Origin of the sequence: Vibrio olivae, from assembly GCF_042428525.1 — a bacterium.
GTDB lineage: Bacteria > Pseudomonadota > Gammaproteobacteria > Enterobacterales > Vibrionaceae > Vibrio > Vibrio olivae.
Map to the genome: position 1 here is coordinate 144,206 of NZ_JBHMEP010000006.1, position 56,401 is coordinate 200,606.

56 protein-coding genes and 1 pseudogene (2 of these 57 cut by a window edge) are annotated in these 56,401 nt (G+C 44.8%); 20 read left to right on the forward strand and 37 right to left on the reverse strand.

What is annotated here, in order from left to right; genetic code table 11:
* A protein-coding gene (locus ACFFUV_RS16955; protein WP_390194983.1) for an L-serine ammonia-lyase crosses the window boundary here: on the forward strand, positions 1–910 show its 3' portion. 461 nt of this gene lie to the left of the window's left edge; only the last 910 of its 1,371 coding nucleotides appear in the window; its start codon lies beyond the left edge, outside the window; it ends in the stop codon at positions 908–910.
* 28 nt (positions 911–938) lie between these two features.
* Here ACFFUV_RS16955 and ACFFUV_RS16960 read toward each other — a convergent pair whose 3' ends face one another.
* From ACFFUV_RS16960 to yjjG, 5 genes are all read right to left on the reverse strand, one after another.
* Complete coding sequence (locus ACFFUV_RS16960; RefSeq protein WP_390194985.1) at positions 939–1,643, reverse strand: UTRA domain-containing protein; 705 nt, start codon at positions 1,641–1,643, stop codon at positions 939–941.
* A 154-nt stretch (positions 1,644–1,797) separates the two neighbouring features.
* Positions 1,798–2,337, reverse strand: coding sequence for an NUDIX domain-containing protein (locus ACFFUV_RS16965; RefSeq protein WP_390194987.1), 540 nt, complete (start codon positions 2,335–2,337; stop codon positions 1,798–1,800).
* A gap of 106 nt (positions 2,338–2,443) precedes the next feature.
* Positions 2,444–3,043, reverse strand: coding sequence for a DUF1294 domain-containing protein (locus ACFFUV_RS16970; RefSeq protein WP_390194989.1), 600 nt, complete (start codon positions 3,041–3,043; stop codon positions 2,444–2,446).
* Between the two features lie 156 nt (positions 3,044–3,199).
* Positions 3,200–4,048 (reverse strand): zinc metalloprotease, encoded by an 849-nt coding sequence (locus ACFFUV_RS16975; protein ID WP_390194991.1) that lies wholly within the window; start codon positions 4,046–4,048, stop codon positions 3,200–3,202.
* A gap of 154 nt (positions 4,049–4,202) precedes the next feature.
* A complete protein-coding gene (gene yjjG / locus ACFFUV_RS16980) occupies positions 4,203–4,877 on the reverse strand; it encodes a pyrimidine 5'-nucleotidase (protein ID WP_390194993.1) in 675 nt (224 codons plus the stop codon).
* Between the two features lie 107 nt (positions 4,878–4,984).
* On the opposite strand from yjjG, the gene ACFFUV_RS16985 reads away from it, so the two are divergent.
* Together ACFFUV_RS16985 and elbB are read left to right on the forward strand one after the other, a co-directional pair.
* Positions 4,985–5,896, forward strand: coding sequence for a LysR family transcriptional regulator (locus ACFFUV_RS16985; RefSeq protein ID WP_390194995.1), 912 nt, complete (start codon positions 4,985–4,987; stop codon positions 5,894–5,896).
* Between the two features lie 67 nt (positions 5,897–5,963).
* Positions 5,964–6,611 (forward strand): isoprenoid biosynthesis glyoxalase ElbB, encoded by a 648-nt coding sequence (gene elbB, locus ACFFUV_RS16990; RefSeq protein ID WP_390194997.1) that lies wholly within the window; start codon positions 5,964–5,966, stop codon positions 6,609–6,611.
* A 266-nt stretch (positions 6,612–6,877) separates the two neighbouring features.
* Here the strand turns inward: elbB and secF are convergent, their stop codons facing one another.
* The 4 genes from secF to ACFFUV_RS17010 form a co-directional block, all read right to left on the reverse strand.
* Complete coding sequence (gene secF / locus ACFFUV_RS16995; protein WP_390194999.1) at positions 6,878–7,777, reverse strand: protein translocase subunit SecF; 900 nt, start codon at positions 7,775–7,777, stop codon at positions 6,878–6,880.
* Positions 7,778–7,779: 2 nt separating this feature from the next.
* On the reverse strand, positions 7,780–9,624 hold the full coding sequence (secD, locus tag ACFFUV_RS17000; protein WP_390195001.1) for a protein translocase subunit SecD: 1,845 nt from the start codon (positions 9,622–9,624) through the stop codon (positions 7,780–7,782).
* A gap of 87 nt (positions 9,625–9,711) precedes the next feature.
* A complete protein-coding gene (locus ACFFUV_RS17005) occupies positions 9,712–10,140 on the reverse strand; it encodes a hypothetical protein (protein WP_390195003.1) in 429 nt (142 codons plus the stop codon).
* 95 nt (positions 10,141–10,235) lie between these two features.
* On the reverse strand, positions 10,236–10,913 hold the full coding sequence (locus ACFFUV_RS17010; protein ID WP_390195005.1) for an SH3 domain-containing protein: 678 nt from the start codon (positions 10,911–10,913) through the stop codon (positions 10,236–10,238).
* A 162-nt stretch (positions 10,914–11,075) separates the two neighbouring features.
* Between ACFFUV_RS17010 and ACFFUV_RS17015 the strand changes: the two genes are divergently transcribed.
* Entirely contained in the window at positions 11,076–11,537 is a 462-nt protein-coding gene (locus tag ACFFUV_RS17015) for a hypothetical protein (protein WP_390195007.1), read from the forward strand.
* A 62-nt stretch (positions 11,538–11,599) separates the two neighbouring features.
* Here the strand turns inward: ACFFUV_RS17015 and ACFFUV_RS17020 are convergent, their stop codons facing one another.
* Complete coding sequence (locus ACFFUV_RS17020; RefSeq protein WP_390195009.1) at positions 11,600–11,932, reverse strand: 4a-hydroxytetrahydrobiopterin dehydratase; 333 nt, start codon at positions 11,930–11,932, stop codon at positions 11,600–11,602.
* Entirely contained in the window at positions 11,925–12,716 is a 792-nt protein-coding gene (gene phhA / locus ACFFUV_RS17025; protein ID WP_390195011.1) for a phenylalanine 4-monooxygenase, read from the reverse strand. The genes ACFFUV_RS17020 and phhA overlap by 8 nt, the downstream gene beginning before the upstream one ends.
* 217 nt (positions 12,717–12,933) lie before the next feature.
* Between phhA and ACFFUV_RS17030 the strand changes: the two genes are divergently transcribed.
* Positions 12,934–14,910, forward strand: a complete 1,977-nt coding sequence (locus ACFFUV_RS17030; RefSeq protein WP_390195013.1) for an acetoacetate--CoA ligase — start codon at positions 12,934–12,936, stop codon at positions 14,908–14,910.
* Positions 14,911–15,012: 102 nt separating this feature from the next.
* Here the strand turns inward: ACFFUV_RS17030 and ACFFUV_RS17035 are convergent, their stop codons facing one another.
* Positions 15,013–15,594 (reverse strand): class I SAM-dependent DNA methyltransferase, encoded by a 582-nt coding sequence (locus ACFFUV_RS17035; protein WP_390195015.1) that lies wholly within the window; start codon positions 15,592–15,594, stop codon positions 15,013–15,015.
* Positions 15,595–15,798: 204 nt separating this feature from the next.
* On the opposite strand from ACFFUV_RS17035, the gene ACFFUV_RS17040 reads away from it, so the two are divergent.
* Complete coding sequence (locus tag ACFFUV_RS17040) at positions 15,799–16,677, forward strand: LysR family transcriptional regulator (protein ID WP_390195017.1); 879 nt, start codon at positions 15,799–15,801, stop codon at positions 16,675–16,677.
* A gap of 194 nt (positions 16,678–16,871) precedes the next feature.
* Positions 16,872–17,765 carry a cation efflux transmembrane domain-containing protein gene (locus tag ACFFUV_RS17045; protein ID WP_390195020.1) on the forward strand — a complete coding sequence of 298 codons (894 nt, stop codon included), beginning with the start codon at positions 16,872–16,874 and terminating at the stop codon, positions 17,763–17,765.
* A 92-nt stretch (positions 17,766–17,857) separates the two neighbouring features.
* Here ACFFUV_RS17045 and ACFFUV_RS17050 read toward each other — a convergent pair whose 3' ends face one another.
* The gene (locus tag ACFFUV_RS17050; protein WP_390195022.1) at positions 17,858–20,218 is read right to left on the reverse strand and encodes a Lon protease family protein; all 2,361 of its coding nucleotides are present in this window, start codon (positions 20,216–20,218) and stop codon (positions 17,858–17,860) included.
* A gap of 210 nt (positions 20,219–20,428) precedes the next feature.
* Between ACFFUV_RS17050 and ACFFUV_RS17055 the strand changes: the two genes are divergently transcribed.
* The 3 genes from ACFFUV_RS17055 to ACFFUV_RS17065 all read left to right on the forward strand — a co-directional run bounded on the left by ACFFUV_RS17055 (position 20,429) and on the right by ACFFUV_RS17065 (position 23,493).
* Positions 20,429–20,917 carry a hypothetical protein gene (locus tag ACFFUV_RS17055; protein ID WP_390195024.1) on the forward strand — a complete coding sequence of 163 codons (489 nt, stop codon included), beginning with the start codon at positions 20,429–20,431 and terminating at the stop codon, positions 20,915–20,917.
* 11 nt (positions 20,918–20,928) lie between these two features.
* A complete protein-coding gene (locus ACFFUV_RS17060) occupies positions 20,929–22,551 on the forward strand; it encodes an ABC transporter ATP-binding protein (RefSeq protein ID WP_390195026.1) in 1,623 nt (540 codons plus the stop codon).
* A gap of 144 nt (positions 22,552–22,695) precedes the next feature.
* On the forward strand, positions 22,696–23,493 hold the full coding sequence (locus ACFFUV_RS17065; RefSeq protein ID WP_390195028.1) for a PhzF family protein: 798 nt from the start codon (positions 22,696–22,698) through the stop codon (positions 23,491–23,493).
* Here ACFFUV_RS17065 and ACFFUV_RS17070 read toward each other — a convergent pair.
* Genes ACFFUV_RS17070 through fepB form a run of 4 tightly spaced genes read right to left on the reverse strand, consistent with a single transcriptional unit; the run spans position 23,490 to position 27,369 of the window.
* Entirely contained in the window at positions 23,490–24,350 is an 861-nt protein-coding gene (locus ACFFUV_RS17070) for an ABC transporter ATP-binding protein (protein ID WP_390195031.1), read from the reverse strand. The two genes, ACFFUV_RS17065 and ACFFUV_RS17070, sit on opposite strands and share 4 nt — an antisense overlap.
* Entirely contained in the window at positions 24,350–25,384 is a 1,035-nt protein-coding gene (locus ACFFUV_RS17075) for a FecCD family ABC transporter permease (protein WP_390195034.1), read from the reverse strand. The genes ACFFUV_RS17070 and ACFFUV_RS17075 overlap by 1 nt, the downstream gene beginning before the upstream one ends.
* The gene (locus ACFFUV_RS17080) at positions 25,381–26,418 is read right to left on the reverse strand and encodes a FecCD family ABC transporter permease (RefSeq protein WP_390195036.1); all 1,038 of its coding nucleotides are present in this window, start codon (positions 26,416–26,418) and stop codon (positions 25,381–25,383) included. The genes ACFFUV_RS17075 and ACFFUV_RS17080 overlap by 4 nt, the downstream gene beginning before the upstream one ends.
* A gap of 6 nt (positions 26,419–26,424) precedes the next feature.
* Positions 26,425–27,369 (reverse strand): Fe2+-enterobactin ABC transporter substrate-binding protein, encoded by a 945-nt coding sequence (gene fepB, locus ACFFUV_RS17085; RefSeq protein WP_390195038.1) that lies wholly within the window; start codon positions 27,367–27,369, stop codon positions 26,425–26,427.
* 188 nt (positions 27,370–27,557) lie between these two features.
* Between fepB and ACFFUV_RS17090 the strand changes: the two genes are divergently transcribed.
* On the forward strand, positions 27,558–28,865 hold the full coding sequence (locus ACFFUV_RS17090) for an NtaA/DmoA family FMN-dependent monooxygenase (RefSeq protein WP_390195040.1): 1,308 nt from the start codon (positions 27,558–27,560) through the stop codon (positions 28,863–28,865).
* A 66-nt stretch (positions 28,866–28,931) separates the two neighbouring features.
* Here the strand turns inward: ACFFUV_RS17090 and ACFFUV_RS17095 are convergent, their stop codons facing one another.
* The 3 genes from ACFFUV_RS17095 to pepT form a co-directional block, all read right to left on the reverse strand.
* A complete protein-coding gene (locus ACFFUV_RS17095) occupies positions 28,932–29,816 on the reverse strand; it encodes a mechanosensitive ion channel family protein (protein ID WP_390195042.1) in 885 nt (294 codons plus the stop codon).
* Positions 29,817–29,986: 170 nt separating this feature from the next.
* A complete protein-coding gene (locus ACFFUV_RS17100) occupies positions 29,987–30,184 on the reverse strand; it encodes a hypothetical protein (protein ID WP_390195044.1) in 198 nt (65 codons plus the stop codon).
* A gap of 74 nt (positions 30,185–30,258) precedes the next feature.
* On the reverse strand, positions 30,259–31,488 hold the full coding sequence (pepT, locus tag ACFFUV_RS17105; RefSeq protein ID WP_390195046.1) for a peptidase T: 1,230 nt from the start codon (positions 31,486–31,488) through the stop codon (positions 30,259–30,261).
* A gap of 593 nt (positions 31,489–32,081) precedes the next feature.
* Between pepT and ACFFUV_RS17110 the strand changes: the two genes are divergently transcribed.
* Positions 32,082–32,525, forward strand: coding sequence for an exoribonuclease R (locus ACFFUV_RS17110; RefSeq protein ID WP_390195048.1), 444 nt, complete (start codon positions 32,082–32,084; stop codon positions 32,523–32,525).
* Between the two features lie 54 nt (positions 32,526–32,579).
* Here ACFFUV_RS17110 and ACFFUV_RS17115 read toward each other — a convergent pair whose 3' ends face one another.
* Positions 32,580–33,299: a carbonic anhydrase gene (locus ACFFUV_RS17115; protein WP_390195050.1), complete on the reverse strand. Its 720-nt coding sequence runs from the start codon at positions 33,297–33,299 to the stop codon at positions 32,580–32,582.
* 369 nt (positions 33,300–33,668) lie between these two features.
* On the opposite strand from ACFFUV_RS17115, the gene ACFFUV_RS17120 reads away from it, so the two are divergent.
* The 4 genes from ACFFUV_RS17120 to ACFFUV_RS17135 all read left to right on the forward strand — a co-directional run bounded on the left by ACFFUV_RS17120 (position 33,669) and on the right by ACFFUV_RS17135 (position 38,444).
* On the forward strand, positions 33,669–34,505 hold the full coding sequence (locus ACFFUV_RS17120) for a hypothetical protein (RefSeq protein WP_390195052.1): 837 nt from the start codon (positions 33,669–33,671) through the stop codon (positions 34,503–34,505).
* 178 nt (positions 34,506–34,683) lie between these two features.
* On the forward strand, positions 34,684–36,327 hold the full coding sequence (locus tag ACFFUV_RS17125) for a LytS/YhcK type 5TM receptor domain-containing protein (protein WP_390195151.1): 1,644 nt from the start codon (positions 34,684–34,686) through the stop codon (positions 36,325–36,327).
* On the forward strand, positions 36,321–37,043 hold the full coding sequence (locus ACFFUV_RS17130) for a LytR/AlgR family response regulator transcription factor (protein WP_390195054.1): 723 nt from the start codon (positions 36,321–36,323) through the stop codon (positions 37,041–37,043). The genes ACFFUV_RS17125 and ACFFUV_RS17130 overlap by 7 nt, the downstream gene beginning before the upstream one ends.
* Positions 37,044–37,196: 153 nt before the next feature.
* Positions 37,197–38,444 carry an L-lactate MFS transporter gene (locus ACFFUV_RS17135; RefSeq protein ID WP_390195057.1) on the forward strand — a complete coding sequence of 416 codons (1,248 nt, stop codon included), beginning with the start codon at positions 37,197–37,199 and terminating at the stop codon, positions 38,442–38,444.
* A gap of 57 nt (positions 38,445–38,501) precedes the next feature.
* Here the strand turns inward: ACFFUV_RS17135 and ACFFUV_RS17140 are convergent, their stop codons facing one another.
* Positions 38,502–39,215 carry a DUF554 domain-containing protein gene (locus tag ACFFUV_RS17140; RefSeq protein WP_390195059.1) on the reverse strand — a complete coding sequence of 238 codons (714 nt, stop codon included), beginning with the start codon at positions 39,213–39,215 and terminating at the stop codon, positions 38,502–38,504.
* 327 nt (positions 39,216–39,542) lie between these two features.
* Here ACFFUV_RS17140 and ACFFUV_RS17145 point away from each other — a divergent pair, with 327 nt between their 5' ends.
* The 3 genes from ACFFUV_RS17145 (at position 39,543) to ACFFUV_RS17155 (ending at position 42,902) form a co-directional block, all read left to right on the forward strand.
* Positions 39,543–40,445, forward strand: coding sequence for a LysR family transcriptional regulator (locus ACFFUV_RS17145; RefSeq protein ID WP_390195061.1), 903 nt, complete (start codon positions 39,543–39,545; stop codon positions 40,443–40,445).
* 233 nt (positions 40,446–40,678) lie between these two features.
* A complete protein-coding gene (yiaY, locus tag ACFFUV_RS17150) occupies positions 40,679–41,827 on the forward strand; it encodes an L-threonine dehydrogenase (protein ID WP_390195064.1) in 1,149 nt (382 codons plus the stop codon).
* A 217-nt stretch (positions 41,828–42,044) separates the two neighbouring features.
* A complete protein-coding gene (locus ACFFUV_RS17155) occupies positions 42,045–42,902 on the forward strand; it encodes an AraC family transcriptional regulator (protein ID WP_390195066.1) in 858 nt (285 codons plus the stop codon).
* A gap of 70 nt (positions 42,903–42,972) precedes the next feature.
* On the opposite strand, the gene ACFFUV_RS17160 is transcribed toward ACFFUV_RS17155, so the two are convergent.
* The 4 genes and pseudogenes from ACFFUV_RS17160 to ACFFUV_RS17175 form a co-directional block, all read right to left on the reverse strand.
* On the reverse strand, positions 42,973–44,001 hold the full coding sequence (locus tag ACFFUV_RS17160; RefSeq protein WP_390195068.1) for a glycoside hydrolase family 5 protein: 1,029 nt from the start codon (positions 43,999–44,001) through the stop codon (positions 42,973–42,975).
* A 1,097-nt stretch (positions 44,002–45,098) separates the two neighbouring features.
* Positions 45,099–45,260 (reverse strand): annotated as a pseudogene (gene tdh, locus ACFFUV_RS17165) (L-threonine 3-dehydrogenase); the annotation flags it as partial.
* Between the two features lie 110 nt (positions 45,261–45,370).
* Positions 45,371–46,471 carry a methyl-accepting chemotaxis protein gene (locus tag ACFFUV_RS17170; protein ID WP_390195070.1) on the reverse strand — a complete coding sequence of 367 codons (1,101 nt, stop codon included), beginning with the start codon at positions 46,469–46,471 and terminating at the stop codon, positions 45,371–45,373.
* A 14-nt stretch (positions 46,472–46,485) separates the two neighbouring features.
* Positions 46,486–46,647 carry a hypothetical protein gene (locus tag ACFFUV_RS17175; protein ID WP_390195072.1) on the reverse strand — a complete coding sequence of 54 codons (162 nt, stop codon included), beginning with the start codon at positions 46,645–46,647 and terminating at the stop codon, positions 46,486–46,488.
* Between the two features lie 431 nt (positions 46,648–47,078).
* On the opposite strand from ACFFUV_RS17175, the gene ACFFUV_RS17180 reads away from it, so the two are divergent.
* Positions 47,079–47,543, forward strand: coding sequence for a hypothetical protein (locus tag ACFFUV_RS17180; protein ID WP_390195074.1), 465 nt, complete (start codon positions 47,079–47,081; stop codon positions 47,541–47,543).
* A 211-nt stretch (positions 47,544–47,754) separates the two neighbouring features.
* On the opposite strand, the gene ACFFUV_RS17185 is transcribed toward ACFFUV_RS17180, so the two are convergent.
* The 11 genes from ACFFUV_RS17185 to ACFFUV_RS17235 all read right to left on the reverse strand — a co-directional run.
* On the reverse strand, positions 47,755–48,747 hold the full coding sequence (locus ACFFUV_RS17185) for a phage late control D family tail protein (protein ID WP_390195076.1): 993 nt from the start codon (positions 48,745–48,747) through the stop codon (positions 47,755–47,757).
* Positions 48,738–48,944: a tail protein X gene (locus tag ACFFUV_RS17190; RefSeq protein WP_390195078.1), complete on the reverse strand. Its 207-nt coding sequence runs from the start codon at positions 48,942–48,944 to the stop codon at positions 48,738–48,740. The genes ACFFUV_RS17185 and ACFFUV_RS17190 overlap by 10 nt, the downstream gene beginning before the upstream one ends.
* Positions 48,919–49,323, reverse strand: a complete 405-nt coding sequence (locus tag ACFFUV_RS17195) for a phage tail protein (RefSeq protein WP_390195080.1) — start codon at positions 49,321–49,323, stop codon at positions 48,919–48,921. Before ACFFUV_RS17195 ends, ACFFUV_RS17190 begins: the two co-directional genes overlap by 26 nt.
* Positions 49,324–49,791: 468 nt before the next feature.
* Positions 49,792–51,117: a hypothetical protein gene (locus ACFFUV_RS17200; protein WP_390195083.1), complete on the reverse strand. Its 1,326-nt coding sequence runs from the start codon at positions 51,115–51,117 to the stop codon at positions 49,792–49,794.
* A gap of 102 nt (positions 51,118–51,219) precedes the next feature.
* The gene (locus ACFFUV_RS17205; protein WP_390195086.1) at positions 51,220–51,510 is read right to left on the reverse strand and encodes a phage tail assembly protein; all 291 of its coding nucleotides are present in this window, start codon (positions 51,508–51,510) and stop codon (positions 51,220–51,222) included.
* An 11-nt stretch (positions 51,511–51,521) separates the two neighbouring features.
* A complete protein-coding gene (locus ACFFUV_RS17210; protein WP_390195088.1) occupies positions 51,522–52,037 on the reverse strand; it encodes a phage major tail tube protein in 516 nt (171 codons plus the stop codon).
* Positions 52,037–53,503, reverse strand: coding sequence for a phage tail sheath C-terminal domain-containing protein (locus ACFFUV_RS17215; protein WP_390195091.1), 1,467 nt, complete (start codon positions 53,501–53,503; stop codon positions 52,037–52,039). The genes ACFFUV_RS17210 and ACFFUV_RS17215 overlap by 1 nt, the downstream gene beginning before the upstream one ends.
* A gap of 51 nt (positions 53,504–53,554) precedes the next feature.
* A complete protein-coding gene (locus tag ACFFUV_RS17220; protein WP_390195093.1) occupies positions 53,555–54,127 on the reverse strand; it encodes a hypothetical protein in 573 nt (190 codons plus the stop codon).
* Between the two features lie 9 nt (positions 54,128–54,136).
* The gene (locus ACFFUV_RS17225) at positions 54,137–55,306 is read right to left on the reverse strand and encodes a phage tail protein (protein WP_390195095.1); all 1,170 of its coding nucleotides are present in this window, start codon (positions 55,304–55,306) and stop codon (positions 54,137–54,139) included.
* Entirely contained in the window at positions 55,303–55,911 is a 609-nt protein-coding gene (locus tag ACFFUV_RS17230; RefSeq protein ID WP_390195097.1) for a phage tail protein I, read from the reverse strand. The genes ACFFUV_RS17225 and ACFFUV_RS17230 overlap by 4 nt, the downstream gene beginning before the upstream one ends.
* A protein-coding gene (locus ACFFUV_RS17235) for a baseplate assembly protein (protein WP_390195099.1) crosses the window boundary here: on the reverse strand, positions 55,904–56,401 show its 3' portion. Its footprint extends 390 nt past the window's final position; 498 of the gene's 888 nt are visible here — the last part of the coding sequence; the start codon falls outside the window, past its right edge — the gene reads right to left on this strand; its stop codon occupies positions 55,904–55,906. Before ACFFUV_RS17235 ends, ACFFUV_RS17230 begins: the two co-directional genes overlap by 8 nt.

Here is a 56,401-nt window from a genome sequence, read left to right on the forward strand (position 1 = left end):
ACTTGAAAATGGCATTAACGAAGAGTCGGTATCGGTTCCGTATCCTTTTAAATCTGCAGACCAAATGTTAGCGCTAGCGGAACAAAACGGCTTAAGTCTTGGCGGCATGATTTTGCAAAATGAACAATCATTTCGTGAGTTACAAGACATCGACGAGCGCGCCGAACAAATCTGGAAAGTGATGTCGCTCTGCATGCAGCGTGGTTTTGATACCGAAGGTATTTTAGAAGGTGGGCTGCAAGTGACTCGCCGTGCACCGAATCTACTCAAAAAGCTTGAAGCAAATGCAGCGGTCGAAAATGATCCCATGGAAGTTATGGATTGGATCAACCTATTTGCGTTTGCGGTCAGTGAGGAGAACGCAGCGGGCGGTCAAGTCGTTACCTCACCCACCAACGGCGCTGCGGGCGTAATCCCTGCCGTGTTGATGTATTACCATAAGTTTATCCGCCCACTCGATACTAAGCAGTTAAAAGACTTCCTGTGCGTATCGGGCGCTATTGGTATTTTGTATAAAACCAACGCATCAATCTCAGGTGCTGAAGTGGGATGCCAAGGCGAAGTCGGCGTCTCTTCATCAATGGCGGCTGCCGGTTTAACCGCGTTAAGAGGCGGAAGTAACGAGCAAATTTGTATCGCTGCTGAAATCGCGATGGAGCACTCACTGGGCATGACTTGCGATCCCATTGGTGGGTTAGTTCAAGTACCTTGTATCGAACGTAACGCAATGGGAGCAATGAAGGCGATCAATGCTTCACGCATGGCCCTCAAACGCAATAGTAAATGTTTGATATCCCTTGATAAAGTCATAGAGACTATGTATCAAACCGGCAAAGACATGCACAAGAAGTACCGTGAAACATCCCTTGGTGGATTAGCCATGATTCACCTGGCTCCGCCTTGTGAATAACGTAAAAAGCCGCTTATCGCGGCTTTTTTTATGGCGATTGATCGGCCTGGGCTTGCAACAAAATGGCATCATGGCGCCAATATTCGATATCCACACAACACACAGTCCCATCGCTGTCACAATAAAAACGTTCAATGAGCAACGCTGCGCTGCCTTCCGTTGCTCGTAGCACTTGAGCGATGTCGCCCACTAAAGAAGACGGACGAACCCGATAACGAATTTGATGAGGTTTAAATGAAAATTGCTGCTGATAGATGTCTAGTAAGGCCCCCTGCCATTCACCGGCAGCAAGGTTCGTAAAGCGATCAAGTCGTGTGTAATGCATCGCGAAAGCCACTGGTCGCTTATCCAGAAAGTGTGTACGCTCAATACTCATGACGTCACTAAAGGGAGGTAAATGCATGAGTTCGGCAGCTTGCTGGTTGGCCAACATGGATTTAACCTCTCCAACACTAACTTGAAATGCTCTTTGCTGCTCAACCGCTAATTGCTCAATACTCACTTGTCGAGACAGATCAAAGTGCAGCGGCAGCGGCGAAATAAACCATCCTCGGCGATCCTCACGAAAGATTCTCCCTTCGGCCTCTAAGAGGGACAGCGCTTCTCTCAGCGTGACACGTGTCGTACCAAAAGACTCTGCCAGCTTACGCTCGGGCGGCAATTTTTGCCCAGAAGACAACATTCCAGCATCAATCTGCTCGATAATCGCGTTGCGGATTTTTACGTACTGCACCAGTTTGCCTTTAGAATGAAATTTATTGATAAATCATAACGTAAATTAAAACGCGAATGTATCTCCATCCTGTGTAAACGGACAACGCCGCACAGCAATTCAAACTTTCTGATGACTAATGAAATCTTTCAACACGGGTGAAATAGGTGGCGACTTATAGCAAACCTTTTAATTTTGCCATGCCATACGCCGAGATGGTCAATGTATCTTTGATCTCGCCATTTAGAATCATCGATTCAAAGCTTTCAAGCGAAAACGAGTGCGTAATCAAATCTTCCTCTTCATTATCTAACTGGTTTCCGACATGAGATAGGTCAGTTGCAAAAAACATATGACAGGTTTGGTTCAAGAACCCGTAAGCAATAAACTGTGGTCCAAGGTAAGTCATTTCACCAGCGATAAGCCCCGTTTCTTCTCTCAATTCGCCCTTCGCCAATTCCACAGGATCTGCGTCAGGGGTTGACTCCCAAGAACCCTGAGGAATTTCCCAGCAGCGCTGCTGAATGGTATATCGATATTGTTCTACAAGATGAATCATGCCATTAGAAACCGCAATGATCGCCACACAATCCGGTTTATCGACCACACCGTAAATACCACGGGCACCACTTGCTCGCTCAATGGCATCCTCACGAACCGTCATCCACTTATTTTGATAAACGACTTTACTTTCCAAGCACTTAATATCTGACATTCTAGTTTATCCACTGTTGTAAAACCTGTATTCACCATAACAATAAACGCGATAAACCACACCCAGGTGTGTTCCCAGAAAATAAAATGTCCCACTAACAAGAAAGTTAAGCTGTCAGCGCCAATAACTCACCTAGCAGCAAATACATCTGCTCATGACCTTGCTCCGTTAACGTCCAGCAATAAGTTGAAAAATTGATGATGGTCATTAACCAAAAAATGAATTTGAAGGTGTCATCATGATAACGGTGATAAAGAAACGACTGTGCCAGCAATGCTCCTGGCCATCCTCCGATCAAAGCCAAAAGATACAGAGTGAACGTCGGAACTCGCCAACTCCCGGCTTGTTCTGCACTCTTATCAAAAGCGTAGACGGCGTAAGTAATCGAGCTGACCAGAAAATAAAAAACACAGGCAATGACCGAATAGTCAAACAAGTAAACACTCGAGCAGAGAACGGTGGTAAACCAAACCGCCAAAGCGACTGAAAAGTTAAAGGTCGCTGGCCTTTGAACATGGGTAGCGCGAACCGTACCATAAACATCCTTGGTCAATTCGAAGCGAACGTACTCATCGACCTTAGGTAGATGTTCTCGGTTTGACACATCTGATAGCTGGAAAAAAATGCGTTTCGATTGACCACTTAACGTAATAAATCCGTACCCTTTCTCAGCATTCCACTCACTGATTGTTCCGATCATATCCATGATTGAACCTCAAAGCTGTCCGATAGCCTTACGTTGAAATTGAAATATAGGTATTCTTACCCCTGCCCATTTGGACTGAGCATTTTTTGAACAAATACTAGACAATAGACCGGCATTAAATTGTTAACCAGATCACATTTATTGGTGAAGGTACATCTAAAGTGGGGCTATCTGAGCAGGGACCCAATGCCCTAGTGTGAATTCTCGTTGTAATCGTTGACTAAACTCCGTTAACACTCGCGAATTATTGGCGCGATGTGCATCACCACAATTTTGACCTTGATAGCGAATATTTGGCTGAGAGTATATCGGTAGGATGTTCTGGTGATAACTCATCACCGTTCCTGCGTCACCACACAACGCAGCCCTTGCATAAGGCTTTAACTGTTTTTGGTCCCATAACGGCACGATTTGCTCAAAGCCATAAAGCGCTTGCTCTTCAATCGTCAGCTCATCATGATCCGCACCGGCTAGATGGCCTAGTTCATGCTCAAGTGTATAATCTGGCGCGTTATAAGCGAGAGCAATGAAACGCCCGTCAGGGGTCATTTCTGACGTTCCTAACCATTGGCTATCAAAAATCGTATTATCAGGACCAAGTAAGACTGCATAAAACTCGTTGATGGTTTGACGTATTTTACCGATTGTTTGGGTTCCAACAGCACGCTCTAGCGCAAAGTGTACTGAACCAAAATCAAACAAATACTCGTCACTGAAGTCAACGTAGGTGATGGTTTTCACTTCACGATGAAGGGGAATACAAGAGTTGGTTAATATGGTGTTCGACATGTCGATACGCCGCTGAATACTTTCACGAACTTGGGATTGACTCATTACATCCAACACATCGTCCGTCACAAAAAAGTGAATCGGTGTATTTATGTTGGACGAGTTAGGATGACAAGTCACCAATTCAAGACCTGACGAAACTTGCTTCCAATGCAACAATCCCCAGGTCATGCCGATAACCAGCGCTACAACGCCCCAAAGCAAATAGCGTTTCATGAGCATACACAATATAAAAAGACCGAAACCGTTTTAACATATTGAACTTAAATATAAAACCAACCAATAGCTAGGCCGCTTTATAATACTTTCATAAATGTTAATTCTATCAAATTATCACGATGTCGTTATCCTTGAAGGGGATTTACACGCCTTAGGCCAATAAAATCTGCTTTAGCTGGTGCAATGAATCAACGGTATATTGCGGCGCGATCCCTTCAATTTGAGGATGCCCTGCCATGTTTAACCAACAAGTCTCTAGGCCAAAGTTTAATCCGCCAACAATATCAGAATGTGGATTGTCACCGACCATTAATACTCGATGCTTTTCCGGCTCCCCCATTTGTTGGTAAGTATGGGCAAAGATCATTGGATCCGGCTTTGCCACACCAACCTGTTCAGAAATCGTCACTAATTCAAAATATTCCGCCATCCCCGTACGCTCAAGTCTTACTCTCTGTAACTCGGTAAAGCCATTAGTAATTATTCCTAGCCGAACTTTACCCGCTAAAGCTTCAATTAAGTCTTTTGCTCCGGGAAGCGGCGCACAAATATCAGCCATCGCTTGTAAAAAAGCGCGATTTAGCTCCTGAGTCGTTGTGCCCAATTTGTCGGCCCACGATTGAAAGCGGATGTGTTTTAGCTGTTCTGCGCTAATCTCACCATTTTGATAATCTACCCACAATGGTTTGTTAACTGATTGATAATTTAAGTAATCTTGTTCGCTAAACGTCACCCCTTTACGCTCAAACATCAGTTGCATCCCTTGAAAAGCATCGAAATGAAAAAGCGTGTCATCGGCATCAAACAGTATCCAGTCGTATTTCATTGTGTTGTCCTTCTAATTCTTGTTGAACATTGTATATTGTCTACCATAAGAAGATAATCATTAGAAATTGAAATACATTGTGTCCATTTGGTTGACAAGGTCTGAATATGCATCATTTCTCCTCGCTTCCCGTTTTTGTTCGAGTCGTCGAATGCGGTAGCTTTTCGCTCGCGGCACAGCAGCTTAAAATAACCAAATCTGCTGTCAGTAAGCGGATTAATCAGCTAGAAGATGAGCTTGGTACACGATTGTTAAATCGTACCACTCGTACTTTGAGCCTCACTCATGCGGGCAAGCGGTATTTCGATTACGCCAGCCAAGCTGTACATTTCGCGCAGCAAGGACTGGATTCGGTCACCGAATTGCAGGGCTCTCCGCAAGGAGTGCTCACCTTAACAGCGCCGATGTCATTTGGTGTGGTTTATATTGCACCGCTTATCAATGAATTTATCCAGCGCTACCCGAATGTCGACATCGATTTGCATCTCGAAGACAAAGTAGTTGATTTGGTACAAGGTGGCTATGACCTCGCTATTCGTATAGGTGAATTGGAAAGTTCCAATTTGATCGCTAAGCGCATCTCTCCATGCAAGAGTGTACTTTGCGCGTCTCCAGAATATCTGCAGCGCTATGGTGAACCTCAAAAGCCAAGCGATTTAGTTGCTCATAACTGTCTGCGTTATACCTATTTTCGAGGCGGCCAAGAATGGACTTTTTCCGATGGAACTCATCAGCACAAAGTCACGCCAAAAGGAAATTTTGCAGTCAATAACAGTGAGGCAATACGCCGAGCGCTACTCGATGGCTTAGGCATTGCACAAATGCCCACCTTCATTGTCGCGAAAGATATCAGCGCCGGTAAACTGGTATCAGTCATGAACCAATACCAGCTCCCGTTACATGCGATTTATGCCGTTTTTCCAGAACGTAAACACATGCCATTGAAAGTCAGAACATTTATTGATTTCATAGAAGACAAGCTTGGCACAGACACACCAAAATGGGACCAAACAAACTAGGTTGTCTCACCTTCCCCATTCAATTGTCACTATGCTTAGTGGCATCGCGATATAAAAGGAGCATAGGATGAAAAAAGTAGCGGTTATACTCAGCGGCTGTGGCGTTTTTGACGGTACCGAAATTCATGAGGCCGTTTTAACGCTCCATGCAATAGAGAAAAATGGTGGCACTTGGCACTGTTTTGCACCGGATATTGAGCAGTCCCAAGTATTGGACCACACCTCAGGTGAAACATTAGATCAAACTCGCAATGTTCTGATTGAATCAGCACGAATAACACGTGGCCAAGTTGCCGACGTAGCAAGTTTAAATGTGGAAGAGTTTGATGCGTTACTCGTCCCTGGCGGCTTTGGCGCAGCCAAGAATCTTACGGATTTCGCCTTCAACGGCGCCCAATGCAGCATCAATGCGCATGTTGCCTCGGCTTGTCGGGCCTTTGCTGAGCAAAGGAAGCCAGCAGGATATATGTGTATCGCGCCAGTACTAATGCCCATGGTTTACCCTCAAGGCGTAAAAGGCACCATAGGTCAAGACCCAGACACCGCCGCCGCTTTTAATGCTTTAGGTGGAGAGCATGTAAATTGCCCGGTTGACGATATTGTCTTTGACCAAGCGAATCAAGTCGTAACCACGCCAGCATACATGTTAGCGCAGTCGATTAGTGAAGCTGCCAGCGGGATTGAAAAACTGGTCGAAAAGGTTCTTTCTCTATAACTTAATACGACTTCAGCTCAAACCCTGTAAATAGGCGGTTAAAGTATCTTCGCGTGTCACCTTGTCTTAGCGTTTTATTGAACGCTGAAAGCCAATTTCGATATAGCAAAGAATCTGACCGAGTTACTTCCCTTACTCGCCTGGCAGATTAGGGAATCAAAATTTACAATGTAAATGCCCGTAAAAATGGGCTAACCAGCTAATTTCCAGTTTTTAAAATCAAGGGAAATTTCCATAAAAAAAGCTCCTTACGGAGCTTTTTTTATTTAAGGCGCAGCGTCAATTTCTACGGGCTGATAATGCCTAGAACGGAGTTTAAACCACTCAGGTAATACAGTGCCGATAGAAATCGATGACCAGGTTCCAGTCAACACACCAATAAACATTGCCGTTGAAAAGCCTTGCAGAGCATGGCCGCCCATTAACCACAACGCCGCAATCGTGATAAGCGTGGTACCTGAAGTCACCATGGTACGAGAAAAGGTCCCTAGAATCGCTTGGTCATTAATGTCGGCGGTTGACGAGTCTTTTTTCGCCACCAGCAACTCTCTAATACGGTCAGAGACAATAATCGAGTCGTTCAGTGAGTAACCAAGTATGGCTAACAACGCAGCAAATACCGTCAAATTGAACTCCATCTGACTCATTGCAAAAAAACCAAGTACTAAGACCACATCGTGAAGCAACGCCATTAATGAACCACTTGCCAAACGCCACTCAAATCGAAAACACAAATAGCCAAGGATACACAACACCGAAACGAGCAGTGCCATTCCACCTTCATCCACAAGTTCCTGCCCAACTTGAGCCCCTACTAAGCTATCACTTACCACAGTAACTTGGTGTGAAATCGAAGATAACCACTGTTCAAAGTTGACCTCATCATTTCGCGGATCGCCAGCATAACGAATGACCCAACGACCTTGCTCGTCGGAGTGAGTTGCCGTAGCTAATTCCCCGAGATGCGGTTTGAGCGCGTTTAATAACTCATTGCGAGTAATTTGCTGCTCGACCTGAACCTCAGTGACTCTTCCCCCAGTAAAATCGAGCCCCATATTAAGGCCTCGAGTCATGAGCATCACCAGAGAAAACACCATCAGAACCAGCGAAATAGCGCTGGTGATATAACGAATTTGACGGATATAACGTTTGCAAAAGTTAATCATGATTACACCCTTACTTGATGGCGGGAATCACGTCCCCAAATGAGATTTATGATGGCTCTTGAAGCAAATACACCACTAAACATGCTGGTTAGTAGCCCGAGTCCGAGAGTCAGAGCAAAACCTTGAATCGGTCCATTGCCAACAGAAAATAAAATGACCGCCGTAATCATGGTCGTAATATTGGCATCAAGAATGGTACTAAAGGCACTTTGAAAGCCAGCATCAATAGCTTGAGCAAAGCTTCGTCCTTCATGCATTTTGTCTTTTATCCGCTCAAAAATTAAAACATTGGTGTCTACCGCCATACCGACGGTTAGCACCAAACCAGCAATCCCCGGTAGCGTCAGCACAGCGCCAGGTAATAAGCCAATTAACCCTAACAAACAAACCATATTAATAATTAACGCCGCATTGGCGACCCAACCCAGGCGACGATACCAAAGCGCCATAAACGTCAGTGTTAATCCTAGACCTAACGCTAAGGCAGCAAATCCATTGTGAATATTTTCAGCGCCTAATGACGCGCCAATAGTGCGCTCTTCCACGATGGTGACTGGCGCGGTTAGCGAGCCTGCGCGTAAAAGTAGCGCTAATTGCTGAGCTTCATCAATAGAACCTGCACCGGTAATACGAAATTGACTTGCAAGCTGAGACTGAATCGTCGCGACACTAAGCACACGCTCACTACGCTGAGTTTCGCCTTTGGCATCACGAGTATATTCACGATAGACCGTCGCCATCGCTTGACCAATGTGCTTAGCTGAGAACTCACTCATCCGTTTACCGCCAACATGATCAAGTGAGATATTCACCTCGGAAAAGCCCATTTTATCGACACCAGCGCGCGCATTGACGATATGTTCACCAGAGATCACCGGATGCTTATCAATCACGACATCTTTGCCATCGTTATCTTTTAGTACCATGGAATCTGTCGTTCGAGCTTTGGCTGGCTCTTTGACGGCATAAAATGCCAAGCTCGCGGTTGCTCCGATGACATTTTTGGCTTCTGATGGATCTTGCACGCCAGGTAACTCTATACGAATACCATGCTCACCTTGACGTTGAACCAGCGCTTCAGTAATACCAAGTTCTTCGATCCGCCCGCGTATGATCTTCAAGTTTTGCGCTATGGTTTGCGTTTGAAAATCATTTTTGGCTTTATCAATCGGAGAAATCACCCATTGAGCATGCGTTTGTTGAATCTGCCAATCTGGATACTGATTATGAATCAATGATGTCAATTGAGTGAGCGTCTGTGTATCTTGGCTTGAAACCATTAATTGGTTTTTATCTAGCGATTGAATGGTTAGCGGCGGCCAATGCTCTTCACGGGCACGGGTTCGAAGCTCATCAGCGAGTGCATCACGCTGCTCAGCGAACGCTTTATCTACGTCCACATTCAGCAAAAATTGTACGCCACCGCGTAAATCTAAACCCAGTTTGATCGGATTAAAGCCAAGTTGGTTAAGCCACGAAGGAGCCACCGAGACATAAGAAAACGAGATAGAGTTGCTCTCTCCCAGAAGTTCGTTCAGCACCTTCCGCGCTTGAGTTTGCGTATCTTCATCGCGAAAAACTAAGGTAAATTGCTCGCCGCTTTGGGTAATCTTATCCGCGTCGATGTGGTGCCGCTTTAAATAACGGTCGATCGTAGCAACGCTGCTTAGCTCGTTTGGCCGATGCGCCGATGCAGAAATTTGAATAGAAGGCTGCTCTCCAAACCAAGTGGGTAGAGCACTTAAGGTTAAAACAATTACGGTGACAATTAACACCGCGTATTTCCATGAAGCGTAGTGATTCATAAGCCTTCGAGGTGAACGCTTGGATCTTGAGGATTTTTTCATAAACACAACCTCTCAGCTCAAATTAAGCCGAGTAAAACAATTAAAATAGCAACTCGCTAGCGAGTTAAGAAACGTTGAGGTCGGTGTTTAATATTGGCTGTTGAGTGCCACATAAAACGCATTAGTCTCCTTCCAAGAAGAGAGACGATGAGAATTCGCGTGCGTTTGATGAAACCAACACGTGTTACATTCAACACGGTGATCCACTGAAAAAGCCCCGAAAGGCGCAAAGAAATGAAGGGAGTCTGAGAGCCCATTATCGATGTCGATACGTGGGTTTTGTTTCCAAGTGCTGCGAATCAGCCGTTGCTGCGCACTTGCTACGGTTTCAAATTCGACCGATGAAGAAGCGCTCTCGAGCCGGTCAATATGACTTTCAGTGGTCGCCATGCCGCGAGACACCAACAAACGGCTCGATGGCTCCGATTCATTGAGTGTTAGGTACGCCAAGGCTTGCGAAGGCAGAACCATAGCAAGTAGCGTAAACCACAAATATTGAATAAATCGAAAGCCCATTCACATAACAACAAAAGATACTTCAGCAAGCATGATAGTCACGTAACTACATGCCTACAACTAAAAACTTCTAAAACCCGAATCGTCAGCCAAAACTATGGGTAGGAAAGTTCTCCGGTTTGTACGTCCAAATAAATTTTGTCTTCTTGCTTTAAGCCTCCGCAGTAAACGAAATACACATCGCGACCCTCGAATCGATTTGAGCGAACCCAACCGCCGAGCTCATCAAAGTCTTCTGGCGTACAAGTACCCTCTTTGAGTAACTGATCGGCAGTCTTAGTAAATATGTCGAAAAAGTCTTTAAAATCATCTGATTTTTCTACGTATTGGCTGACAGCCTCAAGCCTCTCTTCGCGAGTTATGGTCGGGGCGACTTCAAGCAACTGATCCATTTTCACCCACTCAGCGACCTCCTCTCCCCCTTCTTCATATACGTAGTATGGCGTTACCCGCCCCCAACCTTGCTGTTTTTCAAGGATATGTAACTTGTCTCCGCGATAGACAAAGCTTTCAATAAAACCTTGCTCACTCGGCGACGTCCGCACCGCTAATTTGGCTGGATTCACATAGTAATCAGTAATCGGTTCAGGCTCTGGATCAGCCTGTTCTACTTTGGGCTCTTGTGGCTGTATTTTAGGCTTTAACCGCTCAAGTTCGGCTAGGTTTGCCGCTTCAAGCGCTTCTCGTTCCGGTTTCATCACAAACAAATAATAGCCGGCCCCTGCGCCTCCAACTCCGAGCAAAAATAACACCAGCATGACGATCTTTTTCATAATACTCTCAGTGAAATATCTATACTTATTCTAGACCACCCAACACCATGAAATATCATGAAATGGCGACGATTGATTACTAGGTTAACGGCGAGCTTACTCATAACTTTACCTCTGTCTGTACAGGGGCAACAATGCGTGGAACACGATTGGAATCAACTCTTGATAGAACAAAAAAGATTGGATTCTTGGTATAACCAGCACGCTGAAGCATTTAACCAGTTTTTACACATCTATCAGCAACAGGTGTTTTTACATAAACAGTTCACCAAGCAGCAATTACGCTCGTTTTGGGCACCGAATAAGCCGGATTTACACCATAAAATGCAGCAGCAGATTGAAATCTCAACCCAAATCCATCAATTGCTTACTCAAGAAATAACACTCTTGGAAAACCAATCTACTCCAGTAGAACAATTAACTCAGCGTTGGCAAACGATGATGGCATCCTGCAAGGCCGCAGAACTGAACGTCAATGTACTTTCCAGCCAAACCTATATCAAGGATAACACCAAGCTGCTCGAGCAATTAAATCTACTCACCCGCAAACTGAAAACGCTCGCTCAGAACTATCAACACGAGCGCCAAGCGCTCATTTCCAGTCAAAAGCAAAGCGAGAAGTAATAAAAAAGGCGCTCAAAGCCACCTGGAGGGGATAGTGGCTCTGAGCTAACCTTGAACAGGAATTACTGGAGCAGCGCATCGCATTTCGCGGCGCAGATAAAATCATTGCGATGCAACCCCTTGATAGAATGACTCCACCAGGTGACGGTCACTTTTCCCCACTCCGCTGCGATGGTTGGGTGATGAAACTCTTGCTCCGCAAGCTCTGCAACCTGATTAGCAAACGCCCAAGCGAGTTTAAAATTTTTGAATGAATAACATTTCTCAAGCTGGGCGATATTGTCACGCTGTATCCGTTGCCACCCCGTTAGCTGAGCAAGCAACGTCTGCTGCTCCTCAAGCTCTAAGGCGCGAGCTCCCTTTTCACACGCTTCACACTGCATTTTTTCAAGCATTATTTACTTCCTTAGGTTCAAAAAGCGGCGGTAGTAAGCCTGCCGCCATGGCTTGTTGTACATCGTGGAGCAAATCGCGCTGACTGAGACGAAATAGCGCACTAATGTCGTTAAGCACAAAATAGATTGGTTGCATGATATCGATGCGATAAGGCGTTCGTAACACGGTGTGTATATCAAACGGAATCCGCTGTGGTTGATTGCTTTCCAAGGCATAACACGTTTCCCCCGGTGAGGACAAAATGCCTCCCCCATAGATTCGCAGCTTGCCATGCTCTCTGACTAAGCCAAACTCGACGGTAAACCAATAAAGCCGAGCTAAAAAAACGCGCGTTTGATGATCCACCTGTCGGCCCAGTTGTCCGTAAACTTGAGTGAATTTCGCGAAGTCAGGATGCGTCAACATCGCACAGTGACCAAAGACTTCGTGGAAAAAATCGGGTTCTTGAAGGTAGTCAAACTCTTCTCGGCGGCGAAGAAAAGTCGCAACGGGAAACTGTTTTTGGGCGAGCAGCTCAAAAAAGCGATCAAAACTGATTAACGCTGGAACAGGAGCAAGACGCCACCCTGTCTCTCGTTGTATTACATGGTTTATATCACTGAGCTTCGGAATACGTTTGCTCGGCAAATCTAACATGGCAAGCCCGTCGAGATAAGCTTGGCATGCACGGTTGCCCAGTACCTTTTGCTGCCGCTCAACAAGGTCATGCCATGTTTTATGCTCTTGCGGGCTCCAATCGATAGTGCCATCCGGTGCTATTGGCTTTGATTGATAATTAGACATCACCGCCTCCGACAATACGCCACCTAATAACAGCCTAAGTCATTGCGCTTCAGGTGCCAATCTGACCGCCATTCCTAGCCGCAAAATCATGTAACAATATTTTTACAACTAATCATTTTTTGCTTAATTATCAGACTCCTGTTTTTATTGCTCAGTTTGACTTTGCTCAATTAGCGACCAACACTTATGTCAACAACGGTTAAGGACGGATAACACCATGCCGAACTCAAATTTACTTTGGCAGCCAAGTGACAAGCGTATTCAACACGCAAACATGACTCAGTTTATTCAACACATCAATATGCAAGGCGAAATCTTAACGGATTACGCGTCACTTCATGCTTGGTCGGTCGCAAACAGTAAGCAGTTTTGGCTGGAGGTTTGGCAAGTTTGCGATGTTATTGGTTATCAAGGGAACTGCATCTTTGGTGAAGGCATTGCTAAATGGGAAAAATTTCAATCCAGTCGTGACACGATCTGGTTTCCCCAGGCTAAACTCAATTATGCGGAAAACCTACTTTCCTACGCGTTTCAAGACCCAGACGGCCTCGCAATCTGGTTCAAAAATGAACGAGGCCAAACTCGAAAAGTCACTTGGCAATCGTTATGTGATCAAGTCTCTATTGTTCAACAATGGCTAAAGCAAAACGGAGTCGAACGTGGTGATGTTGTTGCAGGTTACATGCCTCATATTCCTGAAACCATCATCGCGATGCTCGCTGCAACCAGCCTCGGCGCTATCTGGACATCCACCTCCCCCGACTTTGGCATCGACAGCGTGGTAGAGCGCTTTAGCCAAGTTCAGCCAAAGATACTGTTTTGCTGCAACGGCTATACGTTTAATGGCCAAGTTTTCCCAATGGAGAACAAAAATACTCAGCTGGTTGAAGCGCTGCCCAGCTTGGTCAATACCTGCCAAGTTGATTATCTACAAACCGGACAAAGCAGCGTATTCAGCAATGAAAACTTTTCTGATTGGGAGTCCGTCCAAGCGGGCTACTTGGCGCGCGGGGTCGAATATCAACGTATTGGTTTTAACGACCCGTTATTTGTTTTGTATTCATCAGGAACAACCGGCAAACCTAAATGCATCACGCATTCAGTCGGTGGCACGATACTCAATCACTTAAAAGAACATCAATTGCACTGCGATATTCAGCCTAAAGACCGCGTTTTTTATTACACGACGTGTGGCTGGATGATGTGGAACTGGCAAGTTTCCGCATTAGCGAGTGGCGCGACTTTAGTCATCTACGACGGTCATCCGATGATGCCGATGCCAAGTGCGCTATGGGAGTTAGCGGATGAAGCTGGCGTTACCCTGTTTGGTACTTCAGCAAAATATCTCGAAGCACTTCAAAATGCCCCATTTTCGCCCAGTGAGTATTTTAAGCTCACCCAACTACGTACCTTGTGTTCTACAGGCTCAGTACTCTACCCAGAACAATTTGACTACGTGTATGCCAATATTCACGCGGATATCCACCTTGCCTCAATCTCTGGTGGCACTGACATCTGTGGCTGCTTTGTCATTGGTAGCCCGATATCTCCAGTTTATCGTGGAGAGTGCCAAGTCCCAGCGCTGGGAATGGACGTTGCGGTATTGAATGACAAAGCAGAAAGCGTGATTGGCGAGCGCGGTGAGCTAGTATGTCTTAATAGCTTTCCCAATCAACCGATTGGGTTTTGGCATGACGACGGAGAACGTTATCACAACACCTATTGGGCCACGTTTAATAACGCATGGCGCCAAGGTGATGATGTCATCATGACAGAACGCGGCGGTATGGTGTTTTATGGACGTAGTGACGCGCAGTTAAATGTTGCGGGAGTAAGAATTGGTACTGCCGAAATTTATCGCCAAGTCAACATTATGCGTGAAGTGCAAGATTCCATTGCCGTCTCACATTACAAAAACGGCCATGAAGTAATTGCTTTGTTTGTCCAGCTCAAACCAGAATTCCAACTAGATGAAAATCTCAAAGCCGATATTCGACTGAGGCTCAAAACCCACTGCTCACCAAGGCATGTTCCACAAGCGATCTATCCGATCAGTGACACACCAAAGACACGCTCAGGTAAGTTAATGGAAATTGCGGTCAGACAAGCGCTCAATGGCCAAGATGTGACGCATCATCATGCACTGGCCAACCCCCAAGTTTTGGATGAGATCCTGAGTATAATCTCATCTTAATGACCAAGCCATTTCTGCCCAACCAACAAACTTCTCAGCGGCAAAAAACAAAAACTCCCTTTAATACGGGAGTTTTTTCGTTTTAAGCCATCACGATGCTTGCTACTTTTTCGCCACGCACATCACGACTTGATGAGGGCCAAACCCAGCATCAACAGCAAAAGGTATAGAGACCTTGACCTCCGTAAACCCAACGCTGGTTAAGACTTGCTCTGCGCGTGATGGTGCCATTCCTTCTTCCGCATTGGGATCATCACTATGCCAATCCCACTGAATAAAGTAGCCACCCTCTTCAATTAATGAATAAATGACATCGGCGATATCAGCATAATTACTTAAATAACCACACACAGAGGACGCTGTGATGATATCAAACTGACCACGAAATGCGGGGTGAATCGCGACTAATCCTCGTGACAACATATCAACGACTGGCTCGACATTACTGAGCTCTTTGTCATCAAGTTGCTCAATCATGGCTTCAGAGCCATCAAGTGCCACAATATCTTTTGCCAGCGGTGACATCTTTTGACAAAGCAAACCGGTGCCACAGCCAAAATCCAACATACGCTTACCTGAAAGGTCCAGAATCGCTGTCAGTGATTCAAATGCCTTGGTTGTGAAATCAACGGTCGCAGGGCTTGCTTCCCAATCTTCCGCATAATCATCCCAATTCATTGCCATATGATCTCCCTATTACTTCATACATCTGGCAGGTACCTCACAAGAGTAAACTAAAACTAAAGCAAGTTCATAGTCTTAAATGAGTTAAAACGGACATCCGCCGATAATTTGGTTAAAATTACCCATTAATATCGCGAGGTCATCGGTTTACTATTGACTTAGAAACCCCGCGAATGGTCCACCATTGAGAGCAATGATAACGCAATGAATATCTCGCAAATAGAAGCTTTTTGTTTGATTGCCGATCTCGGTTCTGTCTCCGAGGCCGCACGGCAACTTGATTGCAATAGAACTAAGCTTAGCATGGCGATCAAAGCGCTGGAAAAAGAGCTGGAGATTTCGCTGTTTATTCGTAGTGGTAATCATCTCGCGTTATCAGAAGCAGGCAAAGCAATATATAAAGATTGCCAAAATATGCTCACCACCGCGGCTCGAATTAGGCAAACTTGCTTACAAGTCACGGGAGAATTTAACGCCGAGTTGTGGATAGCTCGCGATGACTCACTACCCGATGAACTGTGGCAAGAACTTTCACATACGTTGAACCACAAATTCCCTGCGACCTCTTTTAACATCGTACTCGCCTCGAGTGGCGACTTATCCAATTTAGTCAGTACCCAACAGGTTGATTTTGCATTTGGGGTTGATTATGAACGTCTTGATAACCCAATGATCACTTACCAGCCGCTGGGGAAAATTCGCATGATGTCGGTGTGTAAAAGTGGTCATCGTTTAACCAAGATGAGCCGAGTGTCTGATGAGGAACTGAGAAATTCTATGCAGGCGGTGATGGTGTATCTGAACGAAAAAGATAACCCAGAATTACAGCCGCTTTCGCTAACGCATATCGGCTTCTCTAGCTTTGATTATATTCTCAATACCATTTTGACCGAAGACGCCTGGGGCGTGCTTCCAGAACCACTGATTCGTCACTATCTCCGTAAGCAGGAGCTAGCGGTGATTAAGCACACCTACGGCCTTACCCAAGAAGACTTCTGTATGTTAACCGCCGCCGGTATGACCGAACACCCCGGAATGACATGGCTTGCTGATCAATTGAACGAATATCTCTTCGATTTCTAACGATATTTCAGTAAGATGACGAACAAAAAACACTCACCGTCAAAAACATTGTCACCAACAAAAGTTCTAACTGATTGTTTTTAAATAATATTAAAACATGCATTTCATTCCCTTGTTTCATTGCTGGATATAGCGATTGTCAAAAATGCGATTTAGCAGAACAATACGCTTATCGAATTGAGTGAGATGATTTTATGTGTGCCAGGACAAGCTTAAACGAAAAACGTGTGTTAACCATTTCAGCCCTTTTAGCATCAGGCTTTGCCGGCGGTGGTTTGTTACTCGGTTTATTCGTCGGCTCTCTGGTTATTGTGTTTGATGGCGTTTATTCCTTAGTAAGCTTGCTGTTAACATTATTGTCACTCGCCGTTTCAAGTTACATGCGTAAACCCTCACGTGGCGAATTTCAATATGGCAAAGCGGTGTTAGAGCCGCTGGTCATCATGATCAAAGCCACCGTAATCCTGTCTATCGTCAGTTATTCTCTGTATTCAGCGGTAGCGGCGATGTTTTCGGGCGGTCGCGAAGTCGACCCTTCTATCGCAACCATTTTCGGTCTCGTTAACGTGATAGGTTGTGCTTATGCTTGGTGGAAAATTGCAAAGAGCTCTAAACGTTTTTCTTCTGGTTTAATTGATGCAGAGGCAAAGCAATGGAAGATGGATACGTTGTTAAGTGTCGCGGTTACCGCAGGTTTCGTTTCAGCATGGGCGATGACGTTAACGCCTTGGGCAGACTACGCCATCTATGCTGACCCGATGATGATGATTTTAATGTCATTTTACTTTATTAAAGTGCCTTTCGATATGCTTCGAGGCGCCGTACGTGAACTGTTAATGATGCGGCCTAGTAAAGAGATCTGCCAATTGGTCGGCAGCGAAATCAAAGCGCTTAATCCGCAATCACCATCGATGTTCAAACTGGCAGGTGTGACTAAGGTTGGACAAGAACTGAGAGTCAGGGTTGATATTCACAGCAGCAGTGCGCAGCTTGATGTAAAACACTTAGACCGAGCACGCCAAGTCCTCAAAAATAAACTGGCAAAACTCTCGCTGGATCTTAATCTGACGATGAACATCGCCAACTAGGTCTCGAGCTGAGCATCGGCGACATTTTATCGATAGAAAAATGACCACAAAAAAGCCGACATCAACGTCGGCTTTTTTATTTGCTTGTGCACTTACTTTTTCAGCGCATTGAGTTTTGCCTGAGCAATACCAAAAATGGTCTCTATCGGGTAACTTCCTTCTTCAGTTGCACTGCCAGCCGGCTTGCCTGTAAATATCTCGATGGCTTCTGTTACGTGGTCAATCGCCCAGATATTGAACTCGCCACGTTCTACGGCTTTGACGATATCAGGCCGCAGCATTAAGTTATGTTGATTTGAACGTGGAATGATCACTCCTTGATCGTTACTGCGCCCTTTAATCATACACACATCAAAAAAGCCTTCGATCTTCTCGTTGACGCCACCTATCGGCTGAGATTCTCCAAACTGGTTCATTGATCCGGTGATAGCAATATCCTGACGGTTAGGCACCTTTGAAAACGCTGAGACCACCGCGCAGAACTCTGCCATACTCGCGCTATCACCATCAACGCCGCCATAGGATTGCTCAAAAGTAATGGTCGTTGTGAGAGGTACACGCGCTGTTTTGCCAAACACCGACGAGAGGTAAGCGGTTAAAATCATCACACCTTTAGAGTGAATACTGCCACCTAAATCGACACTGCGCTCAATATCAATCACATCTCCGTCACCATAACAAGCCGTAGCCGTAATACGATTTGGCGCGCCAAACATATATTCACTGGTACTTAGCACCGATAAAGCGTTGACCTGCCCTACGGCTGTACCTGAGGTTCGCAGTAATGTCGTGCCATTCACAAAGCCTTCCATGACACTGTCACGTAAGCGATTGACTCGCATTTCTTGATTACTAAGCGCTTCTTCAACGTGGCTAGCTCGAATCATATTCGAGTTCGCTTGTTTGGCAACGTAGTTAGATTCGCGCAGTAAGTTAGCAATATGGGCAGAATGCAGCGATAATTTGTTTTGGTCGCCCGCCAATCGACAGCTGTGTTCAATCACACGAGCAATGGCTTTGCGGTCACAATGCAGCATATTGCTGTCATGGACAACACTGGAGATAAAACGCGCGTATTGCAGCTCCGCGTCGTCGTTACGCGTCATTTCATCTTCAAAGTCAGCGGTGACTCTAAACAATTCACGAAACTCAGGATCATAATGCTGAAGCAGCTGATAAGTACGGTAGTCCCCAAACAGAATGATTTTTACATCTAACGGAATCGGTTCGGGATCGAGAGACACAGCTCCCGTCAGCGTCACTTCTTTTTCCAGCGAGGTAAAACTCATTTGCCGCGAACGCAGTGCTCGTTTGAGCCCATCCCAAACATAAGGTTGCTCAAGTACTTTTTGTGCGTCCATGAGCAGCACCCCACCATTGGCTTTATGTAAACTGCCTGCACGGATCAGAGAAAAGTCGGTAAATACCGTGCCTTTAAAGGTGGCGGTTTCAATATACCCAAACAATGAGTGGTAGTTCGGATTCTCCTCGACCACGATAGGAAATTCATCAGATTGGCGCGCCACCAGCACGTTCACTTTGTAGCGTCGCGGTAGCTTTTTATCCAATGAAGCCGTGGCGATTTCGGCCTGCTCATTGCTCTGTTCTAGAAAGATGTCGGCGTTTTCTACGATGTCTTTCTGCAAATCGGTTAGATAATGCTTAATTTCTGGAAATTCGCCGTAATCAATTTTGAGCTGCTTGATAAAGTGGGTAATAACATCCAGTGTCACTTCATCATTCAGCTTTTTAATTTTTTCACTGTATGACTCTTCCCATTCGGTCAACTGGCGGACCATAGTACGAAGCTGAATTTCAAGCTTATCGATGGTGTCACTGAATGCTTCCTGCTCCTTTTTGCTCAGTGCATCAAAGGTTTCTTCGGTGTGCAGCTCCTCACCATTCATTGCCACAAACTGATAATCTCCCTGAGTGGTGATCGTTAAACTTACACCTTGCTCTTTCGCTTCATGGCTGATGTTTTCCAGTTCGGCTTCTTGCTTTTGCGCTAACTGATTTTTCAGCTTTTCCGCGCGAGTGAAGTACATTTCATTATCAAACGCTAACGGCAGTGCCTGCAGCAGTTTGGTCATGAGCTTTTCTATATCTTGGCGTAATTTATTGCCCACACCGACGGGCAACTTTAATACTTTAGGGGTTCGAATATCTTCAAAATTCGCCACATAACACCAATCAAACAGTGCATCAGTATCATGTTTGTGGCGGTTCAAGTAACGTAAAATCATCGTCCGCTTGCCTAGGCCATTTTGGCCAATTGCGTAGATGTTGTATCCCTTCTCACGAATTGACATCGCAAACTCAACCGCCTTTTGCGCTCTTTCCTGACCGACAATTTCGTCAATCGGCGCCAATTCCTTAGTTGATTTACTGGTCAACTTTTCAAGTACAGCGGCGTGATACAGCTGCTTTGCTTCAAGCCTTTCTATCGCCATCACGGCCTCCTTGCTTTTTTGTTGTTATACAGTGCTTCTAAAATCTTAGTTTAATTTTATTTACGATTTAGTGACTTACAGTCAAAACGCAACCAAGTGACTAAAAATTCAACAATTCACGCTATTTTATTGCCACTAAATGATAATTGTTTGCATTCGCGTCTAATTTCTATTTAAATGTGGGTATGAAAACGGTGGGGATTTTTGATTATGGATTTACAACAAAGTTGGGCGCACTTTCTAAAGGCAGAACAGTTACTCGAAGAAGGCCATTGGCCTGAAGCCCATTATCTGTTCGACCAAGTGTTGAACCACTTACCACAACATGTTCAAAATACACTGAGTGACAACAACACCAAACCTTGCCAGTTCTCTTGTCTACTTTCGGGTTTACGAGATGCCACCGTTTATCAGTCTGAAATTCTCAATAAGATGGGCAATCAACAGCAGGCCTTTCAGGTACTCAACCAAAGCTATGCCTTGTTGCAATTCCTCTCTATTGAGCCGTCTCCCTTAGTGGAAGCTTGCGCTGACACTTTATATAAGCACAGTGAAGATTTACTCCGTCATATCGGCGCTTTTTGCGCGGCGCAGCGAAGCGCGCAATGGATGCTTGAATTTCAACAAATGGAAAGAACGCACCACCACTTTGCGACGTTGAAGCACTATCCATCGATGCCACGCCGAATGATGAACTAAAAGGATGTCCCATGTCTCAATCACCGATTTTGCAAGTTGAAAATCTATCGGTCAGTTTTACCACTAACGACGGTATCGTTGATGCAGTGAACTCAATCTCTTTTCAACTTCAAAAAGGCGAAACCTTAGCAATTGTCGGCGAGTCTGGCAGTGGCAAATCCGTCTCGACCAATGCCTTGATGAAGCTATTGCCCAACAACGCGCTGGTTGCCAAGGACTCAAGCATTAAGTTTGAAGGCAACGAACTGATCAACTTGAGCGAAAAGCAGATGCAATCCATTCGCGGCAATCGTATCGGTATGATTTTTCAGGAACCGATGACCTCACTCAATCCATACGTCCGGGTCGGAAAGCAGGTTACAGAAGCCATTATTTGTCACCAGTCGGTTAATGCCAATCAAGCCAAAGCGCGCGTGATTGAGCTATTTAATCTGGTTCAACTGCCAAGCCCTGAGCAGGCGTTAAAGAAGTACCCTCATGAATTCTCAGGCGGGCAACTACAGCGCATTATGATTGCCATGGCGCTGATTAACGAACCCGATATCCTCATTGCTGATGAGCCCACAACTGCTCTGGACGTCACCGTTCAAGCTGAAGTTCTTGATCTTATCAAACGCATTCAACACAAAATGGGCATGGCTATTTTGTTCATTACCCATGATTTAGGTGTGGTGCGTCATCTCGCTGACCGAGTTATCGTCATGTGTAAAGGCGACGTCGTTGAAGCTGGCGAATGTAAAGCCTTATTTGACGACCCACAGCACGACTATACAAAAATGCTACTCAATTCAGTGCCTCGTGGGCAAAAAGCGCCAATCGCTCAGCACGCGCCCATGCTGTTAGAGGCTCACGATATTCGTGTTAAGTTCTTGGTAAAATCGCACTTTATTGAAAGTCGCAGCGAATATTTTGAAGCAGTAAAAGGCATTTCTCTTTCCCTCAAGCAAGGAGAAACCTTAGGAATTGTTGGAGAGTCGGGCTCCGGAAAATCGACGTTAGGACGAGCGCTTATTGGCCTATTACCCAGCAGCGGTCAAATCAAATTTCAAGGACAAGACCTTGAACAATTAAGTGCTAAGCAGCGTTTCGCGCTGAAAAAAGATGTACAGATGGTGTTTCAAGACCCATACGGCTCACTGTCACCACGCATGACCATAGGCGATATTATTACCGAAAGCTTAACGGTACACCGCCCCAACTTGACTCGCTCAGAACGCATGCAGCGCGCTCGTCAGGCATTGCAAGAAGTCAGACTGGATCCGCAGTCGATCAACCGCTATCCGCATGAATTTTCTGGCGGCCAACGTCAACGAATCGCGATTGCACGCGCACTTATCTTGGAGCCATCATTTATTTTACTTGATGAGCCGACCTCGGCATTGGATCGCTCCGTGCAACTTACAGTGATTGACTTGCTCAAAGATATTCAACAAAAACACAATATTGGCTTTTTATTTATAAGTCATGACCTTAGTGTGGTCAAAGCACTGTCAGATCGTGTGCTGGTTATGCAAAAAGGCCAAGTCATGGAACAAGGCAGCGCCTCAGACGTGTTCCATTCGCCAAAACACGACTACACCAAAAAGTTAATCGCGGCTTCTTTTGATATTGAAGAAAATACGCAAGCAGCATAAAGCAGATAATAACGTCAGGCTGGCAACCTCAAACCGTGGCATTCCCCAATGTCACGGTTTTTTTATTCTTAGACCAATTAACGTCCTTTCTTTATTGCACAAGATTGATTAGCTTAGTGTTTTGCCAATAGACAGAGAAGAGTCATGGAACTAGAAATTTTTGTATGCGATGCATTTACTAACCAGCAATTCAAAGGAAATTCTGCGGCAGTCGTGCCCGTCAGCGAGTGGTTGAGTGATGAGGTTATGCAAAATATCGCCAGAGAAAACAACCTCTCTGAGACGGCGTTTATCAAACCAGTTGGCAATCACCATTATCACATCCGTTGGTTCTCACCACTGTGCGAAGTCGATTTTTGCGGTCATGCAACCCTCGCCTCCAGTTTTGTTCTCTTTGAGTATTTTGACGCACACGACACATTACACTTTGAGACCAATCAGGTAGGCAGTCTATGGGTAACGCGAGAGAGCAGTGGTCGAATAAGCATGGATTTTCCTAACATGGCGCCGAAACCAATTGATGAACCACCACGAGCGCTGATTGAAGGGCTGTCTATTCCACCGCGGCAGGTACTGGTTAACGAGCAAGCTTATGTGGTGGTGGTTGCCGATGAGCAGCAAGTTCTTGCGATGCAAACCGACAACGCACAGCTCAAGCAATTACACCCTCGTGATGTGGTGGTTACTGCTCGCGCTGATCGAGAGGGCTACGATATGGTGTCACGCTACTTTTGGCCAGCCAATGGTGGTGACGAAGACCCTGTGACCGGCTCGATTCACTCAGGGTTGGCTCCATACTGGGCAGAACAGTTAGGAAAATCATCGTTGGTTGCTTATCAAGCCTCACAGCGCGGCGGGACGTTATATTGCCAGGTATTAGACGAACGCGTAATTATTGCAGGTGACGCAATACTCTACTCTCGTGGCAAAGTGTATCTTTAAGTTTTCGCTGCCCAGCGACTCAGCGGGACAATCATTGGCGTCCCGGTGACCGGATCGGGAACCACTTCACTTTTAAGCCCAAACACGCGCTCAACCAACGCACTATCAATGATGGTTTGCGGAGCGCCTTGCGCAATCAATTCGCCTTCGGCTAACGCAATCACGTGATCAGCATAACGACACGCCTGATTTAAGTCATGCAGCACTGCAACAACGGTTCGACCTTGTTCAATATTAAGCGTTTTAAACAAGTCCAGCAGTTCAATTTGATGCGCAATATCCAGATAAGTGGTCGGCTCATCAAGCATTAACGTGGGGGTTTGCTGCGCTAAGACCATAGCAATCCACACACGCTGACGCTGCCCGCCGGATAGGCTATCTACAGTTTGCTGCGCCAATTCAGTTACGTTCGCATCGACCATCGCTTGCTCTACCGCTTGTTTGTCTTCGTCACTCCATTGACGAAACACACTTTGGTGTGGATATCGTCCGCGTGCGACCAAGTCGTAGACCCGAATCCCATTTGGGCTGTTTGCACTTTGCGGCAAAAGACCAATTTTCTTTGCGACCTCTTTCGTCGGCCAACGATGAATATCCTTACCATCAAGTAAAATTGTCCCTGCCAATGGTTTCAGTAACCGACACAAGCTTTTAAGTAAGGTCGATTTACCACAACCATTCGGCCCAATGATGACCGTAAACTGGCGCGGAGGAATGGTTAAACTTAGTTGTTCACATACGCGTTTATTGTCGTAGCCTAAGGTCAGCGACTGTGCAGCAATACTGACTGGCTGCTTGGCGGATGTCTCGATAGGTTTCCCCTCAGGGGAAGTCAAAAACTCAAGTTCTGTGGTCATTAGCGGGTTCTCGTTAGTAACCAAATTAGATAAATGCCGCCTACGATACCAGTCACCTGACCGATAGGTAGGGTAAGATTTAAAGGCGCCCACTGCGTCAATAGGTCGGCCAGAAGTAAAAGCAAAGCGCCCATCAACGCCGCACTGACAACGGGAACGCTATGATGGCGCGTAACACGTCGAACTAATTGCGGCGCCGCTAAAGCGATAAAGGCAATCGGCCCTGCAGCCCCTGTCGCTAGCGCTGCAAGAATTACCGCCGCAAACAAACTGATTGCGCGCATACGCTCAATCGCCACACCAAGCTGCGCAGCGATGTCTTCGCCCATTTCAATCAGCGACAGCGACCTCACACTCCATTTCAATACGGGAATACAAATGAGCAAGCCAAAACCAACCGACGCGACATCACTCCATTTTCTTGCGTTCAACGAACCAGATAACCACAGGTTGGCGGTAATCGCACTGTCGATATCTCCCCACACTAGCATCAACCCATTGAGCGCTGCCAAGATAGCGCCAACACCAATACCGATCAGAATCATGCGATAGCTGCTAATTTGGCGTTTATCCAAGGACAAAAAATACACCACCACGGCAGTAATCATTCCGCCGAGAATGGCACACAGCGCGACACCCAGCACACCATTATTCAGCAAGATAATATTGACCAGAGCGCCGGTTGCAGCGCCAGTCGTAAAGCCGATGACATCCGGCGAGCCTAACGGGTTTCGTGAGATAGATTGAAATACGGCACCAGCGGCGCCCAGTGAGGCGCCAACAAACACCGCGGTCAACATTCTTGGTAAACGAATATGCATTAAAATTCGTTCTGTAATGCGACTGGTTTCTTCCCCCATCAAGAAGTTACCCAGTGATGTATAGCTAATAGGAAACTTACCCATCGTTAGCGCCACGCCACCTAATGCCGCGACCAAAACGAAGAGTAACGTGCTGACCCAGGCAACACGCGATGAATATTGCCAAGAGAATGATCCAATACGGTAAACAGACAGAGGGGTTTGTGTTTTCATAATTGCGCCAACCTCCAGCGACGAACCAACACAATAAACACAGGCCCGCCCAGTAATGTCACCATAATGCCCACACTGATTTCTCCGGGAGAGCCGATAGCTCGTCCTAACACATCCGCCGCTAATAGCAGCAAAGCAGAAATCATCATTGAATAAGGGATTAGCCAGCGATGGCCGGGGCCGACCAAAAATCGAGCAATATGCGGCGCAGTTAAACCAACGAAGCTGATCGGCCCAGCAGCGGCAGACGCACTCGATGCCAACACCACGACACAACCACAAACAAGTAACCATACCCAGCGCGGATTCACACCTAAAGCGCGGCCTAAATCATCACCCAACGCCAAAATATCGAGTAAGCGACTTAAGTTAAGTGCGATAACGCTGCCAAGCGTGATTAAGCCACATGTGAGCCATACAACGCTAAAGCCACGCCCTTGCAGCGACCCCACCGCCCAATGGCGAAACTGGTCAAACACCGCTTGGTCACTGTTGATAGTGATAATCTGAGTAATCGCGAGTAAGACCACTGACACAGCAGCCCCCGCTAAAATCAGCCTGACAGGACTTAATGCATGGTAAACACTTGAAAGGACATAGACCAACAGCCCCGCCAAAGACGCCCCAGCCATACCAAACCACAAATATTGCTCAACACGGGTAAAACCAAACAAGGCAATTGCGCCAACGATCCCTACCATGGCTCCGGCATTAACGCCTAAAATACCGGGATCTGCGAGCGGGTTACGTGTTAGTGCCTGCATTAATGCGCCCGCCGCCCCTAGACCAGCACCAACAAATATGGCCAATATGGTTCGAGGCAAGCGTACCCAGTGCACCAATAAGTGCTCAGTATTGGTTTGATCAAAGTGGAATAGCGCGTCAAGCGTGGTCGAAAACGCCACATTGCGGGCTCCGACAGCAATACTCAGCGCCGAAAAACCAACAAGTAATAGCGCGCCAATCACTAACCCTAAGCGATATTTATCTCGATTTAAGGGCATCGGTTGTGTCAGAGTTAAACGCTTTTCCATGGCCTTCTAGTCCGACTTTTGGGAAAAAATCTGAGCAATGTTATTGACGATTTCCCGCGCACTAAATAGGTCAATTCGAAACGAGTTTTCACCCAGCCCATACACTTGCTGAGCCTGAATTGACGGCAAGTTTTGGAGTACCGGATCCTTGGTAAATGCTTGAATATCGTTACGTCCTCGGCTGAGTAAAAACGTGGTCGGCGCCGTTAGTTCCGTCAGATTTTCGTAATGCACACGCATAAAGTCACGATGAGAAATGGGCCCACTTTGCCACTCTGGCTTGGGCATTTCGATATCAAATCCCAGAGATTTAAGTAACTGAGCGTGAGTCCCGAGCGGCTTAGCAATCGCATTGACGACCCCAGCCCCTTGGAAACTAACAATATTGGTCTTACCCTCAGGCAATTGAATGCTGTCTCGGGTGGTTTTCACCAACTGGTTAAATTGGGCGATATTGTCTTTCGCGGCCTGTTCTTGTCCGGTGGCCTGCGCGAGTTGTTTGGCTAATTGCTGCCATGACACATCGGTGTAATCGACAACAATGGTCGGCGCCAACATTTTAAATTCTTCTACCTGAGCCAGTGCAGAATCGGCACCACTGGTTGACACCACGATCAAATCTGGCGCGACGGCATAAGCCGATTCCAGATCAACACTGCCAGCAGGCCACAAAGCCTCGACTCCTCGCTGCTTGGCTAGCGATTGCCACTGGGCAAAGTAGTCCCCCGCCATCGTCGTTGCACTGGCCACAACAGGCGCATCAATCGCGAGTAACGTGCCGGTCACACTGACAGCGGTAGACAAAATTCTCTGCGGCGGCTTTTCAATCACGGTTTGAGTGCCATCCGCATTTTCAAAGGTTCGCGGCCAATCTTGTGCCTGGGTTAATTGGGCAACAAAACACAATATGATAAAAGTTATAGTTTTGATATTGATTCTTATTTCACTCATTGAATGGTAATATCCCTAAATTCGATGTGGCTCGCGGTTTAATATAACCCTCTGACGCGGTTCAGTCTATCCCTAGCCTGGCGCTGAGAACATGATCTGACGCAGTCTACCCGTGTTTGACCTCGAAGCCAAAGGATTGGACTCCTATGTTCTGACTCAACCCACAACATATTCAGTAAGGAAAAAGTATGTCTCGACCTGCGCCATTATGTATTGGACTCGCGTTAGCAATGAGCTGCCTGACTAAAAGTGGTTGGCGCCGTGAAGATAGCCAAGTGGAACACCTGTTCTCAATTGATGACTATATTCAACTCGCTAAGCAAGCCGAAGCGGCGAAATTGGACTTTGTATTTCGTCCGGACACGCTATTTTTACCGATGGAAATGGTCGGAACGGAGCCCGGATTCAGCAGCTTGGATCCGATGGTCCTTCTCGCGGCACTCGCCACTGCCACATCAAAAATTGGATTGGTTTCTACGGCATCAACGACATTTAATCCGCCTTATGTCGTCGCTCGTCAATTGCAATCACTTAACTGGCTCAGCCAAGGACGTATCGGCTGGAATATCGTGACCGCCATTGATGGACAAACCAATTTTGGTCAGCAGAATCTAATGGCTTCAAAGCAACGCTACGAGATGGCTGCCGAGTTTACTGAAGTGGTGCAAAAACTATGGAACAGCTACCCAGACGATGCGCTCACCTTTGATCGTCAGTCGGGCGAATTCGCAAATAGCAATAAAGTGCAAGCGATTAATCATCATGGTGATTTCTTTAATGTTCAAGGGCCGTTAAACGTACCGCAGTACCCGTCAGGTAACATTCCTTTATTTCAAGCTGGCGCCTCCCCTTGGGGAAGAGATTTTGCCGCCAAAGTCGCCAACGCGATTTTTGCCGCAACGCCTGACTTACACGCGGGGATAGAACTGCGTAATGACTTACGCCAACGCGCGGCGCTACAAGGTAGAAATGCTGATGATATTAAAGTTCTTCCCGGGCTAAGCCTTTATTTAGCAGAGACAAGGCAGCAGGCTGAAGATTTGTATTACCAGACGCACACCAGTTTAACTCGTGAGAAAAAACTCGCTTATCTCCAAAAAAACTTAGGGGTTGATTTCAGTGCATTAGACGATACTCAGCCGATAACTGTTGATATGCTGCCGAAACTCGACGCCGTACGCAGCCATACTCACACCAATTTGCTGACGCGCTTTATCGAACGTGAATCCCCCACATTGGAACACTTACTTACTCGACCCGAGGTGATGGGCTCCGCTCACTGGTTAGTGATTGGAACACCGGAAGATGCGGTAGAATCGATCAAACAACGTGTGGAAGCAGGTGCTGCGGATGGCTTTATTGCCGTACCTGGAGGCTCACGTCAGTCAGCCCAGCTTTTCTTTGACCAAGTGATCCCATTATTAGCGAAAGCGGGGTTAAGTCGCACTGAATACCAAGGCTCAACACTGCGTGACCATTTGGGGTTAAACGCCTAATTCGATATCACCCGACAAAAAGAGCGCGATAACGCGCTCTTCCCATCACCAAAACCGCTTTCCCTATCAGTGGCTAAGTCCTGTCTCCGACGCTGGTTGGGGCGTTCGCGCCTTTTGAGTTAAAAACGCTTGTTCATACATCAACATGAAATCACGGCGAATAAGCTGCTCTAGGTGGACCGCTTTATCCGTTGGGCAAAAAATCATGAAATGGACGTTTTGTTCTGCCGTTGGCGTGCTACTGATATGAATGTGAGGCTCGGCGCCGGGTAAATCAACTCCGGCATGCTTTTCAATCATAACGTTATAACGGCGGGCGACTTCACTAAAGTAATGACAATGCTCTTCGATTTTCTGCTCTAGAGGTGCCACCAGCGGATACAAATTGACGAACTCTTTCACCACAATATTAAAGTTATGATAAACATAACGTTTCATAAAATTGAGGTTCTTTACTGGAAAGGTAAAAAACATGCTGTTTGGTAGCGTCGCCGTCTTACCAGTAAAGTGGTATTGGCCATGATGTAAATCGATCTCTTGGAGCACCGTCGCCATCATGTTGTGCTCAATCACTTCTCCGCAAATCGTTCCAACTTCGATCCAATCACCAATACGAAAAGAGCGTGAACTCGCACGCTGAATCGAACCAGTAAAGCACAAAATGATCTCTTTTGATGCCACGACAATGGCCACAGCAATCGCGGTCACCGATAATGCAAATTGGCTGATTTCAGATTGCCAAAGTATGAATAATAACAATACCAATGCGATAAATGAGCCATTTTTGGTTCGCGACATCCATTTGCGCTGCTCATCTGAGACAAAGGCATGATCACCGCGAATCTGTCCCAACGTGAAACGGCGGACACCGACAACCAACAAAAAAATCAGCAAAGAAAAAAGGAATTTATGAGTCAGAAGGTAATCCACCGCCAACTGAACCTTATCCATAAAAAACTCCAGATAGTGAAAAGGGGCATACGCCCCTTTATCGTTGTTATATGTGTTGCGCTGCATGGTTTATTGCAGCAAACAAATCCAGCGCTTACTTTCCCACACATCAACCAAACTATCTAGCGACCAAGCACATTATTGCCGCACAGATTACGCTCTGAGTTCATTTATTCCCATGTTGACACGGTTGAGTTATCACTTTCTGGCATGATCTGCTCAAAAGAACGCCGCTCCGGTGCTGAAATGGATTGCTCAGTGATAATGGTTGTCGCGGTATCGGTAATCGTTGGAGAAGCGGCCACACCCAACATCACCCCTAATCCAAAGATGATAAGATGGGAAAGAGAAAGCAATAACCACTTCATACCAATACCTAAATAAATTGATAAATTTAAGCGGCATACAATAGAGCAATCACTCGACTGTGGGTATCCCACTATCATCTGATATTGGCAGCAGTTATTTCTGACAAACGAACGATCACCTCAACGGCACTCTGCATTCCTTCGATAGTGGCAAATTCATGTATCCCATGAAAGTTGTAGCCACCCGTAAAAATGTTCGGGCATGGCAATCCCATAAACGACAAACGAGCCCCATCGGTTCCACCGCGAATAGGTTTAATATTGGGTGTAATGCCGCACTCCAACATCGCCTGTTTTGCCGTCTCGATAATATGCGGAAACGGCGCGACTTTCTCTTTCATATTGTAGTAGCTATCTTCAATCACCAGTTCAACCACATCCTGCTTATAGCATTGATTTATCTGGCTAACTTTGGATTCAAGAAGTGCTTTTCGGGCTTGTAACCCTTCAAGATCGAAGTCACGTAAAATATAGTTAAGCTGACTACGCGCAACACTCATGGTCGATGAAGTGAGGTGGAAAAAACCTTGATAGCCATCGGTACACTCTGGCGTATCCTGGGTAGGCATACCCGCATGAAATTGGCACGCCAACGTCATCGAATTGCGCAGTTTGTTTTTTGCGGTTCCAGGATGAACATTGACACCATGAAATACCACTTTTGCATTAGCGGCATTGAAGTTTTCGTACTCAAGCTCTCCTACAGGACCACCATCGATGGTGTAAGCCCATTGCGCTCCAAATTTTTCGACGTCAAAACGGTCAGCACCGCGGCCAATTTCCTCATCCGGCGTGAAGCCAATGCAAATCTCACCATGCGCAATCTCAGGATGTTGAATCAAATATTCAACCGCCGTGATGATTTCGGCCACGCCCGCTTTATTGTCTGCACCAAGCAGTGTACGACCATCGGTCGTGATTAAATGACAACCGCGAAGTTGGTTAAGTTCTGGGTACTGAATTGGCGATAACACTTCATCACCGCGACCTAACGCGATGTCACCACCTTGGTAGTTCTCGACAATTTGCGGCTTAACATTTGCTCCAGATGCGTCCGGCGCCGTATCCATATGAGCAATAAAGCCGATACTTGGTACCTCATGGCACACATTGGCAGGCAGGCGCGCCATAAGGTATCCGTTTTCATCAAGGCTTACCTGCGCTAACCCTAACTCCATTAACTCTGCCTTTAGCGCCTGAGCAAACGTTCGCTGTCCGGGAGAACTCGGACACATCGGATTATCAGGATTTGATTGAGTATCAAAAGTAACATAGCGTAAAAAGCGCTCAACAACAGGATTCATGGTGCCCACCTAAAAAACAGCAAAAGAAAATACGTCAACAACAACGTAAGAAGTCTCTATCTTACTGAGCAACCTGTATTTTGGTTTTGCTTAAAATCATCTTTTTCTGTTATTCATTACTTGCCATTCACAGCTAAATGACGGGTTGAAGATAAAAATAAACCGTCTTTCATTCTTTTAAGTTAAAGCCTCTACTCGCCATTGTTCACCTCTTATTGTCGGTTCCTCTGCGTCTACCCTGATATAAAAGAATGACGCTTAAGGCATCAAAAGATGATATACGGTTTATTAGTGATAAAGATCCCATATACTGTGCAGTTATTTATGAACCGCGATCACTATTAACAGCAAATTGACAAGTTCAAGGTTGAAGAGCTTGGCATCGCCGATTAAGGTTTAATTGTGCAAACTAACGTTCTAACTCGTAATATTTAAGGCATTCGCCAGTGCCTATTACTCCATGATGAACGCTAAGTTATAAAGCCTCACTTTCGCCAGTGAGGCTTTTTTTTTGCTTATCAATCCGCTCTGACTTGCTAGACACAGAAAACTCAGCCGCTACAATACGCAGCCACTGTTTAGGAGGCGTTTTTATGGTTCAAGATTACACTTACCCTTGCTTGTCTGAGATGTCGAATCCAGAACTGCAAGAGCTTAGTCATCGCTTGCTGCACCGTTTGGTTCCCGAATCATCTGTCAAAGAGTTATTTACCTTTGAGGATCAACAAGCGATGGACGACGATAAGCGCCAAGAGCTGCACTTTGATGCCCTATTACGAATGAATGCGATTGCGTTAAGTGAAATCCCGGCTCTGTTTGCAAGCGCAGACAACCCGGAACAAAATATCGAACGTATGACGCGGCTGATTTTATGGCACTTCTATGCGGTGTCGTTCCGCCTGCAAAATGCGATATCACTAAAAACGCATTGTGACCAAGTCGAAGCGTTATTAAACAACCGCCCGAAAGAGGCGTACCAGTGGGTAAATAGCTTAACCCGCTTACTACACGATTATGCAGAGCTGGCCAAGGGCTAGAACATGTACTAAAAAGCCCACAATATGTGGGCTTTTCGACTGTTCAATATCGTATTAATTATTGGTCACGATTTGTCGTGCATTCACCGCCTGCACTGGTCGGTTGTTATGTCCCATCACTGACATCATTTTCTCGGCTTGCGAACCCGCGAGTTTGTTGACATCTTTTAGAACGAACCAGCGCACACCTTCACTACAAGGTGGCGTCGTGAGTGAGCCATTGAAACGGTAGTATTCATCGTATTCAGGGAGTAAGTCAGCCACATTAAGTGGTGTGCTTAGCGTGGCTGTTTCGCCAACTTTAGGCATCGTTTGAGTTAGGCTGGTGAGAAATTCGCTCTCTACTCCTTTATCAAACATCACCGAAATCACCGCTAATTCGCCTTTCTCATCACTGTTTACAAAGTGTGCTTCAAGCGGATACTGCTTACCTGAAATTAGGTTTTCCGAGGGAGTATGAAAGTGGAATTGCAATAAATTGAAGGTCTTACCATCGACCGTTAGCGTGTTGTCGCCTTCGACAACGGCTTGCAACGTGTGGCCATTATTGGTCAAGCCAGTCACTTTACCAGAGTAATTTAATTTAAGATCTTGTAAGTCAGCTTTAACGTCACCTTGGATATCAATCGGACTTTGATTGACCCCTTGCGCGCAAGTGGCTGAAACACTTCCCCAATGCGCAGGACCATGCTCATCGGCATAACCCCATTCAGACGCTTGAACCGCCCCTGCCATTAACGCCGAAACTGACAAAGCCAATAGTAGTTTTTTCATTGTTATTCCTTTATTAAACATATGACGTGAGTAGTGAGTAATGGCTGAACATAGTAATCAAATTCCCCATATCAATAGTAAGTGAAATCTATGTTTACCATTACCATACGCTAAAAATTCGTATCGTTTTCAGCAATGAGAACAGGCCACATATAGGCGTCTTCATTAAGTGAGAGTAATCAGCGATACCAATAAACCAAGCAACCTTCATCAGACACGACACACGTTAATCATGCGATGAATAAGTCCACCAGATGAATTGTTCAAAGTCTCGTTAAACATAAGGATTTCTCACTTTTTGAACTCGCAAGCTTTGCTGAGTTGGACAATGATTAAAACTTAATAAATGACCCTAAACACGGCGTAACTATGCTTAAAGCACATTCACTTAAACCACATTCTTCTTTTTCTTTATGTTCGCGCTTATTCATCACCGCCTTTGCTTGTGTGACATCCGCCTCCGTAGTGGCACAAGAGCCGCAATCCGACGTTCAAGATATGTCTGACCCGCTCGCTGTCTACACTCAAGCTGGGGTCGGCTACACCGATAAAGGCATCAATTTAAAAGTTGGTCAAACGTATGACACCAAAGACCCACTGACTGCGGCGATGAATATCATTGAAGTGAAAGGCGCACTTGGCGATGCGTTTGGTTGGCGTGGCCAAAACACAACCAATAATTCTATTGATTCTTTTCGCTTTCGAAACTTTGGCGCCAACCTGCAAACAGGCCTTGCCAACCAGTTGGATATTAACTACACCCTGAAACCAAATTTGGTTGCCGAAGAAAGCGCGGATATCTCTTATAGCTTTATTCAAGCGTTACCGAAAATGGGCCCAGTGAACTTGTATCCTCTCGCTGGCGCTGGTGTATCCATCGGTAATAGTGCCTTAGAAGACGATGGCACCACAGACAGTGGTTATTCCATCATGGGAACGTACGGCTTAATCGGGATGTACGGAAAACTGCAACTGACCGATAAAATCTGGCTCAACTACAATCCCTTTTGGCTCACCACCATCTCAGGCTCTGATACTTATAAAGACAACTATTATGGACGCGGCGATAGCCACCTGTTAACCCATGAATTTGCCGCGAGTTATCAGATAACGCCTCGCTTTAATGTGCGTTACTTTGCCAACTGGAACACTAACGTCGATTTCCTCGATGGCGATCATCGCATTGAGTTTAACTACCAGATCTAACGCAGAGAATACACGCCTTCAAAAACGCCATGCGCTAGCTCATGGCGTTAATCATCTCATTAGCAATTTATAAAAAGTCCCTGCAATTGATTCACCTCATGAATTCGTAATCAGGATTTGGGTACCCTGAACTCAAACTCCACTTGGGTAACCCCTTTTGTATATCGAGCAATTCTCAATGCTGCTGGCGGTGTTTGAGCGTGCAGCACTTATGTTAATGGCGCTGTTTTTACTCACTCGTAGTCATCTATTTCAACAAATTGTTATTAAACGCCAGCGCCGACCTAAAGAAACTGCAATGATCAGTTTGCTGTTTATTTGCTTTGCAGTTTTTAGCACCTATACAGGCGTCAATGTCTACGGCTCGGTGGTCAATGTTCGCATTATCGCCATCATCAGTGGTGGCATTTTGTTTGGCCCTTGGGTCGGTATAAGCGCGGGATTGATTTCGGGTATTCATCGCTACTGGATAGATATCGATGGGCCAACATCACTTGCGTGCTTGATCACCAGTATTTTGGCGGGGCTTATGGCCACCTGGATCCATCAACGCGGCAACAAAACCCACTATGCTTACTACGGCATTGCGGCCGGAATGGTGTGTGAAATTCTGACCATGAGCCTAATTCTGCTGCTCAATGACTTCTCTCCACTGGCTCGCTCCATTGTTGAACACATAGCGATTCCGATGATCACTGGCACGGTGTGTATTGGCTTGATCATTACCTTGGTTCAAGACATTGATGATGAGAAAGACAAAGTCGCGGCAATGCAGGCTAAACAGGCTCTCAAAATCGCCAATAAAACTCTCCCCCACTTTAGAAAAAACGATCGCGATTCGCTGAGTAAAGTCTGTAGCATCATCCGCAGTGAAACCGATGCCGATGCGGTTGCCATCACCGACACCAAAGATGTGATGGCATATGTTGGCGTAGGAGAGGAAAACTTTCTCGATTCACACCATCAAATCAGTGACATGACGCAGCAAGCGGTCAATTTAGGTAAGCAGATCATCAGTAACAACCTGAACGTACATAATTTTCACTCCCTGCTGATTATACCGTTGTGGGAGAACGGACAAGTGACGGGCACACTCAAGATCTTCTATTGTCAGCCTAACCGTATTCGCCACGCGCTGCGCGAAATGGCGATTGGTTTATCACACATCATTTCCACTCAGATCGAAGTGTCTAAAATCGAACAGCTCAAAACCATGGCGAGTAAAGCCGAGTTCTCTGCGCTGCAAAATAAGATTAACCCACATTTTCTATTTAATGCGTTGAATGCCATTTCGACCTTAGTGAGAATCAAACCGGCTCAAGCCCGGCAGCTTATTGCTAACTTAGCCAACTTTCTACGGTTTAACCTTGAGAAAGGTGATCATTTAATTGATATTCAAGAAGAAATTCAGCAAGTCATGGATTACGTGGCCATTGAGCAAGCGCGCTTTGGTGACAAACTCGACGTGGTCTTTGATATTGACCCGGTGCACGTCAGCATTCCATCACTGCTTATTCAGCCATTAGTCGAAAATGCCATTCAACACGGGATTGTCCCTGCACGCCAACCGGGCCAAGTGTCGATAGCCGTGAAACGCCACCAAAACAAAGTCAAAATTACCATTCGCGATAACGGCGTCGGTATTGACCCCAACGTGATTGAACAAGTGTATCAGGGCTCGATCAGCAGCCATCGTATTGGTATGGCAAACGTCCACCAACGCCTCGCTTTGTTGTATGGCAATGGGATGACCATTACCCGTCTCGAACCAGGTACCGAAGTGAGTTTTTATGCCGAGCATATTGAGGAGGTTACATGTTAAAAGCCATTATTGTTGAGGATGAATACCTCGCACGTGAAGAGCTCAATTATTTGATTCACACCTACAGTGACATTGAGGTTATCGCTACGTTTTCTGATGGTCTAGAAGCGTTTAAATACCTGCAAAGTCATACGATTGATATTGCCTTTTTAGATATTAATATCCCATCGATTGACGGTATGCTACTGGGGCGAAATATTCATCAGTTCGCTCACCCCCCTCTGATTGTCTTTACTACGGCTTATAAGGAATATGCGGTCGATGCTTTTGATCTTGAGGCTTTTGATTATCTGTTAAAACCCCTTGACGAACAGCGCGTGCAACGTCTGCTCACCAAAATAGAAGCTTACGCCACCGAAAGGCCTGTAAATGAATCTAAATCACAAGCGAGTACGATCAACTTATCACGCGATAATCGGATTCGAGTCACGCCAGTGGAAGAGATTATCTATGCCGAGGCGAGCGAAAAGGTCACTGAAGTGCATACCGCACAAGGGGTTTATATCGCGCCTTATACCATCAGTGAATTAATGAGTAAGCTACCCAGTCAGCAGTTCTTTCGCTGCCATCGTTCTTACTGTGTCAACCTCTCTCGCATTGAAGAGATCATTCCTTGGATGAACAGTACCTATTTGCTCAATCTGCACGATGAAAACGACCAAGTCCCTGTCAGCAGAGGCAATATTAAAGCGTTTCGCGAACTGATGCATTTGTAATTCATGCTCAAATAATGCATTTCATGGTCGCCATTCTGCCGCTCATTTTATACTTAACCACAACTATTGTAATGTTTCTTTCTCGTCGTATTTTGAACTTATCTAAAGCGTTTTATGACGCTTGTTACGCTTTGACGTATTGGAGTTCAAATCATGAAAAGACACCTTACAAAACCGAAAAACTGGTCCACTTTATTAGGGACCATTATGGCCCAGTTCGCGTTGGGTTCTGTGTATACTTGGAGCTTATTCAATTCCCCACTCGCCAGTAAACTGGAAGAACCGATCAGCCAAGTGGCTTTTTCATTCGGTATTCTTAGCCTTGCTCTGGCTATCGCCTCCTCACTTTCAGGCAAATTACAAGATCGCTTTGGGGTGAGAAACGTCACACTAGGCTCAGGACTACTGCTTGGCGCGAGTTTGTTGCTTGCTTCTTACGCCTCTAATTTATGGATGCTGTATCTTTTTGCCGGCGTATTGGTTGGCTTTGCCGACGGCACTGGGTATTTGATGACACTCTCAAACTGCGTCAAATTCTTCCCTAAACATAAAGGGCTTGCCTCAGCATGTGCGATTGGGGCTTACGGATTAGGCAGCTTAGGATTTAAATACATTAATATGTACTTACTGACTCAGTTTGGCCTAGAACAGACCTTCGGTGTGTGGGGAACCATCGCCATGGTTATGGTCATCGTCGGCGGGCTGCTGATGAGTGACGCGCCGGTTAAATCCACGAGTAACGAGCAAACACCAGTCGCCTCTACGCCTCAACCTGCGAGTGAATTTACCTTAGCGCAAACCATCAAAACACCTCAATTTTGGATGTTAGCCGTTATCTTTTTAACGATTTGTATGAGTGGCTTATATGTCATAGGCGTCGCGAAAGACATAGGTGAAAACTATGTGCACCTTTCCGTAGCAACCGCCGCGACATCAGTAGCCGTGATTGCGGTAGCCAATTTGGGAGGACGTTTGGTATTGGGCGTACTTTCAGACCGAGTAGAACGGGTAAAAGTGGTGACCTTCTCTGTGCTCATTAGCCTCGTGGGGGTTGCCTCACTGTTGTATCTTGACCTCAACAGTTTAAGCTTTTACTTCGCGATTGCTTGTATTGCCTTTAGCTTTGGCGGCACGATTACCGTTTACCCTTCACTGGTGAGCGATTTCTTTGGGCTTGAGAATCTTACCAAAAATTACGGCGTAATTTATCTTGGCTTTGGAGTGGGAAGTATTGCAGGGTCCATTGTTGCGTCACTGTTTGGTGGTTTTGTTCCAACATTCTATATGATGCTTGGCTTTCTCACCGTCTCATTGATTTTCACGCTCATCGTAAAACAGCCTCATCACCAAGCGGTTGACATGAACACCTACGGCGAACCAGCACATCACCACTCCGCTTAACCTATAAACGTATTTATACGCCACCCAACGAGAAAAAGTTGCGGTGGCGTACTGCCGTTACATAAAGTAGCGCCATAGATAGGTAAATGGCACGACCAGCAATAATGCAGGTAAAAAGTTCACCACAGCAAAATGCATAATGTTTGAGATACGAAGCCCAACAGCGACCATGATGATACCGCCGATGGCCGTAAAGTTGGCGTAACTTTCTGCATCCATATAAGGCATGATGGTTTGAGCTAAACCAAATAAAATCGCCTGCACTGTGAACTGCACAACCGCAATCAGTACAATGCTCGGCCCTAAGGTAATGGCAAAAATAATGGCAGTCACAAAGTCCATCATCGACTTGACCAGCAGCAACTGATAGCTACCGTTGATGCCTTCCGTCATTGAACCAATGACGCCAAGTCCACTGGCACCAAACAATACAATCATTGAGGTAAATTGCAGCGAGAACTCATTCTCACTTAAGCCGCGTGGTCGAGGCAGAAACTTCTGGCATTTACTCTGAATAAACATTGCCCCCTTCTTAACCCCCGCCTCGAGAAAAATCAGCTCGCCGACTGCCGTCCCCAGAATAAAGGCCATCACCATAACTGGCACATTGTGGACTTTGACAATCATGCCTACGCCAATAGAAATCGAGGCTAGAGCGAAGGTGGCTGGCAGCCCGTCAACAAGTCGTTTGGGAATACGACGGGCAAAGGTGGCACCGATGACGCCCCCCAAAATAATTGCACAGCTATTAATCACTGGGCCAATCAGCATAATTATCACTCCTTAAAAAATCGGTCATGGGTATAACAGCAGACAAAGCTCTCTCCTTCAGACGACACGTATAACTCACTGGGCGGCTTTTAATAACCAACCAGAAATCGAAGACGGTGGAATGCGCAATAAACGGCAATCAGTCGTTGGGGTTAGGATGTGCAGCGTATACAAACGGGTGCAGTCATAGTGAGGAAGAAGGTTACATTTATTCGATCTATGATCCAACACTCGACCATTGATTCCATTATGATTGCAAAAATCAGACAAATAAACCGCATTTTACGCACCTATTAGTTGCATAAATCGAAACAGTCAGAGGATCACATGGACCGAATTGCGGGGATCAGAGTGTTCGTCGAGGTGGTAAATTTAGGCAGTTTAACCGCTGCGGCTAATAAATTGGGGATCTCTAAATCAATGGCAACCCGCCATATTGCGAGTCTAGAGAAGTCATTCGGTACCAAATTACTTTATCGAAGCTCACGCAATCTCACCATGACCAGCACCGGCGAAAGCATTTTACCTTACTGTCGCCAGATGCTGGCTGTGAATGATGATATTACGTACTTAACCAGTGATACGCACCGTGAACCCCACGGGACGATTCGGCTCGCCTGCAGCGTTTCATTTGGCCACTCTTATGTCGCTCGTGCTGTGCGGCGTTTTCTCGCCCATTATCCGAAAATATCGGTCGACCTAACGCTCACCGACCGCCACATCGACCCTGCAAAAGAACGCTTTGATGCCACGATTCAAATCGGTAATGTGCACGATACCAACCTAGTCGCGCGCTTAATTGGCCGCTGCGCATCCATTATTGCCGCCTCTCCACGGTATCTTGAGCAGCAGGGTACACCCTATCAACCAACAGATTTGATGCAGCATAACTGCTTAACACATTCCAATTTAGGGCACACATGGCGCTTACTTCGGACTGAGGGTAAAGAAACAGATGAGCAACTTGAAATTCCCATTTCAGGTCAACTGGCATCAAATGATGCGATGATTTTGCTGCAGGCCACCTTAGCAGGTGAAGGCATCTCTTGCCTGCCGACCTTTGTGGTCGACCCTTATATTAAACAGCAACAGCTTGTTCCACTCATCGAAGACTACAGCTTTGAACAGCTCGGTGTTTACTTACTTTATCCATCTCGTAAGTATCTCACGCATGCAGTCCACCAACTGATTGACTTCCTAGTTGATGACTTTAACCAAGCCATTTTTTAGTGGCATCAATCTGGCGTAACAACCACACCAATCACACTAAATAGCATTTTATTGATTTAGATCTAATGGAAAATCGGGGTTTTAAAAATCCGAACTATTTTGTTTAAAAACGCGTTAGTTTCGAAAATTTTTCCTTGATAGCCTAGCTCCATCGTTTCGCTTTCCTTACAAAGTATCAGGTTAAAGTGAAAGATTTGTATTGAATCTTATTGGCTACGCCACAGGAGCTACCCATGTCTAATATGTTTTATATTCCTTCTTCTAACTTAATGGGCCCAGGCTGCTTGTCTGATGCGGCAACCATCATTGCATCTCATGGCTTTAAACGTGCATTAATCGTTACTGACCACTTTCTAAACAAAATGGGTGTGGTTAGCAAAGTGGCTCAGCTCCTTGAACAATCTGGGGTAGAATCCGTCGTTTTTGATGAAACCAAACCCAACCCAACCGTCGACAACGTCAAATCTGGCTTAGAAAAACTCTCACAAAGCGAATGTGATTGCGTTATTTCACTGGGTGGTGGTTCTCCTCACGACTGTGCCAAAGGCATCGCACTGCTTGCAACGAATGGTGGAGAAATTAAAGATTATGAAGGGGTAGACCAATCCGCTAAGCCTCAACTACCACTCATTTCTGTCAATACCACTGCTGGAACCGCCTCAGAGATGACGCGCTTTTGTATTATTACAGATGAAAAACGTCATATTAAGATGGCCATCGTAGATAAACACGTCACGCCAATGATGTCGGTAAACGACCCTGAACTGATGCTAGCCAAGCCAGCCTCGCTAACCGCAGCAACCGGTATGGACGCTCTTACTCATGCCATTGAAGCCTATGTTTCCACTGCGGCGACTCCGATCACCGATGCTGTTGCGATTAAAGCGATTGAGATGATTCAGGGCAACTTGCGTCAAGCCGTTAAGCAAGGAGAAGACATCACTGCCCGTGACAATATGGCGTATGCCCAATTTATGGCGGGAATGGCATTCAACAACGCCTCATTGGGATATGTGCATGCCATTGCTCACCAATTGGGCGGCTTTTATGACTTGCCACACGGTGTGTGTAATGCCGTACTTCTTCCACATGTGCAGCGTTATAACAGCCAAGTAGCCACTGAGCGCTTAGCCGATGTCGCAAAAGCGATGGGAATCGATACACAAACAATGAATGCCGAACAAGCAACACGTGCCGCAATTGATGCGATTTGCCAGCTTTCAAATGATGTGCAGATTCCGGCAGGCCTTGCTGAGCTTGGCGTGAAAGAAGAAGACTTCGATGTGTTAGCAGAAAACGCATTGCGCGATGCTTGTGGGTTCACCAACCCGAAACAAGCCTCGCATGAAGAAATCGTCGCCATTTTGAAAGCGGCGATGTAAATAACAAAGACTCTGCAAAACCTCACTCAGTTCAGCCTAAAGCTGGGTTCAAGTGAATCTCCTCGCCCATTGTCGCGATCGTCGTGGCTTTGGGCTTTTTTCTACATACAATTCACCATGTACCACGTCCTTACCCCATTTTTAAGCGCAAAAAATGGCATACACATGAAAATCCTTTACTATAAGCACCACTGTTCCGTAAACCGACTAAGACGCGATGAAATCTTTAAATAGCTTCTGCCGTATAGATGAAACGCAATATGCGTTATCGACCGATAGCGTCAATATGCTCTACTACGACCTACCAAAGCATTTTCAAGGCGAATATCGCTCCTACGAAACACCGCGGCTGTGCACAATTTTGCAAGGCACCAAGGAAGTGCATATCAATCAGTCAGAACAGTTTGTGTACCGCAAAGAACAGTGCGTTTTGCTGCCTCCTCATTCGAATGTATACATGTCGATGTCTGAGTACACCAAAGCATTAGTTTATGAATTTAGCGATAAATTGGTCGATACTGTTAGCGCCAAGGTTGGTGATATGCTCGAGTTGAACACGCACTCCCAACTTGATTATCGCCAATTCAAACTCGAAGGTTTGCAGGATCGCATCTATACATTACACGCGCGAGCCCAAGAGGTGCTTCTAACCTCGAATGAAAACGTTCACTTCTTACTTGATTTGACGTGCCAAGAAATGGTCTATGAGCTGTTGAAACGAAGCGGTTGTCGCGAGATTTTATCGCATCACCAGCACCACCCGATCAATAAAGCGATACGCGTGATGAAAGCAAATCACGGAAAAAGCATCTCAGTCTCTGAGCTTGCTGAAGAAGCTCAAATGTCGCTGTCGAATTTTAGCCAAAAGTTTAAGTTGATCACCAATCAAACCCCGAAAGCCTACTTAACCCAATTAAAGCTCGAGCAAGCTAAGCATTATTTGGGGCATTTATCCGTTACCGACACAGCGATGGAGCTTGGCTACGAAAATATATCGCATTTCATTCGTCTGTTTAAAAACCAATTTGGTGTTACGCCTAAGCAGTTTCAACTCACTCAGTACCACACACACTAAACAAAAGAAAAAGCCGCCTAGTATTTAGGCGGCTTTGCGTTGATAGAGACTGTTTTCTTAGCTTAAATCATTAGTGGAGCAACGCATCAAGCAAGTCAGTTCTCCATTCATCTGTGTGACGGTCATAGATACCATAACCGTAACAGAACTCCCAGTAAGCCCATGACCAACCACGTTTTTCAGCTTGCTCACGTATAAAGCGAGTCCATTTAACACGAGAGGTCATATCCGCTTTGTCATACGCACCAAACTCACCAATATGGATTGGCACATCATTATTTTCCGCCCACTCGGCAACAATATCAAAATGGCCAATCACGCGATTGCGTTGATATTCAGTCGCACGCCATGTGGTGCCTAACCATGATTCGCTGATATCACCCATCCAAGCCGCGCCTTGATGCGTAAAGTTCATTGGATCATAGTAATGCAATGACATGATAAGGTTATGATCTCCACGTGGCAGCTCAATCGCAGAAAGCTTGGTATAGCTATTGTAATAACCTGGTCCAACAAAAAGGATACGCTCAGGGTTGGTCTTTCTCACCACGCGAATCGCTTTATTTAGCATGCTATTCCAAACTTCGCCATTTAGGTTCTGGCTTGGTTCATTCAGAATTTCAAACATTAGCTTCGGTGAATAATTGGCGTAATGTTGCGAAATTTGCTCCCACATACGCAGGAAACGCTTCTCTTGACCCGCTGGATCTTTCATCACTGCGGTATAGTGATGAATGTTAATAATCGGAATTAAGTTATTCGCTAAAGCTTCATTGACAATCTTATCCACACGCTCAAAGAACGCAGGCTTAATCGTATATGGCGCATTACTTCCTGTATATGTTGACCATACAACTGGAATACGTACCGACTTAAAGCCAGCTGACGCGATGAGCGCTAGGTGATTCTCTTCGATAGCACGTAATTTGCCATCTCTCATGACAAACGCATTATCTAGGTTAATTCCAGGGTTGAGCTGTTTGTTCCAATAAAATGCATCTTTGTAAGTATCGCCTTGCGCAAAAGAGGATGTTGCACTGAATGCAAGCATGACACATGACAACAAGGCTAAGATGATACGGTCGGCTACTAATTTCACTATGACTACCTTCTTAAATTTTATGAAACCACCTGATATTTAAGAGTAATTAAAGCGAAACTACACTCGCTAAATACGGCATCGTCAACTTAATACTAAACACTACATCCACTATATCAAATTAAAACATTTAGTCGAAAGATGTATTAGCAAACAGTACTAAAAGACTATTATTCAGGTGGGTGAGGGGCGCATTATGCAAATAACAAACAATTTCAAACATCACCCAAAAGTATGAAAGTGAGTTTATTTTTTTAACCTATAAGTAAACACTGTCAGTATAGGACTATATTATAATTTGTGTGAATACTTAAACCTTTTACGGGTTGTTTTTTCAATAAATTAACTCAGATTTTTCTCAAAAATTGCTTTCTTTCCGTCTAACAAAAATCGAACAAACCTTATAAATAAAGGAGTTAATAGGGAATAGGCTGACAAAGAGATAGGAAATTCGCTTCTATTAGCTCAATGAACTTTTATTGTATTCATCTTCTATTCTTTACCAAAAATACGATTTACACATACAGAACAGGGATGCACAATTTTGGTTCATTATCATTTTTAGTATAACCAACCCCACCAAATGTAGACCTAAAGTTTATATAAGTATAAATAATTGAATTTTAAAATACATTTAATCAAAATAATTAATTAGGGATAAATATAAAGTGCAAAATTCAGGTAATAAAAGTCGGTAAGACATCTTATTTTGACTTGATTACACTCGTCATTTTACAGACACAATATATTTGGCATTAAATATTCATAAAGAGCTTAAAAGTGATAATCAATATAGACGTGACACAAAAAAAGCACCATTCGGTGCTTTGCAATCCATAAGAAACGGGCGACCAATAGTTTCGTTTGTTAACCATTCATCTTTAGACTGAAGACATTTTGCAACTTAGCTCACGCTCAGTCACAAACAGAGTCAATCACAAGAGTCTGACTGAGAGATTATGTCGTCAAAATACCTACTCTATCTGGAACTAAATTAGGGCTTTTGGGACGTTCAATGGACTATTTATTCCATCTGATGATTTCTAGACACAAACAAAAAAGCGCCCCACTCGGAGCGCTTTAATTTTGCATTTGAGTTATTCCCAATCAAGGATAACTTTTCCGGAAGCCCCGCTACGCATGGTGTCGAAGCCTTTTTGGAAATCATCAATCTTGTAATGGTGAGTGATAATTGGCGTCAGATCGAGGTCCGACTGAATCAAGCTCGCCATCTTATACCAAGTCTCGAACATCTCACGCACAATAGGTTTATTTTACTTAAATTTCATACAGTTAAAATCACATAAATTTCTTTTGGGGCGAAATTGGGGCTATTTAAATAAAAACTTTAAAAAGCATACCTCAGTAACTACATTTTTCTGTTTAGATCACCAATCATTGACATCACTTGGTCAGCACCACTTTGGATATCCTCGATAACACTTCCCGCTTCTTTAGACAATTTCAGACTGCTATTTGCCTGATTTTCACACTGAGAAATTAGGCTAACAGCATTCTCTGTTTTGCTTAAATTTTCAAGTACCATAGCGACGATTTGCTCGGTTGTGGTATTGGTGCGAGAGGCCCACTGCCTAACTTCGTCTGCTACCACGGCAAAACCACGCCCATGATCACCAGCTCGAGCAGCTTCTATTGCAGCATTTAGTGCAAGTAAGTTGGTTTGATCAGCGATGCCACTAATGCTAGTAACTAATTCACTTATTTTTTGAGAATGTTCATTGAGGGCATCAATTGCGGTATTCGCCTGCTCCATCAAATCTGATAGCTCTTCCATGTTTTGCACAGTTGAGGCAATAATCTGTTCACCACGCTCTGTCTGCTTTCTTGTTTCTTCTGAAAGAGAGCTTGCCATATTTGCGGCTTCTCTTGCAGCTACCTCTTTCTGGATCTGCTCAGTGACAACAGATGCAAATTTTACGACTTTATACAATTTCCCATTTTCATCATGAATTGGGTTGTAGGAAGCCTCAAGCCAAAGCTCTTGTCCATAACTACCCACTCGTTTGAACTGTCCAGATATAAATTGCCCTGAAGCTAGCTTTCTCCAAAACTCCTGATATTCAGAAATCTCAACATCATCGCTAAAACAAAACATACGGTGATGTTGCCCGACAATATCTTCTAACTTGTATCCAACAGCAGATAGAAAGTTATTGTTGGCAGTTAGAACTATGCCATCCAGTGAAAACTCTATGACAGCCATTGAGCGATGAATCGCTTTCATCATATCTTCTTGAGCTCTTGAACGTTCAATGGTGCGTGTCAGTTCAGAAGCTAACATAATGAAACTTTTTGTCTGGCCATCACTGCTTTTCACTGGATGAAGAATCGCTCGTAGCCACCCTTCTTCACCATTCCCTTTCACAATCTGAAAAGCGCCATTCCAATGCTTATTATCTTTTATCGCTTGCGCTGTTCGCTTGAAATGTTTCGTATCACGGGCATCCATAGGCACTAGATCGGTTATGACCTTCCCTGTGACATACTATCAACTAACCCTAGTTCCTGAGTTACATTTGTATTTATTGAAGTGACTTTACCATTTACGTCTAAAGAGAACCTGAGCATATCGCTCTCAAGACTCGCTTGAATATCATTGAGCGCAAAATTTTGCTCTTTTAGCATGGATTGCTCATTCTGCTTCTTTTTAAAAAACATAAAACCTCTGAACTGACGTTTAGTTGTGGTAGTGAAGTATAACGTATACTAAAAAGACTAGACCACCTCTCTTTTACACACAAAGGGGAAGCGTTCTCAAAACCCAGCAACTACTTCAGGTCAATATAGTGGTAGCACTTAATAAAAATCAAACACAAACCTTAAGTTATAAAACAAAAGAAAATAAATTAACCTTATCAATATAAGTAAATCTCAATTTTAAAACGAGAAAAAATAGGCATAAGATATGATATTCCCTACACTTAAAACACTTCATATTTAAATAATAAAAATAATAGATAAATCAATACAAAGATCACAAAGTATCTTCATATGTGACTGAAATAATTGTTTTTTTCATAATGTTAAATATAATCAAATCTCTGACGGGAGATTGTATGACAGAAATTTTTATATTGTTAGCCATAGTTTTAGTTTCATTAATGACAAACTATGGAATATCTTTACTAAAAACTATGGAAAAAGAAACAAACCTAATGGACGCACTGATAACAGTGAGACAATTAACAATAATCGTACGTGAGATTTATGACCTATTGATAAATGATAAATTTATCAACCAAAACCAGTTTAATATTAATGAAAAAGTAAAAGAAATAGAATCAAATCTATCGTATTTAAATAATATAATTAATAATATAAGCCCATCAGCACCGAACGTTAAAAGCGCATTAGAAAGGGTAAATAATCATTACGTGATATTTATATCATTAATAAATGATAATGATATCGTGCTCAATGAGTTAAATGAGCAAACTTATATCCTTAATGATAACCTTTTCGATTTGAATAGGATAATTGAAGATTTATTACAAAAATCCGACCAAAAAAAATCCGCCTAAAAGACGGAACTCAGAGAGTAGAGAAAAAATAGAATCCATATGAAAAATGTAGCATATTAGTATATTGAGTCAATTGTTTAATATTAAAAATCAACGAAATATCAAAAAAAACTGCAACCCTAACCCTCATTTTCATAATTAAACCAAATAAACGATTAAGCTTATTGATATAGAAAAAGTTTAAGAATAAGTCAGTTATTCTTAACAATAATTAAGCTCCTGCTAATATAGAAATATCAGAGCCGCCCTCGTTAATTGACAGCTTTATCGAGTTAACGTGCCAATCACGATTTTCTTTCTCCCCTACTCCAACACAATGTACTACACACATTGTTGACAAGTGGATCAGATCAGGTGTTAAAGGTGCAGAGATTTCCAAAGACTCAGAGCCTTTTGATCTTTTATGAAACATTGAAACAGCAGCAAACTCAGCATCTTCATAATTTGAATATTTAAATAAAATCCTAAAAGCTGGCTCTCCTCTGCCCACTGATACTTCTTTTGTTTGACCACCTTTCACATCATGATAAGTTGCCACAATACGTTTTGAATCATTCCGACTAGAGTCTCTGTACTGCCAGTTGGAAATCATTTCGCGAGTAATAGTGAAATTCTGTAAGGTCTTTCCAGAGGCCGACTCTTGTTGCCCTTCTTTAAGAAACAACCAATAACCATTCATTGGTTTACTAATAGCGCCATAGCGCCGAGCAAGCCGAGTCATTAAACTCATGTCACTTTCATTTATCTGATCGAGGTGCTCAATTGCAATTTGGGAAAAATCATTACTCATTCTCGGTATTAAGCCATGCTCACTGGACGTGGTCTTCAATACATCTTCAAGAGTTACAGAATCCCAACTTCTGGTTTTATGGGCTTGTAAGCTACCCAGTTGTTTTGTGCTATCCATAGGAGCTGCATTTGCGACAATTTGAAGCCGCCTCGGAGGACCACTAATATTTATTTCATCAACGACAAACTGACCTTTGTCCACCAGCTGTCCTTCAAACCCTATTGATAACTTGAGTACAGCACCTTTAGTTGGTGTCTTATGATTGCTTGGCCAACTAAGTGCAATAGATAATCGATCGGATTCGGTACCGGCTTTATCTGTTAATGTTAGATTGATCAAGTTCTTTGCAATGATGTCTGAAATATCCTTACCATCAGCGGTCAATTTGAAGTCCGGCTTGTAAGCTAATCCCATAAACTAATTATCTCTTCATCTGACGCTTTACTTATCTCTGGTAAAACAAGCTTCAATCCCTTGGGCAAAACTGCTCCATATTCGACTATCCCAGGATTGGCATTAAGAACGTCGATCACGACATTTACTCTCTCGTAATAGCGCCAGCAAATATCGTCCAATACATCCCCGTCACGGGTTTGATAAATCATCGCCATAAAACGAAAGCTCCAAAGAAAAAGACTGCCCCCTGGGCACACCGCCCTGGATAAATTTATTGTTATTTTCGGTAAGGTTCGTCATGACCCAATAGCCCAAAACATCACCTAGACCACTAATTAAAAGTAACGGCTTAGCTTGGTTACCTAAGCTGGCTAGAGAACTCACTTGTTGGGTACCAACATCTCGGAACAACGGGGCTATTCGGCCACTGAGCGATATCTTTGTTGCTGCTTGGCCGGTGTACTGAAGTAGATCATTTACGCCAACTCTAGATTGATTTGCCCAGCGCCATTGCCAGGTTCGAATAAGCTCATTGTAAGCCGCACTTTCTATATGAAATTTGAAACCACCAAGAGATAGCATCACGCTCGCCATTAACTTGCCTCCGGTAAGTCATATAAAGCACTGTTCTGATAGCCTCCCAATTGAGAGTGAACGGCCTGAGCAACTTCTTGAGGTGACTGGCCAGGAGAAGCATAGACTTTGATCTCTCCAACACTTTGGTTGACCGTATTTCCTCGTTTTGGATTAGAACGAGTTGTTATCGCCTCCTGAGCTCGAGCACTCTGACTTCGATCTCGAGCTTCATTGACTTTCTGGCTGACTGTTATTTTAGAATCGGAGTCATCCCAAAATTTAATAGCGTCAAGCCATCCCGTAACGGTATCCCAAACGCCTGTGATTTTGGCTATGCCAGATTCAAATAAGCCAGTGATGCCACCCCATAGCCCTTTAAAGAAATCTGTTATCCCACTCCAGTTGTTGATGATGAGTCCTAAAGGTGACCAATCCCAGAGGTTCTTCAGAAATTCGAAAGTCGCTGGAAACTCAGTCTTAAACCAATTAAATTTCTCTTGGAAAAAGGAGGTAACAGCGTCCCAATGTGTATAAAGAGAAATCCCTATAGCAATAAGTGCCGCTACAGCGGCGATAACTAAACCTATCGGGTTCGCGGCCATTACCACGTTTAATCCAGCCATACCCATTTTCATTAAGCCAACTGTCCTGACTAGACTGAATAACGTAGAACCTAAAGAAACAAGACCAATAATCATTTTTCCAGCGATCAGTGATCGTCACTGCAATACCGACCGTTTCCCAGCCTCCAAAAAACTGCACAACTTGATTGACTCGAGAGCCTAAGCTCCATAATGCAAGCGTAAAATCCTTAGCACCATAAACAAGACTTTTTAAGGTGCCGGCGACCGCTTCTTTATTCTCTCGAATGTACTTCCCAATATCGGTAGCTAGCGTTTCAATGTCTTTCGACATCTCTCCACCAACAATACCCGCGATTTCTTGCCAAGCACTTTGAACAACAGATGTTAGATTTCGAAATGCATTACCGTAGGCAACGGCGCCATCAGCACCTCTTTGACTTAATAGGTTAAACGATCTTTGCTTATCCAAAAGGCTGTCTAGGCTTTGGCCCGTATTTCGGATATACGTAACAAGCTTATTGCCCTCTCCACCGAATAACATATCAGCCAACGAGGCGGCTTGTTGCTTGTCTCCTACGTTCTCCAACCTCGACATGATAAATTCAAATTGATCAGCAGCGGCCATTCCATCCATCATCGACTGATCTATCCCTAAAGAGCCAAACACATCAGCAACTGAAGATTGTTCTCCCAATGCTTTAAACTCACCAAATTTATTGGTGAGCTCTTCAACCAAATCCCCGACGTTCTCACCCTCTAGCCCCGCTTGTTGAGCAACGCCATTCCACGCTTTGAAACGGTCGATACTCATGTCGTAAGCTTGGGCCATACCAGTCATACTCGCGGTATTTTGATTGGTAATTGTCATTAATCCAGCCAACGCAGTACCTGTGGCCCAAATACTCCCTACTGCTGTTGCTCCTGCAGTCGCAATACCTCGAAACTTCTTTCCGACATTAGCTGCTCGGTCGAATGCATCCGCTTTATCCCTGGCATCATCAAGCTCTTGCCCTAACTGGCGGTAACGGTGAGTTAGCAAACTCACATCCGCGCCGGCTAATTTGGATTTGCGAATCTCTTTAGTTAACTTGTTTTGTTCACGTTCTAGTTCTTTGACGGTCTTCGTTGCCTTGCCCATCGACGCAGTAAAAGTAGAACCTATTTTGCTAAAGCTACTATCAACCGCACCACCGAGCGTTACGACAGTTCTAAGATTTTGAGTGGCCATAGTTATCTCGTTTGGGAAGTAGTTCTATGAAATCGATTAGGGTACTGAGAGGAAGGTCGAGCAGCTCACTGAGGGACCAGCCTGTATGACTGGCCAATAACATCACTCCGCGTTGGATGTCTCGCTCTGTGAGCCTTTCTTCCGAAAACCCACGATAGCCTCCTGCAGTTGACCATAGTCATCTAGATCCAATTCCTGAATCAGAGCCTGGTCAACTCCAGCGAGTAACGACATCAAGTGAATTTCTTTATCCGCTTCGTTAGCGTTTTGCTTGTCAGCAATAAGTTGATCGCGAACTTTGGGTCTTCGTACTTTTAAAGTTTCTACTTGGTTGCCTTCAAAAAAGACTGGGTAAATCAATTTAATATCTACCGTTTCAACTGGGTAAGTCATATGGTTCTCCATTACGATAATTGCAAGGCAGCGCGAATACCTTCAAGCATGTCGATGCCCCCTAAACTGCGAACATGATTAATTGGGTCAATTTCAATAAGTACGACACCAGCGCTGACAACTTTGTAGTAATCCAGCTTCATTGTGACTTTCATGGCTTTGTCACGCTGGCTACCTGTATCCTGAGTGTCTCGCTCAATTTTGGTAATCATTCCACCGAGCTCTTCAACCAAGTCCATTGCGTTGCCAGCTCGGTCTGTATATGTGGAACGGACAGAAACCGCTGTACGCGAACCTTGCCGAAACCCAAACAGAGGGAGTACAGCCATATCGATACCAAAGAGAGAAAAGGTCGTTTCCATCGGAGACATTCCATCATCGACAGGAACCGGCATATCCATATCACCGGCTTGGAAGTCAGTCGTCAGTACCTCTAACACCGGTGGTGTGTACTCTTTGGCGTTTCCAGCCTTGCCAATACCATCAACCCAAATGGACCATTTGTTCAGTAAGTTATCACCGGCCATTAGTTAAACACCTCTTCTAGGTAATCGTTATTGAGCCGGCTTCTGAATACAATGTGTTCAGCCGGATATGGAGGACAAAAATCAAAGTCGAAGTAAACCAGCCCTTTTTGAATGGTTGCCGGTGTATTGATTTCGCTATCCGCCCAACATTCGCCGCCAAGAATAGCTCCTAACGATTTGAGTTCACGCAAGTACGAATTGACACCAGAGACCACATCTTCGACGTATGTCTTGGTTATATTTCGGTCGACCGCCCATAAGTGATTCGTTTGGACGCTGTCATTGATTAAATCGGCCGTACGACGAGTTTGCTCAAAAGTCCATTTTGGGTCAGAGCTACACGTCCTATTTCCCCAATGTCTGAAACCGCTTTGTCGAATAATGGTACTGACCTTGTTTTCATTGAGCATGTTAGCTGTCGTTTCAGAGTCACCAAGTGACCAGTCCACTGGTTGAGTAGTGCCAACGATTCCATAAATTTGTTGATTCGATTTGGACCACCAGAACCCTTTTTCACCATCAATTCGAGCACGTAACCCTGCAGCTCGAGCAGAGTATGGACGGTCTATGTTTTTGGATAACGTCGTGTCGTATACAACAACCCAAGGCCATGTAAGTTCAACTCGTTCACTGTACTGACGCGCACGTTTTATCGCATCGGTATATGACGATGTACGACTGCAGTCCAAGTAGGCGATAGCTCTCAACCGTTTTGCTTTCGCTTCCAGTTCAGAAGCAACAGCATCAAACTCACTAAATTCAGGTGCGCATAGAATCCGAGGTGTGTAGCCAGTTTGTGTTTGGCTGTCTAACCATCCTTGCATACCGTCAATAACTGCTGACTGGGTTTCAGCATCAGAATTGCCACCAGCAACACGAACAACAATTACTAAAGCACCGGTTTGGTCAAAAATGTCATCTAAAGCAGCAGCTAAAGTGCCTTCATCACCGAGGTCATCAATACTTTTCCTCGTACCCGCAACGGCCACGGGTACACCCAAAGGAAATGGCTCATCGGAACCATCAGCCAGATAAGACTTAGAAATAGGAGCGACTTCACCAGTCCCAGAACCAAGAGTAGTAACAGAGACTAAAGCACTCAGTTCAGTATTATCGTCAAAGATATCTTTGATTTGACTGGCTGTTGAACTAATTCGTCCCTCATCATCCGTTGCTAATGAAACTGCTATAGCTTGTCCATTTAAGGTAACCTCGACATCACGATTCGCTTGTTGCAACGCGGTCAATTCAATACTAATCGCATTCCCTTGCGTCCCAGGTGATATCGCGGTGAAAACTAAGCCGTCATTCAGAATAGAACTACCAACCGTCAAAGTTGCAGCTGTCGCTTGTGCTGACTTAGGCGCTGTGCCAATCAAGCCAATGACTGCCGATTTCACAGTTTGAATAGGGCGTGAACCATCATCGATTTCGATGACCTCAACGCCATGGAGAAATTGTGTCATGGATAATTCCTACCTTAATGGTATTAAAAAGCCCGTCATTAAGACGGGCTATCAGGATTCAATTGGCTCAGGCCAAGGGTGCTCTTCTTGAATTTTCTTTCTTGCGGCTAGAGCCTGTTTTTCCAACTCTTCGGCTTCGGATATAGCCGCTTCTGATTTGATTAAATAACGCTTGATATAAGCTTCTTCTGTTAGCGGCGAAACCATTTCAACGTAGGCAGCTCGACGCTCATCATCTACTTTATTGTACCTTTCGATATATTGGTTACTTTCGTTAGTGACCCAACGCTCACCGTCCCACTCATCAAAGTGAGTTAGCGGTTTTTCGAGAGTCCAACCTTCCGTTAATGGCCCAAGCTGATTAACTACCTGTTCAACCAAACAGTCTGTTTTGGCATAAGCTATTTTCCCACGATGATCTTCTACAATCTCTGAGCCAATAAACTGCCCTGTATCATTCATGGTCGCAACAGCTACGTATCCAGATCCCGCATCCAAAGGTTTAATTGTTGTTGCGTTTCTAGGAACATGAAATAAGCCTCCACGATATTCAGCAATATTGGACTCTTGTGAGATAACGAAAGTGGACGGATCAACCATCCAGTATTTTTTTGTTTCAACCATAAGTCATCCTTAAATAGCTATCGCCATGGGCCGAGCGACATTTCGAACATTGACACCATCAGTGGAATTTCTTGCTCTTACGCCAACCGAATACGGTGTAGAACGGCCAGTACTGGTATATTCACTCCAGCTACCATCAGATGGAACATCTACAACACGCCGGACATTACCTGTCCATCCACCTGTGGCCAGTTGGGCTAAACCTCCACCACTCGCAGATTGCGAAGTACCTAAAGCACGATCAACATCAATACCTCGTCCCTGGTCTAGAACTCTGAGGTATTCACCTCGAATCTCACCAGTATTGATGTATTCAACGTCATCGGCAGTAAAAACTAACTCAGGATACAAACGAGCCAATCGCCAATAGACTCGTGCTGGGAGATCTACGTTAATTTCCATAACCGCCCACTCGGGCGCCGATACATCAAGCCAGTAAAATGGCATTCCCGTAATGTCACCTTTGTAAGGAATCCAATAGAAAGGCTTATCTATCGCAGACCACCCCACTTGACGGTTGCTTTCATCTAATGGGCTTTTGCCGCTTAGAGATTCAACATTCGAGTACCATTGCCAGTACAACAGCTCCCCTTTTTCTATAGTGGTACAGACTTCACCGCAGGTATAAATACGTGAATTATCATAAGGTTCAAACTGAGCTTGCGCTTTTAAAACATACTGAGGATGTGGATTAACCGCTGCAGTATGTGCCGCATCTTTCTTGTCAACATACTCTCTCGTCGCAAGCACAATTGACGGATCAATTTTCAGCTCAACCGCTGCAGTGGCACTGACTTGTAAAACCATCCGAATCGTCTGAGTTCTACCTGAGCCTTCCGCAAGTATCGGCTTATAAGTCTCAGGGAAATTGCCTATAGCAATTAAGTCATCATCTTCGTCATACAAACCGACTTCTCGAATAGTCCAACCGCCGATGCTTTCTGGTAGAACTTGCTCGCAGACAATCCAATTCAGATTATCTTTATCGACATCGACAGAATTAAGGGCTGCTCTCCTTACTTCGTTAACTAAGGCCGTTTGCTCCTGTTGCGGTGTCGGTAAACTGCCGTTGCCATCTCCTATGGCCATCTGAGTCAATTTGACAGTAAGTCCTAGCGCAGTTGCGTTAGCGAGCTTTGCTTCTCCTACCGTCGTTAAGATTGTGAAATAGGTACTCATAAAGGATATACACTCGCGTCATCTATAATATGTTGGCCATGTGCTTGGTAGTAGTTTCCTTCAACACTAATTAGTGTGGGGAGGTAGGGATAAATTGTTGTAATGTCACCACAATAGTTAATAACGCCAATGAAAGTTCTCCCTACCGTCTGAGCTTGTATATCAAGCCCTAATAGGTGGCTTCGAAGTGGTTTGGCGTCTTCAATAAGGTCTGTCATTTGGCGGTAGACAGCCTCGGTAATTCCCTTGCCCGATACACCAATGATCAACTCAAATGTATGAGGTCTGCCTTTAGGCGATTTTTCCCACCACTCAACGACATTAATTAAAAAACCAAAGGGCTCTACGACTCGCCTTACTGCAGCAATGGTTCCCTTATGTTTGTGAACATAAAACGCAGCTTCGATAGCCGCTCGTTTTTCTTGCTCACTCCAATTGGAATCCCAGCGATCCACAGAATAGCTTTGCGCCAAATAGGGAAGAAACGCCTTAGGACACGTTTGAGGATTCCATAAATCTCGGATAGAAACTTCTAGCGGTGAATTGAGTACATCTACGAGTACTTTTTCTAACTTCGTGGCATTTGGCGGCAAAATACTACTCATCAAGATCTCCACTACTTACCACAATCTGGACGCAATGCCCCGCTTGCTCCTTAGATATCAGAATATCTTCTTGAGGCTCAGTAAGAACGACATTCTGTACTCCTGTGACATGGAGAGAAGCCATTATTGCACTGCGCCGAATACTCCTACCCAACCGAAACTGACCATTGATATAGCGATCCAGGCTAACAAGCGCTTCTTCAACGATAGGCTCAGATTCTGGAGAGTCATCAACATAAATGGTGGCATCAACGCTGTATTCCACCAGCTTTACTGACTGAACAATCACTTCATCGGTTAACGGTCTGACATCTTCTGCATTGAGTGCATTTAGCACGATTTCAATCAGCTCCTGACTTGCTTCTCCATTGTCGTTTCTCGATAAAATAGTCACTAAAACTTCACCTGGATTAGGACTTGTTGCACTAACATCCGCAATTAACGGGTCGGCCGATAGAGCGTGAAAGTAATAGGCGTTCGTTGGTCCCGC

What these genes read in the sequence shown, in the direction of transcription:
- ACFFUV_RS17175 (WP_390195072.1), bottom strand. Translation starts at nt 46,647, where the DNA reads ATGCTAAAAGAGCAAAATTTTGCGCTCAATGATATTCAAGCGAGTCTT.
- pepT (WP_390195046.1), bottom strand. Translation starts at nt 31,488, where the DNA reads ATGAATCCTGTTGTTGAGCGCTTTTTACGCTATGTTACTTTTGATACT.
- ACFFUV_RS17070 (WP_390195031.1), bottom strand. Translation starts at nt 24,350, where the DNA reads ATGACCACAGAACTTGAGTTTTTGACTTCCCCTGAGGGGAAACCTATC.
- ACFFUV_RS17100 (WP_390195044.1), bottom strand. Translation starts at nt 30,184, where the DNA reads ATGAAGTGGTTATTGCTTTCTCTTTCCCATCTTATCATCTTTGGATTA.
- ACFFUV_RS17125 (WP_390195151.1), top strand. Translation starts at nt 34,684, where the DNA reads ATGCTGCTGGCGGTGTTTGAGCGTGCAGCACTTATGTTAATGGCGCTG.
- ACFFUV_RS16985 (WP_390194995.1), top strand. Translation starts at nt 4,985, where the DNA reads ATGCATCATTTCTCCTCGCTTCCCGTTTTTGTTCGAGTCGTCGAATGC.
- ACFFUV_RS17145 (WP_390195061.1), top strand. Translation starts at nt 39,543, where the DNA reads ATGGACCGAATTGCGGGGATCAGAGTGTTCGTCGAGGTGGTAAATTTA.
- ACFFUV_RS17120 (WP_390195052.1), top strand. Translation starts at nt 33,669, where the DNA reads ATGCTTAAAGCACATTCACTTAAACCACATTCTTCTTTTTCTTTATGT.
- ACFFUV_RS17020 (WP_390195009.1), bottom strand. Translation starts at nt 11,932, where the DNA reads ATGCTTGAAAAAATGCAGTGTGAAGCGTGTGAAAAGGGAGCTCGCGCC.
- ACFFUV_RS17225 (WP_390195095.1), bottom strand. Translation starts at nt 55,306, where the DNA reads ATGAGTACCTATTTCACAATCTTAACGACGGTAGGAGAAGCAAAGCTC.
- ACFFUV_RS17010 (WP_390195005.1), bottom strand. Translation starts at nt 10,913, where the DNA reads ATGAAAAAGATCGTCATGCTGGTGTTATTTTTGCTCGGAGTTGGAGGC.
- secD (WP_390195001.1), bottom strand. Translation starts at nt 9,624, where the DNA reads ATGAAAAAATCCTCAAGATCCAAGCGTTCACCTCGAAGGCTTATGAAT.
- ACFFUV_RS17135 (WP_390195057.1), top strand. Translation starts at nt 37,197, where the DNA reads ATGAAAAGACACCTTACAAAACCGAAAAACTGGTCCACTTTATTAGGG.
- ACFFUV_RS17180 (WP_390195074.1), top strand. Translation starts at nt 47,079, where the DNA reads ATGACAGAAATTTTTATATTGTTAGCCATAGTTTTAGTTTCATTAATG.
- ACFFUV_RS17030 (WP_390195013.1), top strand. Translation starts at nt 12,934, where the DNA reads ATGCCGAACTCAAATTTACTTTGGCAGCCAAGTGACAAGCGTATTCAA.
- fepB (WP_390195038.1), bottom strand. Translation starts at nt 27,369, where the DNA reads ATGAGTGAAATAAGAATCAATATCAAAACTATAACTTTTATCATATTG.
- ACFFUV_RS17095 (WP_390195042.1), bottom strand. Translation starts at nt 29,816, where the DNA reads ATGGATAAGGTTCAGTTGGCGGTGGATTACCTTCTGACTCATAAATTC.
- phhA (WP_390195011.1), bottom strand. Translation starts at nt 12,716, where the DNA reads ATGTCTAATTATCAATCAAAGCCAATAGCACCGGATGGCACTATCGAT.
- ACFFUV_RS17200 (WP_390195083.1), bottom strand. Translation starts at nt 51,117, where the DNA reads ATGGCCACTCAAAATCTTAGAACTGTCGTAACGCTCGGTGGTGCGGTT.
- ACFFUV_RS17230 (WP_390195097.1), bottom strand. Translation starts at nt 55,911, where the DNA reads ATGAGTAGTATTTTGCCGCCAAATGCCACGAAGTTAGAAAAAGTACTC.
- ACFFUV_RS17005 (WP_390195003.1), bottom strand. Translation starts at nt 10,140, where the DNA reads ATGGGCTTTCGATTTATTCAATATTTGTGGTTTACGCTACTTGCTATG.
- ACFFUV_RS17205 (WP_390195086.1), bottom strand. Translation starts at nt 51,510, where the DNA reads ATGACTTACCCAGTTGAAACGGTAGATATTAAATTGATTTACCCAGTC.
- ACFFUV_RS17140 (WP_390195059.1), bottom strand. Translation starts at nt 39,215, where the DNA reads ATGCTGATTGGCCCAGTGATTAATAGCTGTGCAATTATTTTGGGGGGC.
- ACFFUV_RS17170 (WP_390195070.1), bottom strand. Translation starts at nt 46,471, where the DNA reads ATGGATGCCCGTGATACGAAACATTTCAAGCGAACAGCGCAAGCGATA.
- ACFFUV_RS17035 (WP_390195015.1), bottom strand. Translation starts at nt 15,594, where the DNA reads ATGGCAATGAATTGGGATGATTATGCGGAAGATTGGGAAGCAAGCCCT.
- ACFFUV_RS17110 (WP_390195048.1), top strand. Translation starts at nt 32,082, where the DNA reads ATGGTTCAAGATTACACTTACCCTTGCTTGTCTGAGATGTCGAATCCA.
- ACFFUV_RS17055 (WP_390195024.1), top strand. Translation starts at nt 20,429, where the DNA reads ATGGATTTACAACAAAGTTGGGCGCACTTTCTAAAGGCAGAACAGTTA.
- ACFFUV_RS17185 (WP_390195076.1), bottom strand. Translation starts at nt 48,747, where the DNA reads ATGGGATTAGCTTACAAGCCGGACTTCAAATTGACCGCTGATGGTAAG.
- ACFFUV_RS17220 (WP_390195093.1), bottom strand. Translation starts at nt 54,127, where the DNA reads ATGGTTGAAACAAAAAAATACTGGATGGTTGATCCGTCCACTTTCGTT.
- ACFFUV_RS17040 (WP_390195017.1), top strand. Translation starts at nt 15,799, where the DNA reads ATGAATATCTCGCAAATAGAAGCTTTTTGTTTGATTGCCGATCTCGGT.
- ACFFUV_RS17195 (WP_390195080.1), bottom strand. Translation starts at nt 49,323, where the DNA reads ATGGCGAGCGTGATGCTATCTCTTGGTGGTTTCAAATTTCATATAGAA.
- ACFFUV_RS17210 (WP_390195088.1), bottom strand. Translation starts at nt 52,037, where the DNA reads ATGGCCGGTGATAACTTACTGAACAAATGGTCCATTTGGGTTGATGGT.
- ACFFUV_RS17190 (WP_390195078.1), bottom strand. Translation starts at nt 48,944, where the DNA reads ATGGCGATGATTTATCAAACCCGTGACGGGGATGTATTGGACGATATT.
- ACFFUV_RS17045 (WP_390195020.1), top strand. Translation starts at nt 16,872, where the DNA reads ATGTGTGCCAGGACAAGCTTAAACGAAAAACGTGTGTTAACCATTTCA.
- elbB (WP_390194997.1), top strand. Translation starts at nt 5,964, where the DNA reads ATGAAAAAAGTAGCGGTTATACTCAGCGGCTGTGGCGTTTTTGACGGT.
- ACFFUV_RS17090 (WP_390195040.1), top strand. Translation starts at nt 27,558, where the DNA reads ATGTCTCGACCTGCGCCATTATGTATTGGACTCGCGTTAGCAATGAGC.
- ACFFUV_RS16965 (WP_390194987.1), bottom strand. Translation starts at nt 2,337, where the DNA reads ATGTCAGATATTAAGTGCTTGGAAAGTAAAGTCGTTTATCAAAATAAG.
- yjjG (WP_390194993.1), bottom strand. Translation starts at nt 4,877, where the DNA reads ATGAAATACGACTGGATACTGTTTGATGCCGATGACACGCTTTTTCAT.
- ACFFUV_RS17060 (WP_390195026.1), top strand. Translation starts at nt 20,929, where the DNA reads ATGTCTCAATCACCGATTTTGCAAGTTGAAAATCTATCGGTCAGTTTT.
- ACFFUV_RS17155 (WP_390195066.1), top strand. Translation starts at nt 42,045, where the DNA reads ATGAAATCTTTAAATAGCTTCTGCCGTATAGATGAAACGCAATATGCG.
- ACFFUV_RS17075 (WP_390195034.1), bottom strand. Translation starts at nt 25,384, where the DNA reads ATGAAAACACAAACCCCTCTGTCTGTTTACCGTATTGGATCATTCTCT.
- ACFFUV_RS17065 (WP_390195028.1), top strand. Translation starts at nt 22,696, where the DNA reads ATGGAACTAGAAATTTTTGTATGCGATGCATTTACTAACCAGCAATTC.
- ACFFUV_RS17080 (WP_390195036.1), bottom strand. Translation starts at nt 26,418, where the DNA reads ATGGAAAAGCGTTTAACTCTGACACAACCGATGCCCTTAAATCGAGAT.
- ACFFUV_RS16970 (WP_390194989.1), bottom strand. Translation starts at nt 3,043, where the DNA reads ATGGATATGATCGGAACAATCAGTGAGTGGAATGCTGAGAAAGGGTAC.
- ACFFUV_RS17130 (WP_390195054.1), top strand. Translation starts at nt 36,321, where the DNA reads ATGTTAAAAGCCATTATTGTTGAGGATGAATACCTCGCACGTGAAGAG.
- secF (WP_390194999.1), bottom strand. Translation starts at nt 7,777, where the DNA reads ATGATTAACTTTTGCAAACGTTATATCCGTCAAATTCGTTATATCACC.
- ACFFUV_RS17215 (WP_390195091.1), bottom strand. Translation starts at nt 53,503, where the DNA reads ATGACACAATTTCTCCATGGCGTTGAGGTCATCGAAATCGATGATGGT.
- ACFFUV_RS17115 (WP_390195050.1), bottom strand. Translation starts at nt 33,299, where the DNA reads ATGAAAAAACTACTATTGGCTTTGTCAGTTTCGGCGTTAATGGCAGGG.
- yiaY (WP_390195064.1), top strand. Translation starts at nt 40,679, where the DNA reads ATGTCTAATATGTTTTATATTCCTTCTTCTAACTTAATGGGCCCAGGC.
- ACFFUV_RS17050 (WP_390195022.1), bottom strand. Translation starts at nt 20,218, where the DNA reads ATGGCGATAGAAAGGCTTGAAGCAAAGCAGCTGTATCACGCCGCTGTA.
- ACFFUV_RS16975 (WP_390194991.1), bottom strand. Translation starts at nt 4,048, where the DNA reads ATGAAACGCTATTTGCTTTGGGGCGTTGTAGCGCTGGTTATCGGCATG.